The organism is Pseudomonas sp. NPDC089406 (assembly GCF_044900265.1).
GTDB classification, from domain to species: domain Bacteria; phylum Pseudomonadota; class Gammaproteobacteria; order Pseudomonadales; family Pseudomonadaceae; genus Aquipseudomonas; species Aquipseudomonas fakonensis.
In genome coordinates this window covers 1-55311 of sequence record NZ_JBJDNC010000017.1, presented here as the reverse complement: position 1 = coordinate 55311, position 55311 = coordinate 1, and the positions used below count along the sequence as shown (strand labels likewise).

Below are 55311 nucleotides of genomic sequence, written 5' to 3'. Positions count from 1 at the left end.
TACGGCATCCGCCATTGGGGCGCTGGTTATTTCGCCATCAATGAAGCCGGGCGCGTCGAAGTGCGCCCCAACGGCCCGCACAGCGCGCCGATCGACCTGTACGAGCAGGTCGACGAGCTGCGCCAGAGCGGCCTGTCGCTGCCGCTGCTGGTGCGCTTCCCGGACATCCTGCAGGACCGCGTGCGCCAACTGACCGGCGCCTTCGATGCCAACATCGCGCGCCTGGAATACCAGAGCCAGTACACCGCGCTGTACCCGATCAAGGTCAACCAGCAGGAAGCGGTGGTAGAGAACATCATCGCCACGCAAAACGTGTCCATCGGCCTTGAGGCCGGCTCCAAGCCCGAACTGCTGGCGGTGCTGGCGCTGGCGCCGAAGGGCGGCACCATCGTCTGCAACGGTTACAAGGACCGCGAATTCATCCGCCTGGCGCTGATGGGCCAGAAGCTTGGCCACAACGTGTTCATCGTCATCGAGAAAGAGTCCGAAGTGGCCCTGGTAATCGAAGAAGCTGCGGAGCTTAAGGTCAAGCCGCAGGTCGGCCTGCGCGTGCGCCTGTCGTCGCTGGCTTCGAGCAAGTGGGCTGACACCGGTGGTGAGAAGTCCAAGTTCGGTTTGTCTGCCGCGCAGCTGATCTCGGTGGTGCAGCGCTTCCGCGACGCCGGCCTTGACCAGGGCATCCGCCTGCTGCACTTCCACATGGGCTCGCAGATCGCCAACCTGGCCGACTACCAGCACGGCTTCAAGGAAGCCATTCGCTACTACGGCGAGCTGCGTGCGCTGGGCCTGCCGGTCGACCATGTCGATGTCGGCGGCGGCCTGGGGGTGGACTACGACGGTACCCACTCGCGCAACGCCAGCTCGATCAACTACGACATGGACGACTACGCAGGCGTCGTGGTGGGCATGCTCAAGGAGTTCTGCGATGCGCAGGGCCTGCCGCACCCGCACATCTTCTCCGAGAGCGGCCGCTCGCTGACCGCCCACCATGCCATGCTGGTGATCCAGGTGACCGACGTCGAGAAGCACAACGACGACGTGCCGACCATCGAGAACAAGGAAGCGCTGCCCGAGACCGTGCAGTGGCTGGCCGACTTGCTTGGCCCTACCGACATCGAGATGGTCACCGAGACCTACTGGCGCGCCACCCACTACATGGGTGACGTGGCCGCGCAGTACGCCGATGGCAAGCTCACCCTGGCTGAGAAAGCCCTGGCCGAGCAGTGCTACTTCGCCGTGTGCCGGCGCCTGCACAACTCGCTCAAGGCCCGCCAGCGCTCGCACCGCCAGGTGCTGGACGAGCTCAACGACAAGCTGGCCGACAAGTACATCTGCAACTTCTCGGTGTTCCAGAGCCTGCCGGACACCTGGGCCATCGGCCAGGTGCTGCCGATCATTCCGTTGCACCGCCTGGACGAAGAGCCGATGCGCCGCGCGGTGCTGCAGGACCTGACCTGCGACTCCGACGGCAAGATCAACCAGTACGTCGACGAGCAGAGCATCGAGACCAGCATGCCGGTGCATGCGGTAAAAGAGGGCGAGGACTACCTGCTGGGCGTGTTCCTGGTGGGGGCTTACCAGGAGATCCTCGGCGACATGCACAACCTGTTCGGTGACACCGATTCGGTGAACATCTACCAGAACGCCGACGGCAGCGTGTACCACGCCGGTATCGAGACCCACGACACCATCGAGGACATGCTGCGCTACGTGCACCTGTCGCCGGAGGAGTTGATGACCCACTACCGCGACAAGGTGGCCAGCGCCAAGATCACCGCGCGTGAGCGCACCCAGTACCTGGATGCGCTGCGGTTGGGGCTGACCCGGTCTTCGTACCTGTCGTCCTGATGACCATTGGCCGCTCCTGCGCGATTTTGTAGGAGCGGCCTTGTGTCGCGAAATGAGGGCGAAGCCCTCACCGAATTCACACGCCGAAATGATCCAGGCGCGATCGTCGCCTACCCCGGGTCTACCTTATGAATGCAATGTTCAAAGGATCCGGACATGGAAGGTCAAGGCAATCATCGTTTGCGCCGAGGGCGCTATTCGGAGCCAGGCAGGCTCTACTTGCTCACTACTGCCACCCAAAACCGTGCCCCGCTATTCAGGAATCTGCTCTTTGCCCGAGCGGTGATTCAGCAGCTCCAGATAAGCGATGAGAAGGGCATGTGCCGGTCGTTGGCATGGGTTCTGATGCCCGATCATTTGCACTGGCTTATTGAACTTGGCACCGACAGTCTAGGAAGCCTGATGTGTGCATTCAAATCGCGAAGCAGTTGTGCTCTTTATCAGGCAGGGGCTGAGCGCCAGCACATTTGGCAGCGTGGTTATCATGACCGGGCTTTGCGGCGAGATGAGGATGTGAGGGCTGCGGCGCGCTATATCGTTGCCAATCCCATCCGTGCGGGGCTGGTCCGGCGTGCCGGCGACTATCCACATTGGGATTGCGTGTGGCTGTAGGTCAGCAGGTGAGGGCTTCGCCCTCATTTCGCGACACAAGGCCGCTCCTACACGGCATCGCGCAACCGCGTTCTTCTGTAGGAGCGGCCTCGTGTCGCGAAAGGGCCGCAGCGCGGCCCCTTCGTCACTGAACCCAACGCCCCTCTTTCTGCAACCGCCACCCCAAAAACGCCAACCACAACCCATGGTTGCCCAACCCGCTCAACCCCAGCGCAAAGGGTAGGGCGATCAGCACAGCAGCCAGCATCGCATTGCGCATCTCGCGCGCCGGGGTGGCACCGATGAACAGCCCGTCCAGCAGGTAGCTCTACACCGCGATCAACGGTAACTCGCAGGCTTTTTCATTCGAGGGGTTCAAGGTGCATGGGGTGTCGCCTGGTCCATCTTGCTGTCCAGTTCAACCGTTACCGGTATGGCCTGTTCGCCTTCGTGCAGTATCGCGAGGCTTGAATAGCGATACACGGTGTCGTGGGTGCGAGCCTGAATCTGGGTGCCATTCACGGCAATGACAGCCTTGGATTGTCGGGTAACCAGAAAGGCGGACCGGGGGTCAAGACGGGTGAGCAACTGGCTTTCGTCGTCGACCTTTTCATGGACGAAGTAGAAGTAAGTCATGCCCACCGTGGCCCCGGCGCTGTCGCTCAGTACTTCATAGACGGCGCTGTTCTGGCCAATGGCGGTCGTAGTGATGACCCGGTCCAGGGATGGGCGGTTTTCTCGGGTGGCAAGCATCCACAGAGCTTGTGCAACCACGACAAGGCTTAGCGCCATGAGCGCTGATCTAGTAACCCATGGGTTTTGCATATTCGATTCCGGGGGCGGAAGGTGGGTACATGACGGTCCTTGCTCATTGGTTGAATGTGAACCCCGTCCATGGGGTTTCCAGTCTTCAACCAGCGCTTGCCGAACGTCAATGAACAAGGTGTTTGGCGTTGTAGTCCAGCGCTACCCAAGCCATTGGTCGTTCTTGCGCAACCGCATACCAACCCACCCCAAGGTAGCCGCCCGCAACGCCATGAACCCCAAAAACGCCAGCCACAACCCATGGTTGCCCAGCCCGCTCAACCCCAACGCAAAGGGCAAGGCGATCAGCACCGCGGCCAGCATCGCATTGCGCATCTCCCGCGCCCGGGTGGCGCCGATGAACAGCCCGTCCAGCAGGTAGCTCCACACCGCGACCAACGGCAGCAGCGCCAGGTACGGCAGGTAGGGGTAGGCCGCCTCGCGTACGCTGGCGATGTCGGTCTGCAGGTCGATGAACAGGTGCCCGCCCAGCAGGAACAGCCCGGCAAAGCCCAGGCTGACGATCAGCGACCAGCCGCAGGCCACCACCAGCGAGCGCTGCAGCGCCTCGCGGTCGCGCGCGCCGATGGCGTGGCCGCACAGCGCCTCCACTGCGTGCGCCAGGCCGTCGAGGGCGTAGGCGGTGAGCAGCAGGCCGTTGAGCAGCAACGCGTTGGCTGCCACCGTGGCCTCGCCCAGGCGCGCGCCCTGCACGGTGATCAGCAAAAACACCAGTTGCAGCGCCAGGCTGCGCAGGAAGATGTCGCGGTTCACCGCCAGCAATGGCCGCCAGGCCTGCCAGCGCTTGAGCGCCGCCCAGGCGATGCGCCCCGGGTAGGCGCGCAGCGCCGGGCGGGTGAGGGCCATGCCCAGCAGTGCACCGCTCCATTCGGCGATCACCGAGGCCCGCGCCGAGCCCACCACGCCCCAGTCCAGCCCCAGCACGAACCACAGGTTCAGGGCGATGTTCAGCAGGTTGGTGGTCAACAGAATCGCCAGCGGCGCCCGGGCGTTCTGGGTGCCGAGGAACCAGCCCACCAGCGCATAGCTGGCCAGCGCCGCCGGCAGCCCCAGCAGGCGGGTATGGAAGAACGCTTCGGTGGCGCTATGCAGCGCCTCGCTCGGTTGCATCGCCTGCAGCGCCAGCTGGCTGAAGGGCAGCGCCAGCAGACCGATCAGCAGGGCAAAACCCAGCGCCAGCAACAACCCCTGCACCAGCACCTGGCGCAGCGCGGCACCGTCGGCGCGGCCGGCGGCCTGGGCGGCAAAACCGGTGGAGCCCATGCGCAAAAAGCCCATCAACCCGATCATGAAGGTGAACAGCGTGGCGCCCACCGCCACCGCGCCGAGCTGGTGGGCATGGGGCAGGTGGCCGATCACCGTGCTGTCGACCAAGGCCACCAACGGCACCGAGATGTTCGACAGGATCATCGGCGCGGCCAGGCCCCAGACCTTGCGGTGGGTCGGGCGGTGCTGCCAGGCGGTGGACAGTGGGGGCATGCGGGCTCCAGCGGAACAGAGGGGCAATCGCCAGCGGGTGTGCACTGCGATTGGGCGAGCATTGTACCGGCCAGGCAACCAATCCGCGCGAACAGAGTCTCACTTGCCACGCATTGCCAGGTAACCCGCCCGGCCTTGCGCTATAGTTGCTGCCCTCACGTACACACCGCCAAAGAGTTCCCACTCAAATGCTCAACAAAGGATTGTTGCTGGCCTGCGCGCTGGCCCTGCTCAGTGCCTGTGATTCCTCCACGCCAGGCAAGTCTCCGGCGCCCACAGACCAACCCGCCGCCACCGCGCCTGCCGAAAAACCGGCCGCCAAGCGCGAAGACCCGGCCGTGCTCGCCAAGCGCTACGCCGGCCGCGAGCTGACGGTGCTGGATGTTTCCGAGGTGCAACTGGACGGTGCCAGCACCCTGTCTGTCAGCGTGTCTGCGCCGCTGGATGCCAACCAGGACTTCGCCGGCAAGCTGCACCTGGTGGATACCGTCAAGGGCAAGGTCGACGGCGCCTGGGAACTCTCCGACAACCAGATGGAACTGCGCCTGCGCCACCTGGAGCCGCAGCGCAAGATGGTCCTGACCATCGACAAGGGCCTGCTGTCGGTCAACGGCAACAGCCTGCAGGCCGAGTCTGTCAGCCGCTTCGAAACCCGCGACATGCAGCCCACCATCGGCTTTGCCAGCCGCGGCTCGCTGCTGCCCACGCGCCTGGCCGAAGGCCTGCCGGTGATCGCGCTGAACGTCGACAAGGTCGATGTCGAGTTCTTCCGGGTCAAACCTGAAATGCTCTCGACCTTCCTGGCCAACTGGGGGCGCAACTCCAGCCTGTACTACTACCAGTCCAAAGAAACCCTGGACATGGCCGACCTGGTCTACGGTGGCCGCTTCGACCTCAACCCGGCGCGCAACACCCGCGAGACCGTGCTGCTGCCGATTGCCGGGATCAAGCCGTTGCAGGAGCCGGGCGTCTACCTGGCGGTGATGCGTGCCTCGGGCACCTACGACTATTCGCAGCCGGCAACGCTGTTCACCTTGAGTGATATCGGCCTGTCTGCCCACCGCTACCGCGACCGCCTGGACGTGTTCGCCCAGGCGCTGGAAGGCGGCAAGGCGCTCAACGGCGTGACCCTCGAGCTGCACGACGAAAAAGGCAAGCTGCTGGCCCAGGCCAAGACCGACGGCGAGGGCCACGCCCAGCTGCCGATCACTGCCAAGGCCGATACCCTGATTGCCACGCAAGGGGTGCACACCACCCTGCTGCGGCTGAATACCGCCGCCCTGGACCTGGCCGAATTCGACATCACCGGCCCCCAGGCCAACCCGTTGCAGTTCTTCATTTTCGGCCCGCGCGACCTGTACCGCCCGGGCGAGACGGTGCTGCTCAACGGCCTGCTGCGTGACCAGGACGGCAAGCCGGTCAAGGCCCAGCCGGTGAACGTGGAAGTGCGTCGCCCCGATGAGCAGGTCAGCCGCAAGTTCGTCTGGGAGGCCGACCAGAACGGCCTGTTCCAGTACCAGCTGCAACTGGCCAGCGAAGCCCCCACCGGCCGCTGGCAACTGCTGCTGGACTTCGGCGGTGGGCGCAAGCAGGTGTACGAGTTCCTCGTCGAGGACTTTTTGCCCGAGCGCCTGGCGCTGGAGCTCAAGGGCAGCAGCACGCCGCTGTCGCCTGAACAAACCGCGACCATCCAGGTCAACGGCCGCTACCTCTACGGCGCCCCGGCCGCCGGCAACCGCCTGAGCGGCCAGGCCTACGTGCGCCCGCTGCGTGAAGCGGTCAAGGCGTTGCCTGGCTACCAGTTTGGTGCAGTGACCGAAACCGAACTGAACCAGGACCTGGAGCTGGACGAAGTCACCCTCGACCAGAACGGCAAGGCCCGTATCGATATCGAAAGCCGCTGGAGCGAAGCCCGCTCGCCGCTGCAACTGACCGTGCAGGCCAGCCTGCAGGAGTCCGGTGGCCGGCCGATTACCCGCCGCCTGGAGCAACCGATCTGGCCTGCCGACCGCCTGCCGGGCCTGCGCGGCCTGTTCGACGGTGAAGAGACCGACGGCGACGGCCCGGTCGAATTCGAGTTTCTGCTGGCTGACCGCGACGGCAAGAAGCTCGCCGCCGACAACCTCAAGGTGCGGCTGATTCGCGAGCGCCGCGACTACTACTGGAACTACTCGCAGAGCGATGGCTGGAGCTACAACTACAACGAGAAGTTCCTCACCCAGGATGAACAGACCGTCAGCGTCAAGGCCGGCTCCACCGCCAAGCTGAACTTCCAGGTGGAGTGGGGCCCGTACCGCGTCGAGGTGGAAGACCCGCAGACCGGTATCGTCTCCAGCGAGCGCTTCTGGGCCGGTTACCGCGCCCAGGACAACGCCGAAGGCGGCGCCGTGCGCCCCGATCAGGTGAAGATCGCCCTGGACAAGCCCGCGTATGCCGATGGCGCCACTGCCAAGGTCACCGTTACCCCGCCGGCCGCAGGTACTGGCTACCTGATGATCGAGTCCAGCGATGGCCCGCTGTGGTGGCAGGAGATCGACGTGCCCGCCGAAGGCAAGACCTTCGACGTTGCTTTGGACAAAAAGTGGGCGCGCCACGACCTGTACATCAGTGCCCTGGTGATCCGCCCGGGCGAGCGCAAGGCCAATGCCACCCCGAAACGCGCCGTGGGCGTGCTGCACCTGCCGCTGGACCGCGCCGAGCGCAAGCTCGCCGTGACGCTGCAGGCGCCGGAGAAAATGCGCCCCAAACAACCGCTGACGGTGAAGTTCAAGGCCGCCAATGCCGACGGCAGCGTGCCCAAGCAAATCCATGTGCTGTTGTCGGCCGTGGACGTGGGCATTCTCAACATCACCGACTTCAAGACCCCCGACCCGTTCGCCAGCCTGTTCGGCCGCAAGGCCTACGGCGCTGATCAGCTGGACATCTACGGCCAGCTGATCGAAGCCGGCCAGGGCCGCCTGGCCAGCCTGGCCTTCGGTGGTGACGCCGCCATGGCCAAGGGCGGCAAGCGCCCCAACACCACGGTGACCATCGTCGCCCAGCAAAGCCTGCCGGTTACCCTGGATGACAAGGGCGAAGGCCAGGCCACGGTGGATATCCCCGACTTCAACGGCGAGCTGCGCCTGATGGCCCAGGCCTGGACCGACGAACACTTCGGCATGGCCGAGGGCAAGACCGTGGTGGCCGCGCCGCTGATCGCCGAGCTGTCGGCACCGCGCTTCTTGGCTGGCGGCGACCGCACCAGCCTGGCGCTGGACCTGGCCAACCTGTCCGGCCGCGCCCAACAACTGAACGTGCAACTGAGCACCGAGGGCCAGCTCAACCTTGCCGGCAACGCCCAGCAGAGCATCACCCTGGCCGAGGGCCAGCGCACTACCCTGATGATCCCGGTGCAGGCCCAGGGCGGCCTGGGGCAGGGCAAGGTGAAGGTGCAGGTCAATGGCCTGCAACTGCCCGGCGAGCCGGCCAACGCCTTCGAGCGTGAATGGACCCTGGGCATCCGCCCGGCCTACCCGGCCATGCTCAAGCACTACCGCGTGGCCCTTAAAGACCAGCCGTGGAGCCTGCCGGAAAGCGACCTGGCCGAGTTCGAACCCGCGGGCCTTGAAGCCAGCCTTGCGCTGTCGAGCCGCCCGCCGCTGAACCTGGCCGAGCAGATTCGCGCGCTTGAAGCTTACCCCTACGGTTGCCTGGAGCAGACCACCAGCGGCCTGTACCCGTCGCTGTACGCCGACGCCGACAGCCTCAAGCGCCTAGGCATCAAGGGCGAGCCGGCCGATGTGCGCAAGCGCAAGATCGAGATGGGTATCGAGCACCTGCTGGGCATGCAGCGCTACAACGGCAGCTTCGGCCTGTGGAGTTCGGACAGCGAGGAGGAGTACTGGCTGACCGCCTACGTCACCGACTTCCTGCTGCGCGCCCGCGAGCAAGGTTACGGTGTGCCGGCCGAGGTGCTGAAAAAGGCCAGCGAGCGCCTGCTGCGCTACGTGCAGGAGCGCAACCTGATCGAGGTGGACTACAGCCAGAACGCCGACCACACCCGCTTCGCCGTGCAGGCCTATGCCGGCCTGGTGCTTGCCCGCAGCCAGCAGGCGCCGCTGGGCGCCTTGCGCAGCCTGTTCGAGCGCCGCGCCGACGCGCGCTCGGGCCTGCCGCTGGTGCAGCTGGCGGTGGCGCTGGACAAGATGGGCGACAAGCCGCGCTCGCAGCAGGCGTTGCAGGCGGGGCTTGCGATCACCCGCAGCAAGGGCTGGATGGCCGACTACGGCAGTGCACTGCGTGACCAGGCGCTGATCCTGGCGCTGTTGCAGGAGAACAACCTGGCCGGTAACCAGGTCGACCAGCGCCTGTTCGGGCTGTCTGATGAACTGGCGGCCAACCGCTGGTTGTCGACCCAGGAGCGCAACGCGCTGTTCCTTGCCGGGCGCGGCCTGCTGGGCAAACCCGAAGGCAGCTGGAAGGCGCGCCTGGACAGTGCCGGTGAAGTTCGCGAGTTCAATAACACCGACTCGGGCATGAAGCTCGAAGGCCCGTTGCTGGCATCCCCCTTGACCGTGCAGAACGAGGGCAGCGACACCCTGTACCAGCAGTTGACCCTGTCCGGTTACCCGCGCCAGGCACCGGCTGCCAGCGGCAACGGCATGGAGATCCGCCGCGAGTACCTGGGCATGAACGGCCAGCCGCTGGATGTGCGCAACCTGCGCAGCGGCGACCTGGTGCTGGTGCACCTGGCGCTCAAGGCCCAGGACCGCGTGCCGGACGCCCTGGTGGTGGACCTGCTGCCGGCGGGCCTGGAGCTGGAAAACCAGAACCTTGCGCAGAGCGCCGCCAGCCTGGACAACGCCAGCAGCGCGGTGAAGCAGTGGCGCGACTCGATGCAGAACGCAAGCGTAGTGCACCAGGAGTACCGCGATGACCGCTACGTCGCGGCCCTCAAGCTGGACAGCTACGGCACCACCCACCTGCTGTACCTGGCCCGTGCGGTAACCCCGGGCAGCTACCGCATTCCGCCGCCGCAGGTGGAGTCGATGTACCGGCCGAACCTGCAGGCAGTGGGGGATAGCCAGGGTGAGATGACGGTGCGCGCCCGCTGACCTGATGCACCCACCTGTAGGAGCCGGCTTGCCGGCGATGGCGTCAGCCCAGGCGATGCTGCCCTGGCTGACGGCCCCATCGCCGGCAAGCCGGCTCCTACAGTGAATTGGCTATCAGTCGTTCAATGCACCACCCAGCTCAACACCCACAACCCCAGCAACGCCCAGATGATCCCGAGCACGATCGAGGCGCGCATGAAGGCGCGCACCGCCGAGTACAGCAGCATCAAGCCGACGATCAGCGCAAGGATGCTCACCAGCGAGGTGTCCATGCCCAATGCGCGCGCCAGGCCGTCGATGAAATTGCCGCCGGCGTTGGCCAGCAGGTTGAACAACCCGCTCAGGCCATCGACGATGAAACGGATCACCGAACCCAGCACTTGGCCCAGCCAATCGAAAAAACCTTCTACTTGCATGGTTGCTTCCTGATGAACACTTCAAGCCTTTGGCCATCACCCGACCCGGTCGGTTCCCGATGCCAAGCTTAGCCCGCCCGCGCCTGAAAAGAATGCTGCGCCGCGTGGCCCTGGGCAGCCTGCTGCTGGTCGCCGGGCTGTGGCTGGCCGACCGGATCTGGCCGCTACCACTGCCCGGCGATGACCTGGCCCGGGTAGTGCTGGCCGAGGACGGCACGCCGCTGTGGCGCTTTGCCGATGCCGAGGGGGTGTGGCGCTACCCGGTCAGCCAGGAAGAGGTGTCGCCGCTGTACCTGGAGGCACTGCTGGCCTACGAGGACCGCTGGTTCTACCAGCACCCCGGGGTCAACCCCATGGCCCTGGCGCGGGCGGCCTGGCTGAACCTGCGTGGCGGGCGGGTGGTATCGGGTGGCAGCACGCTGTCGATGCAGGTGGCGCGCCTGCTCGACCCCCACGACCGCACCCTGGCCGGCAAGCTGCGCCAGTTGTGGCGCACGGCGCAACTGGAGTGGCACCTGTCCAAGCGCGAGATTTTGCAGATCTACCTCGACCGCGCACCGTTCGGCGGCACCCTGCAGGGCGTGGCAGCGGCCAGTTGGGCCTACCTTGGCAAGTCGCCGCTGCACCTGACCCCGGCCGAGGCGGCGTTGCTGGCGGTGCTGCCCCAGGCCCCCAGCCGGCTGCGCCCGGACCGTCACCCCGAGCGCGCCCAGCGGGCCCGCGACAAGGTGCTGCAGCGCCTGGATGAGTACCAGGTGTGGCCAGCAGCGCGCATTGCCGAGGCCCGTGAAGAACCCTTGCTGCTGGCCCCGCGCCAGGAGCCGGCACTGGCGCCATTGCTGGCGCGGCGACTGAACACCGCGGACAGCCCGCCACTGATCCGCACCACTCTTGATGCTGCCCTGCAACGCCGGCTCGAAGACTTGCTGCTGGGCTGGCGCGCGCGCTTGCCCGAGCGCACCTCGGCGGCGTTGCTGGTGGTGGAAACGCAGAACATGGCGGTGCGCGCGTACCTCGGTTCCATCGACCTGGGCGATGCGCGCCGCTTTGGCCACGTCGACATGGTCCACGCCCTGCGCTCGCCGGGCTCGACCCTTAAGCCGTTTCTCTATGCCATGGCCATGGATGACGGCCTGATCCACTCCGAGTCCCTGTTGCAGGACGTGCCACGGCGCTACGGCGACTACCGGCCCGGTAACTTCTCCATGGGCTTCAGCGGGCCGGTATCGGCCAGCTCGGCGCTGGCGCTGTCGCTGAACCTGCCGGCGGTGCAGTTGCTGGAGGCCTACGGCCCCAAGCGCTTCGCCGCGCAGATGCGCATGGGCGGGGTGCCGCTGGTGCTGCCGCCGCTGGCCGAGCCCAACCTTTCGTTGATTCTCGGTGGTGCCGGCAGCCGCCTGGAAGAACTGGTGGGCGGCTATGCGGCACTTGCCCGCGAAGGGCGCAGCGCGAAGATTCGCCTGCAACCCCTGGACCCGCTGGTGGAGCAGCGCCTGTTGTCGCCGGGGTCGGCGTGGATCACCCGGCGTATTCTCAGCGGCCTGGCACGGCCAGACCGCGACCCCAACGCCGAACTGGTGCAGCGCCCGCAGTTGGCCTGGAAGACCGGCACCAGCTATGGCTTTCGCGATGCCTGGTCGGTGGGGGTGGGGCCGCGTTATCTGATCGGCGTGTGGATCGGCCGCCCGGACGGCACCCCGGTGCCGGGGCAGTTCGGCCTGGCCTCGGCGGCGCCGCTGATGCTGCAGGTGCACGACTTGCTCAGCAACCGCGATGCGCAGCGCGGTATCCAGGTGCCGGTGGAGCCGGTGCCGGCCTCGGTGGGGGTGGCGGCAATCTGTTGGCCGCTGGGCCAGCCGATGAGCCGCCAGGACCCGAACTGCCGGCGCCAGCGCTTTGCCTGGACCCTCGATAGCACCACGCCACCGACCTTGCAGGCTGCCGACCAGCCGCTGGGGCTGGGGTTGCGTGACACGGTATGGGTCAATGCCGATGGGCTGCGGGTGGATGCCAGCTGCCCGGGTGCGGTGGTCCGTGACATCGCCCTGTGGCCGGCGCCGCTGGAGCCCTGGTTGCCCCGCGCCGAGCGCCGGGCGGCGAGGCTGCCCGCCGTCGACCCGGCTTGCCCGCCGCAGGTTGCAGCCATGGCACCGCCGTTGTCGATCGTTGGCGTGCGCCCGGGCGACAACCTGCGCCGGCCGGCCACCAGCCGTGAGCCGCTGCAACTGCGGGTGTCGGCCTTGGGCGGCAATGGCCGGCGCTGGTGGTTCGTCAATGGCCAGCCGCTGGGCGAGACCCAGGGGCAGGACAGCTTGCAGGTGCATTTCGAGCAGGCCGGGCGGGTTGAGTTGAGTGCGCTGGATGAGAGTGGCGAGACGGCGCGGGTGGAGTTTCAGGTGGGGGAGTGAGGGGGAGGAGAGTTTGTATCCATCCCTTTCAAGGTATCGGGGAGGCTGGCAGGTGTTCGGCGAAAGGTTTTTGGCGCCCTTGAGATCGAGCGCCGCCCGCGCGGCGCTTCGCGGGTAAACCCGCTCCCACAGTTTGTTTCGGGCCAATTATGCCTGTGCAAGTATCAGCGCCTGCCTTGGTGCATGCCTTGAGTCATGTGGAGCGGCGGTAATGCCCACGCTGAAACCGCGTCGTACCCACAAGGCGGACCAGGTGTTGGCACAGAAGAGACTGGCCCGAAACAAACTGTGGGAGCGGGTTTACCCGCGAAGCGCCGCGCGGGCGGCGCTCGATTTCACAGGCACCGAATATCTTTCGCCGAACACCTGCCAGCCCTAACCCAATCAAAACCAGCCAGGTAACTAATCTGTTGGCGCTACGCCCTTGGTAATACCCACCTCCACCGCCCCTCCAACCCACTGAAACCCCGCACCTTTTCACCCCGTACTGGCCCCCTGCCGCCAGGGTTAATACCAAGTTGGGAGCTATCGGTTTCGAACCCCGGAGACTTCACTGCTGACTGTAGGAGTACGCAGGCGTGATCCGACGTCGTGCAACTCCAATAACAACCAGCAGCAGGAGTCTTCCCATGAACACGCAAGCGTGGATGAAGGCGGCTACGGCGCTGACGATGGTCATGGCGCTGGGCCTTGCGGGATGCAGCAGTGGCGGCGGCGGGCACCACAGTGCGGTGGATGGATCGTCATCGGGTACTGCCGGTAGCGGAGGCGGCGATGGCGGTAGCGGCGGCGGTACTGGCGGTGGCACAGGCGGCGGTACCGGTGGCGGCACTGGCAATGGCAGCGTGGGCAACGGCCTGGTGGTCGCGCAGGTGGCCGACCAACTCGGCACGACGGTGTCGGGGTTGGGCGACGGGGTCAGCAACCTCGGCCAGGTGATCGGCTCGCTGCCGGTGGCTGGCAGCACGGCATTGACTGGCGGCGTGGGTGCATTGGTGTCTTCCGCCGGTACTGCGTTGAATACGGTCAGCAGCGGCCTGAGCGACGGTCTCGGTCAACTGGGTACCGGCAACAACGCAGTAGGCACCACCGTAGGTGTGGTCGGCGCCGCCACGGCAGACCTGGGCACCGGTGTGTCCGGCCTGGGGCAAGGCCTGCAGGCTTTGGCGACGGGCTCGCCAGTGGAGCAGGTGCCATTGGTCAACCAGGTGGTGGCTGGGGCCGGGCAGGGCGTCAATCAGGTTGGGCAGGCCGTGACCATGCTCGGCGACACCCTGACCCCGATCGGCACCAGCGGCCCGTTGGCCAGTGCCACTCAAGGCGTCAGCGATGCGCTGGTGCCGGTGGTCTCGCTGGTGGAGAACACCACCGCCAACGCCACCCGCCAAACCGGCCTGAATGGCCCGCTGAATCAGACCCTCGATGGCCTCGGCAATGCCCTGGACCAGACCGGGCAGAACGTCAAACAAGCGGGTAACGGTAACCCGGTCACTGATACCGCAGGCCAACTGGTCAGCAACCTGGGCACCGTGGTTGGCACCACGGCGGGCCTGTCGCCGACCACTGGTGGCGCGCGCACCGGCCTGCTGGAAACCGTCGGCGGCGTAGTGGCCGGAGTGGGTAGCGGCCTTGGCGCGGGTACCAGCAATACGGCCGTGGGTGGCGTAGCCGGCAGCACCGTGCAGGTGGGCAACACCGTGGCCAGCCTGGGTACGGTGCTCGGCGGCAATGGCGTGACCAATACGGCCGCAGGCGCGCCGGTAGCTGCGCTGACCCAGCAGGTCGGCGGCGGGCTCAATCCGGTCGTGGGTGGCGTGGCCAGCCTGACCCAGCAAGTGGGCGCCAGCACCGGGCTGGGTACGCCGGTGGCCGGGCTGCTCAACCAGGTCGGTGGCGCGGTGAGCAACGTCGGCTCGCAACTGAACAGCGCCAGCGCCAACCCGGTAGTGAGCCAGCTCGGCACCACGGTCGGCACCTTGGGCAACACCGTCGGCCAGGCTGGCACACTGGTCAATGGCGGCACCACCGGCGGTACCGGTCTGGGTGGCCTGTTGGGCGGCCTGGGTGGCAACCGCTAGTGGCCGATCGCAGGGGTAGCACCTACGCTTTGCAGCAGTATCAGGGGCGCCGGGGGCGCCCCGGCTTCCACCGGATCATGGAGTGTCCGCATGCGTCCATTGGCCGTGACGATCTTGATGCTTTCCTGGGCCGGCCTGGCCCACGCCGAACCCCTGCCCAGTTTTCTCAACAGCAACGACACCGAGCGCCGGCTGCCAACCTCTAACCTGCCGGTGGATGCCTACCGCCCCGGCGCGCCGGGCCTGCAGGTGCCGGCACCCGCCGCAGCCCAGCAGCAACCGCTGCTGATGAGCACCCAGGTGCAGGTACACAAGGTGCGTTTCGAAGGCGGTACGGTCTACCCGCTGAGCGAGTTGCGTGAGCACTACCAGCCGGTGATCGGCCACACCACCTCCCTGGCCGAACTGATCGACCTGACCCGGCGCCTCACCCAGCGCTACCAGAATGACGGCTACCTGCTCTCCTACGCTTACCTGCCGCCCCAGGACTTCGCCGAGGGCCGGGTGCGGGTGGTGCTGGTGGAGGGGTACATCCGCGATTACCGGGTCGAGGGCGATATCGGTTCGTCCCGCGCCTATGTCGAACGCCTGCTGGACAAGCTCAAGGCTGAGCGCCCGCTGACCCGCAAGACCTTCGAGCGCTACACCAGCCTGGTCACCCGCATCCCGGGCGTGACCTTCCGCGCCGAAGTACCTCCACCGGGCACCACCGACGGCGCTACCCGCCTGGTGGCGGTGGCCGCGCGGCAAGCCTTCACCACCACCTTGAGCCTCAACGACGGCAGCCGCGATGACCTGCAGGCGCTGCTGGGTGCCAACAGCAACGCCCAGACGCGTTTTGGCGAGCAACTGAGCGCCAGTGTGCTGGCGCCGCCGGGGGACGACAAGGAACACTACTACCGCCTCGACTACAGCCAGTTCGTCGATGACGAGGGCTCGCGCCTGCAACTGTCGGCATCACGTTACCGCAGCGACCCCAGTGCGCGGATTCGCCTGGGCGATGGTATCGACCTCACCCAGCACCGCGAGAACGAGCGCTATTCCATCGGCCTCAGCCAGCCGCTGATCGCATCGCCCAACGAGTGGCTGGAAGCGCTCGGGCGCTTTTATGCAGTCAACGACCGCATCGACTACCAGGTGGTTGGCGCACCCTTGAAGTTCGACAGCCAGACCGACATCCGCGCGCTGTCCTTCGAAGGCGACTGGCGCAAGGTCGAGGCGCGACGCCTGCGCATTCTCAGTGCCGGGGTGTACCAGGGGTTGGACCACTTCGGCGCACGCAGCAACGCCGACCTTGACCTGGATTTTTTACGCCTGCGCCTGGCCGGGGTGCAAAGCGACAACTTCAGCGACAACTGGCAGGGCGTGGCCTCGGCGGCGGGCTACTGGAGCAACGACAGCCTGCCGGACAGCGAGCGGGCGGTGTTCGGCGGGCAGAACTTCGGCCGCGGCTACCCCACTGACCAGGCTTCGGGCGACAAGGGCTGGGGGCTGGCCTACGAGCTCAACTACAGCTTCAAGCGCGACGGTACCTGGGTGAAAGTGCTGCAGCCCTATGTGGTGCTGGACGCGGCCCGGGCCTGGTTCAACGAACTGGACGTGCAAAAGGCGCGCATGTCGTCAGCTGCGCTGGGCGTACGCTTTGGCGACATGCACTACTACAACATCGCTGTCGAGGTGGCCAAGCCGATGTCCGATATCGCCTTGGACAGCCTCAACCGCCGGCCGCGGTTGACCCTCAGCTTCAGTTATCAACTGTGAGACGAGTGGACGGGTTGACAGGTTGACGCTATGACCCGGCCGCCTTAGGCTAGGTGCATTGCCGCAATTGCCTGTGAGGCCTTGCCATGAAAATCGCCGAAGCCCCCTCCCGTTATCTTTCCAGCGCCGCCAGCGAAGCGACCAAGGCCGCGTTGCGTGAAGACTTCGAGCAGTTTCTCGGACAACTCTCTCAGCCACAGCTCGAGGCGTTGGCCGAAGGTGATTGCTTCGAGGCGTTGCGAGCCACTCTGTTGCGCCCCAGCCAGCAACCGGCCAGCCCGCAGGTGCGCAACCAGCTTGCCTATGCCAAGGGCAAGGCCTTGGCCTTCGAACAAATCTGCAACGGTTATGAGCTACTCGACTCGAAAACCGTCTGCGCCCTGCTTGGCATCACCCGTCAGGCCTTGAACAAGCGTTTGTTGCAGGGGCAGGTGCTGGCCTACAGCGAAGGGCCGCGCAAGCATTACCCAGCGTTCCAGTTCATCGACAACGCCGTGCTACCCGAGGTGGCCGAGCTGGTGCGGGTGCTGGCCATCGAGCCGCGGGAGGCTGCGCAGGTGAACCTGCTGCTGGGTTTTCTGCTGCAGGACATGGACTATGTCAACCTTGGTGAGCCCGCCCATATACGCCCGCGCTACCAGTTGCTCGACGAGCCTGGCGCCTTCGCCATCATCGTTCGCGATTTCACCAACAGGCTGCAGATGGGGCGCTGACCAGGCGCCTCATTCCACCGGCACCTGCATGCGCAACAGGGCCTCGCCAACGGTCTCGTCGGTACTCAGCAGCAACGCCTCCAGCAACTGGTGTCGCACCCCCTGCAACTGCGCACCACGTCCTTCGAACAGCACCAGGTTGCAGCCGTCGAGGCTGCCGGTGACCGGGTATACCTGCGAGGGGTAGAGCATGCCGTCCACCTGCGCGTTCTGGCGCATCACCACCTCGCTAAGCAACTGGGTGTACAGGTAGCCCTCACTGCCCTGGCCGCGCGAGGCGACGATACTCTTCAGGCGCTGGCCGGCGTTGCGCGCCAGGGCGGCGGCATCGACCACCAGCAACTCCCGTGTGGTTTGCAGTTCATGCAGGGCAAGCGCTGCAACCTCACTGCGCAGCACCGGGCTTGCGAAGCCGGCTCGGCCGTGCTGCAGGGTTTCGGCCACTGCCACGATATCGCTGAAGGCCACGTAGCACACACCAACGGCTTTTTGCGGGTCACCGTAGCGGGTGTCGGAGTTGCGGTTGTAGAAGGTGGGGTTTTCGAAGCTTTGGTGCTGCACGCGATACACACGGGTGGCCTGGGCGATGCGCCGGGTGGGCAGGCCATGGCGCTCGATGGCATTTTCGATGACCTGGCGAGGGGCTTTGACGGGCATTGGCGGTGCGGGTCCTCAATGGCGTTGGCCCCCGGTGCAGGGGGCGGCCATTGTTGCAGGACTGCGCCGGGCTTGTCGCCTGTGCAGGGTTTTCAGCCTTTTACCTGACCGCTTGCAGCAGCGGCTTGGGGAACAGGTTATCCAGGGTTTCCAGCAGGCGCGCGTGGTAGATCGGCTTGCGGAACAGGTCGAGCACCTGCAGGCGCAGCAGGTCGCTGACGTCATCCATATCGGCATGCCCGGACATCACGATCACCGGCAAGTGCTGGCGCGCCGTGTGCTCGCGCAGCCGCTGGATCAAGGCAATGCCGCTGTGCTCGGGCATGCGCAGGTCGGTGATCACCAGGGCCACGTCCGGGTGGCGGGTGAGCTGCTGCAAGGCAGCGCTCACCGAGCTTGCGGTGTGGCAGCAGAACCCCTGGTTCTCCAGCAGTTCGGCCAGTTCCTCCAGGGCCTCTTGCTCGTCGTCCACCAGCAATATCTGTTGACGCAACGTCGGCATGGGCAGCTCCCGAAGGGGTCACTGGGTGATGGCAGTCTTGATGGTGTTCATGATGTTGGTGACTTCGGCCGAGATGGGGGTGACGAAGCCGGCCAGCACCACAGCCACCATGGCGGCGATGACCGCGTATTCGATACCGGAGGCGCCATCCTTGCTTTGGATGAAGGTTTTGCAGTGCAGGTAGATCTGTTGCAGCAACATGGCGAGGCTCCTTGCGCACCGGGTGCGCCGGTAGTGGGGCGGCTCAGTTGATGCCCCTTTGCCATCAGAGCATCGCTCGCCTGTGGCGGCCTGCAAATGTAACAAGGTGATAGTCGGAAAGTAGGGGTAAACGCCAGCCCTTGTAAGTTTCTGTTTTATCGGTGCGTCAATTTCGTGGCTCGAAAATCGCCCGCCACTTAATGGCGAATTGGCAGGGCTCGGCTAGGGTGAAATAGCCAAATAGTTACTTTTTGCCAGTACGTGGCCAGGCACAGGGAGGGCGCAAATGAGCAGTCGCTTGACCATGATTCTGGCTGGCCTGTTTCTGTTCGCTGCGTTGCTGGCCGGTTACTGGGGCCTGCGCCTGAGCCGCCCGGCCGAGCCTTTGCCGGTGCCGGTGGCCGCCCCCGGTGAGCAACCTGAGCCAATCACCGCGCCGCAGCCAGCAGCCCCACCGGAACCTGCGCGCTACCCCATCGTGGTGCTGCGTAAAGCGGTGCCGGCCGATACCCCCATTACCGCCGACGACCTGCTGGTCGAACAGCTCCAGGTGGTGCCTGCCGGCGCCTACCAGCAGGTGGAGCAGGTGATCGGGCGCAGCAGCACGCGCCCGCTGGCCCCCGGTACCTGGCTGGACGCCTCGAACTTTCAGGCCGGTGGGCCGCTGGCGCGAATGATTCGCCCTGGCGAGCGCGCGGTGGCCGTGGCGGTGGACGATGTGGTCGGCGCCGGAGGGCAGTTGCGCCCCGGCGATTACGTGGATGTGCTGCTGTTCTTGCGTGAAGAGAACAACAACCCGCAGTCCTCGGCGCAGGTGGTGTTGCCGGCCCTGCGCGTGCTCAGCGTCGATCAGCAGACCGGCCTTGGCAACGATGGCCGCCCGGCGCAGACCGCCGAAGAGCTCAAGGCCCGCCGCGAGCAGCAAACGGTCGGCGGCAATGCCGTGCGCACCGTGGGCCTGGCCGTGCCCCAGGCCCTGGCCAGCCGGCTGATGCTGGCGGCCCAGGCCGGCACCTTGCGCCTGGCGGTGCGCAGCGCCGAGGAAGGCCTGCTGGCGCGCTACTGGTCGGGTACCGAGGCAGGCGCCCAGGTGCAGGCCGCCAACCGCGAGCTCTACCGCTTCAGCCAGCTGTCCCAGGTGCCCCTGGCGGGCCCGGCGGCTGTGGCTGGCGCCCCGGCCATGCAGATCATTCGTGGCGCCCAGGCGGGCGGCCAGCCCACTACACCCTGACCGGCAAGGATGCACCCATGCGTAGTACGTTGCGTCGTTTGATGCCGCTTTCCCCGCTGTTGTGCCTGGCCCTGCTGCCTGCCGCCCAGGCGGCCAGCAAAAGCTGCGCCGGGTTTGACCAGTTGCCCTCGGTGATCGAGATGGACCAGGGCCTGCAGCAGGAGCTGCGCCTGCCGGTGGCGATTACCCGGGCGGCGGTGGGTGAGCCCAAGGTGGCCGACGTGCAGCCCAGTGGCGAGCGCGGCGTGTTGCTGACCGCCGTGGGGCAGGGCACTACCAGCCTGATGCTGTGGACCGCCTGCACCTCGGCGCCGCACCGGGCGATGCTGTTCGTCAAGGGCCGGGCCAGCACCGACATGGCCGAAGTGCAGCCCTTGCCGGGGGCCCAGGCCGAGCTGCCGACCCAGGTGCAGGCCGACATTCGTTTTGTCGAAGTGCGCCGCACCAAGTACAAGGAGGCCGGCACCCGGTTGTTCTTCAAGGGCTCCAACAGCCTGATCGGCTCCCCTGGCACAGTGCCCGGGGCAACGGTACGCCCGACCGTGCTGCCGGGCGCAGGCCTTGACGACGACGTCTTCAACATTGTCCTGGGTGGCAACAACGGGCGCTTCCTGGCGATGATCAACGCACTTGAGAACAGCGGCTTCGCCTACACCCTGGCGCGCCCCAGCCTGACCGTGCTCAGCGGCCTGACTGCAAGCTTTCTGGCCGGCGGCGAGGTGCCGATACCGGTGCCCAGCAGCGGTAGCGACAACGTCTCGATCGAGTACAAGGAGTTTGGTGTGCGCCTGGCGCTGACCCCCACCGTGGTCAGTCGCGACCGCATCACCCTCAAGGTGGCGCCCGAGGTCAGCGAGCTGGACTTCAGCAACGCGGTGACCATCGCCGGCACCCAGGTGCCCGCGCTCACCGTGCGGCGTACCGACACCAGCATCTCCCTGGCCGACGGCGAGAGCTTCGTCATCAGCGGCCTGATCAGCAGCAACGTGCGCTCGAACGTGGACAAGCTGCCGGGGCTGGGCAACCTGCCGATCATCGGCGCGTTCTTCCGCCAGTCGACCCTCAACCGCGAAGAGACCGAACTGCTGATGATCGTCACCCCGCACCTGGTGCAGCCGCTGGCGGCCAATGCGCGCCTGCCCGAGCTGCCCGGCGAGGCGCTGCGCACCTATGACCCCAGCTGGGGCCGCTTGTACTTCATGGAGAACGGCAACTTCGAAGGCCGTGGCGGGTTGTCCCAATGAGCGATCGCGCAAACCACACCTACCTCGCCCTGACCCGCAACGAGGACGACCTGAGCTGGCTGCAGGGTGCGCTGGCGCCGTTGGGGCAGGTGATCGGCGCCAGTGGGGGCAGCGGCGGCAGCCTCGACGAGTTGCTGGCGCTGGTCGACGTGACCTTCAGCAACCTGGTGTTCATCGGCCTGGACCGCGAGCAACTGGTCAGCCAGTGCGCGTTGATCGAAGGCATGCTGGAAGCCAAACCGATGTTGGCCATCGTCGCCCTGGGCGACGGCATGGACAACCAGTTGGTGCTGCACGCCATGCGCGCCGGGGCCCGGGACTTCGTCGCCTACGGCTCACGGGCCAGCGAAGTGGCTGGGCTGGTGCGGCGCCTGGGCAAGCGCCTGCCAACGGTCACCAGCAACCCCAGCCTGGGCGGCCTGACCGTGCTGTTCGGGGCCCAGCGCAGCGCCGATGGTGCGCTGCTGACCACCCACCTGGCGCGGGTGGTGCAGGAGAGTGGCCAGCAGACCCTGCTGCTCGACCTCGGCCTGCCGCGCGGCGACAGCCTGGCGCTGCTGGGGCTGGAGGCGTCGTTTCACTTCGGCGATGCCCTGCGCCATTTGCGCAGGCTCGACGCCACGCTGATCGACAGTGCCTTCACCCGCGACAAGTGTGGGTTGCGCATCCTCGCCTACGCCAGCGGCGACGAACCGATGAAGAACACCAGCGCCGCCGAGCTGTACATGCTGCTCAGTGCCCTGCGCCAACACTTCCAGCACATCGTGGTGAACCTCACCGGACAGATCGACAGCGAGGCGCTGCGGACCATCATCAGCCACTGCGACAAGCTGATCCTGTACACCGACCAGAACATCCTCGATTGCCGGCGCAACCTGGAGGTGCTCGAGCACTGGCGCGACCGCGGCATCAAGCTTGAGCATGCGAGCGTGCTGGTGGACCGCTTCATGCGCCAGGTGGCGCCCGATGCCGAGGCTCTGGCCAAGCGTTACGGGCTGCCGTTGCTGAGGGTGCTGCCGTTCAGCCCCGAAGTGCGCCTGAATGCCAAGAACCAGGGCCTGAGCCTGTTCGAACTGGCCCCGCGCGAGGCCCTGACCCAGGCATTGCGCAGCCTGGGCGAGCGCCTGGCGCGGCGTTCGGAAAACCTCGGCAAGCCCAACAACACCTGGCTGCGCCGCCTGTGGGGGAGCCGATGAGCCAGGAGCAACCCTTCGGTGGCGCGCGCCACGCCAGCAACGACCCGCACGTGCTCAAGCGCGCGCTGCACCGGCATGTGATCGATGCCATCGAGGACAGCGGCCGCAACCTGCTCGAAGGCGCGCGGCCAGCCCTGGCGCAGTTCGTTCTGGAGCAGGTGGGCGACTATGTGGCGCGCCTGCGCCTGGCCCTGTCGCGCTATGAAATGGAGCGCCTGGGCGAGGAGATCGTCGATGAGCTGACCGGCTACGGCCCGCTGGAAGTGCTGCTGCGCGACCCCAGCGTCACCGAGATTCTGGTCAACGGCCCGTACCGGGTGTTCGTCGAGCGCGCCGGCCTTTTGCAACTGACCGATTTGCGCTTTATCGACGCGCACCACGTGGAGCGGGTGATGCAGCGCATCCTTGCGCCCCTGGGGCGGCGCCTGGATGAATCGTCGCCCATGGTCGATGCGCGCATGCCCGACGGCAGCCGGGTGAATGCGATCATCCCGCCGGTAGCGCTGGACGGGCCGTGCCTGTCGATCCGCAAGTTCCGCCAGGACATGCTCAAAAGCGCCGACCTTTTGGCCACCCGGGCCATCGACCAGGCCATCTTCGACTTCTTCGAACGTGCCGTGGGCCGGCGCTGCAACATCCTTGTGAGCGGCGGCACCGGCACCGGCAAGACCACGCTGCTGAACATCCTCAGCCAGATGATCGCCCCCCAGGAGCGCTTGGTGACCATCGAGGATGTGGCCGAGCTGCAATTGCACCACCCCCACGTGGTGCGCCTGGAAACCCGCCCGCCCAACGCCGAAGGCCATGGCGAGATCAAGGCCAGCGAGCTGATCCGCAACGCCCTGCGCATGCGCCCTGACCGCATCATCCTCGGCGAGATTCGCGGTGCCGAGGTGGTCGATGTGCTGACCGCGATGAACACCGGCCACGATGGTTCGATGAGCACGGTGCACGCCAACAGCGCCCAGGACGCCCTGCTGCGCCTGGAGACGCTGGTGGGGCTGACCGGCCGCCAGGTGGCGGAGAAGACCCTGCGCCAGATGGTTTGTGCGGCGCTGGACGTGGTGATCCAGCTGACCCGGCTGGCGGATGGCCGGCGTTGCGTGAGCGAAATTCTCGAGGTGGTCGGGGTGCGTGACGACGTGTACGTCACCAATGTGCTGTTCCGCCTTGACCGGCGCAGCGGCGAAGGGTTTTTGCGCGAGGCGCCGAATCCGGCCGGCGAGAAACTGCGCCACGAGGGCCTGTACTGATGGGGCCGTTGTTGCTGGCCCTGGCGCCGCTGCTGCTGGGCGCGGCGCTGTTTTTGCTGCGCCTGGGCCTGCACAAGCGTGGCGAGGAGCGCATCCTCCTGCGTCTGGGCCAGGCCTACCGCGTGGTGCGCAGCGCCAGCGCCCGGCGCGACTGGCTCGACCCGCTGCTGCAACGGGCGGGCCTGGCCCAGGGCGAGTTCAGCCTGCGGCCGTGGCTGCTGGCCTGGCTGGGGGCGGTGCTGCTGGCGGCGCTGCTGGCGGGCGCGGCGGCTGCGCTGCTGGTGCTGCTCGGGCTGCCGCTGCTGGGTTACCTCGCCTTGAGCTGGCGCTACCGCCGCCGGCTGCAACGGATCATCCAGCAGTTGCCTGGCCTGCTCGACTACAGCGTGCGCAGCCTCAAGGCCGGGCGCACTCTCAACGACGCTGTGCTGGGCGGCATAGACGCCACCCGCGAACCGCTGCGCTCGGCCATGCTGCGGGTGCGGCGCAACGTGCAGCTGGGCGTGCCGCTGGATGATGCGGTGAACGAACTGGCCGAGCTGTACCGCCAGGACGAGCTGCGCCTGTTCGCCCTGGGCCTGCGCATCAACCAGCGCCATGGCGGCAACGCCAGCGAGTTGCTGGAAAACCTGATCAAGCTGATTCGCGAGCGCGAGCAGGGTGGCCGGCAGTTGCGTGCGATGACCGGTGAAACCCGTATCACCGCCTGGATTCTGGGTGTGCTGCCGCTGGCCATGGTCGGCTACTTCCTGATGGCCAACCCCGGTTACCTGCTGGCCATGTGGCGCGACAGCCACGGCCAGATGATGCTGCTGTTCGCCTTTGCCCTGCAGGCACTCGGCTGCGTGGTGCTGTGGCGCATGATGAGGAGCCTGTGACCATGGCCCTGTTGGTTTGCGCACTGTGCCTGTTCGCAGGCTTCACCCTGCTGGCCATGCACGCCGCCCGGCAATGGCGCGGCCAGCAGCGCATTGCGCGGCGCCTGCAGGGGCGGCTGGGGCGTGATGAGCGGCTGGGCGACTGGTTGCACTGGCTGGGCAGCAGCCCGTTGGGCCAGCGCCTGCAACGGCTGGACAGCGAAACCCAGGCCTTGCTCGACCGCCTGGGTTGGCGCCGCACCCGCCAGCGCGCGCTGTTTGCCGCAGTGCAGTTGGGCCTGCCGCTGCTGGCCACCGGGGCGGTGCTGTTGATGGTGCATGGCCTGCCGGGCGAGCGGCGCGGGCACTGGAGCGTGCTGGTGCTGTGCGCGCTGGGGGCCGGTTACCTGCTGCCCAAGCGCCTGCTGGCCGCCGCCGCCGCCAGGCGCCAGCGCAGGATCGCCGTTGAGGTGGGGCTGATGATTCCGTTGTTGCGCATCCTGTTCGAGACCGGGCTTGCCGTTGAACAGGCGTTGCGGGTGCTCGCCCATGAGGGCCGCACCCTGGTGCCGCACATCAGTGCGGAGCTGCGCCAGGTGCTGCAGCGGGTCGATTCGGGCCTGGCCCTGGGGCCGGAGCTGGAAAAGGCCGCGCGGCTGCTGGCGGTGGATGAGTTGATCGACACCTGCGTGATCCTGCAGCAGTTGCTGGTGCAGGGCAGCGGCTCGATGAAGTCGTTGCAGGCGCTCAAGGAGCTGCTCGACGACCGGCGCCTGACCGGGCTGCAGGAGCGGGTGTCGAAGATGTCGGCAAAAATGTCGGCGGTGATGATGGTGTTTCTGTTCCCGGCCTTGCTGATCGTGCTGGCCGGGCCTGGGCTTTCTGCGTTGGCGCGGGCGTTGGGGTCGTGACGGCTCCTACAGGGTGTGTATTTTGAAAAGGGAGATGCGATGAGAGCGATCCTTGTGCTCAGCGGCCTGTTGCTGCTCAGCGGCTGCGCCGGCCAGCCAACCGACGGCCTGGCCCGGGTGTTCGGCGGTGGCAGTTGCGCCAAGCCCGACGCTGACCAGCAGATGAGCCTGGACCTGGCCGACCAGATGATCAACGAGGGCCGCCCGCATGCGGGCCTTGCGCATCTGGAGCAACTGCCGGACAGCCTTGACCAGGTGCGCCTGCGCAAGGCCCGGGTGTCGCGCGTGCTCGGGCGCAGCGAGGCCGAGCCGTTGTACCGCAGCCTGCTCGGCGGCTGCCTGGCGGCCGAAGGCGAGCATGGCCTTGGCCAGCTGGCCTCGGCCCGTGGCGACGATGCGCAGGCGCTGCGCAACCTGCAACGGGCCGTACGCCTGGCGCCCACCGACGAGAAGGTGCGCAACGACCTGGGCGTGGTGCAGATGAACCTGGGGCACCACGAACAGGCGCGCTTCGAGTTCCTCACGGCTATCGAGCTGAAAGACGACAACCCGCTGCCGGCGATCAACCTGGTGACCCTGTCGCTGGTGCAGGACAACTGGAGCCAGGCCGAGGACCTGGTCAAGCGCCTGCGCCTGGGGCCTGCGCAGTTTGCCGAAGCCCAGGCCCGTGCCCGCCAGCTCAAGGCCAGCGGGCGCGGAGCGCTGGCCGCCAGCGCGCAGCCGCCGGCTGCAGTGCTCAACTGATCGGGGAGGTGAGTGATGATCAAACCGTGGACTGTGTGGGCCTGTTTGCTGATGCCGGTGGCGGCGCTGGCGCAAGAGCCGCCGCGCCAGGCTCAGGATGAAACGGCCACTGAAACCTGGTTGAAGGTGCAGGCCAGCAACCGCCAAGCCTCGCCGAAGCCGCAGGTGCAGACCGACAAGGAGCGCGACCAGGCCATGCAGCGCTGGCTGGACAGCTACAAGTATGCGATTCCGGATTTCTATCGCTGGAGCAAGGTGAATTCGTCGAGCAATTGAGGGGCGCGACCCGCCTGTACAGCGGGACCCTGTGTAGGAGCGGCCTTGTGTCGCGATGGGCTGCGTAGCAGCCCCTGGATCTGGGCCTCATGCAAAATTGCCGGGGCCGCTGCGCGGCCCTTTCGCGACACAAGGCCGCTCCTACAAAGGCGCGTCGCTCAATGGGTGGTGAAGCGCTGATGCACCGGCGACGAGCGGGGTGTCAGTGCCAGCGCCAACTGCGTGCGGTTGTGCATGTGGGTCAGGCGCAGCACCTGCGACACATACAGCTTCACCGTGTTCTCGGTGATGCCCAGCTCGCAGGCGATCTGGTAGTTGGTCTTGCCCTTGCTCACCAGCCGGGCCACTTCCAGCTGGCGTGGTGACAGCTTCTCGAACGCTGCTGGCAGCTCCGGCTCGCTGTCGTCGGTGTCGGTGGCGCGCCGATGGGTGCCCTGGCCGCGGGCCTTTTCCAGGTCCTGGTAGAGGTCGTCGATCGACTCGGCGAGTTCTTGCAGGCGCTGGTTCAGGCTGCCCAGCTCGCGGAAGTTGCGGCGCCGCTCCAGCAGCGCTTCTTCCTGGCGGCGCAGGCCTTCGAGCAACTCGTCGAGGTCCATGGGCTTTTGGTAGTAGTCGGCAAAACCTTCGCGCAGGGCGCGGATCACATCCTGCTTTTCGGCCCGGCCGGTGAGCATGATGGCTTCGAACATGCGCTGGTTGCCGGCGATCTGCTTGAGTGCACGCACAAGCTCAATGCCATCGCGCTCGGGCATGTGCAGGTCGCACAGCACCAGGCCGATAAGGTCATCGGCGCGGTAACGCTCGATGGCCTGGTCGGTGGAGTGGGCCGGTACGCAGCGGTAGCCTTCGCCTTCCAGGTATTCGCACAGTTCTTCGACGATCAACGGCTGGTCGTCGACAACCAGGACCTTCACCTCACTGACGGACTTGTTCACACGATCAACTCCCTGTTGTTTCGGCCCTGCTCCCGGGCCAAGTCGCTCTGGCAGCAACAAAGGTAGTCGCACTTTGCAACTATGTACATGGACTGTAGACGCCATCCGGCGGTTCAGCCGGCTATTGGATCCATACCGCCGTCAGCAAAAAGCCCGCCAGCACGTAGGGGGCAAAGGGCTGCTTGTCGCCGACCTCTTCGGCCAGTTTTTGCAGGCGTTTTTTCAGCTTGGGGTTGAGCAGGGTCCACAAGCGGCGCCGCCCGAGCAGCCAGGCGACCACGGTGATGCCGGCGCCGATGAAGGTGCCGAGCACGTATTGCGGGCTGGTGGCCAAGGCCAGGGCGCCCATCAGCTTGACGTCGCCGGCACCGAAGCGCCCGAGCATGTAGCCAGGCAGGGTGAGCAGCATGACGATGGCCAGGGCCCAGCCGGCGTCGCTGGCATCGGCGCCGATCCAGCTGTGGCCGGTGGCGAACAGCCACACCAGCGCGCCGGTGGCCACACCCAGGGTGAGGGTGTTGGAAATCTGCCGTTCACGGACATCTTGTTCGGTGCACAAGGCAAGCCACATCAGGAGAACAATGCTTTGCATTGGCAAATCGCCATCCCTATTCGTTGAACGGTTCTATGCTTTGCAACAGGTTTCAACGTCAGGGTAGACGCGATCATGCAAGCCAGCCCGGCAAGGCAGCAAAAAGGCGCGGCAGCCATCGAGTTTGTCGCGGTATTCATGGTGTTTTTCGCAGTGTTCTACGGGCTGGTCAGCTATGCCCTGCCGATGCTGATGCTGCAGTCGTTCAACCAGGCCAGCAGCGAGGCGGTGCGCCGCTGCGTGGCGGTGGACCCGGCCAGCGCCACCTACAGCCAGGACGTACAGGGCCTGGCGCGCCAGGTGATCGGCCAGCAACTGGCCTGGATGCCGGCCAGCCTGGGCTTCAGCGTGGCCACCGACACCCGGGTGACGCTGGGCGCAGACAAGCTGCTGACGGTGGCCATCGACTACCCCCGCGAACGCCTTGAACGGGTGCTGCCGGTGCTGGTGCTGCCGCTGATCGGCGAGGTGCCGAAGCTGCCCGAGCGCCTGCAGGCACAAGCGAGCCTGCAACTATGAGTGGCAGCCTGTTCGACCGCTGGCGTGCGGCGCCCGATGAGCCCCAGGCGCCGCCTGCGGTCGGTTTGCAGCTGTGGCTCGACGACCAGGCCCGGGTGCAGCGCCTGGCCGGCCCGCTGCGCACCTTGCTGGCGCTCCCGACCCAGGCCGCTGCCCGGGTGCAGGACTACCTGGAGCCGCACAGCCTGCTGGTGCTGGAAGGCGAGCCGCGCGACTGGCAGGGGCAACCTCTGGACCTGGCCTTCCGTACCGTGGTCGGGCATGCCCTGCAGACCCGTGGCTGGCTGCAGCGCCATGGCCAGGGCTGGGTGCTGCAACTGTTCGATATCGGCGATCTTTTGCGCGAGCAGCGTTGGGACCGCCAGCGCCCGCTGTTCGGTGAAATCGGCCATGCCCTGCGCGAGTGCGGCGCCGAGCGCCTGGCGCAGACCACCGGCGAGCAGTTGCAGGTGTTGGCCGGGCACTGGCAGGCCAGCGCCTTGTGCCTGATGCTGCGCGCCGCCGACGGCTGGCGCCGCTATGCCGGCAGCGACCCGCTATGGCCATGGCCGGACGATACGCGCTTGCAGGGCTGGCTGGCGCACAGGCCGGCCGCAGCCCCGGTGCAGATTCACAATGAGCCAGAATTGCTGGCCTTGTGTGGCTGCGCCTCGCTGTTGCTGGTGCCTTACCGCCAAGGCCAGGACGCCGAAGCCTGGCTGCTGGGGGCGGACGTGCTGCAGCCGCCGCCGGACGACATGGCGCTGGCCCTGGCGCGGACCCTGGCCGAGCCGCTGCTGGCACGGCTTCGCCACCAGCAATTGCAACAGCAGAGCCGCCACCTGAACGACCTGCAACAACAACTGGGGGCTGGCGGTTGGGAATGGCCGCTGGACGGCGACTTGCAGCTGGACCCGGCGGTGGCGGCCTCGTTCGGCCTGCCCCGGCAGATGAACCTGGCGCAGTGGCTGGCCCAGTTGCACCCTGCTGACCGGGAGCCGGCGCAGCTGGCCTTGGCCCAGGCCCGCGACGGGCATGCCCTGGGCCTTGGCGTGCGCCTGGCCGAGGGCGGGCAACGCTGGCTGCACTGGGCCGGCCAGCGCCAGGGCAACTGCCTGCGTGGCTTTGTGCTGGACATCAGCGCGCTCAAGCAGCAGCAACAGCAGGCCGACGCTGCCCAGGCGCGGCTTGAGAACCTGATCGCCAGCTCGCCTGCAGTGATCTACGTGCAGCGCTATGTCGACGGTGCGCTGCACAGCGATTTTTTCAGCGCAAGCCTGGCGCCGTTGCTGGGCTGGGGCGCCGACAGCGAGCAGGCGCGCCAGCCCGCGTTGGCGGTGCACCCCGACGACCGCCCGCTGTGGCTGGAGCGCACCCGTGGCCTGCTGCGCGATGGCCAGGTGCGCTGCCGCTATCGCTTGTGCGATGCCCGTGGCGGCTACCACTGGATGCTCGATGAGGCGCGCCTGCTGCGTGACGACCTGGGCCAGCCGCGCGAGGTGGTGGGCTTGTGGCTGGATGTCAGCGAGGCCACCGACGCCGCCGAGCGTGTGCGCCAGAGCGAGGAGCGCTACCGGGTGCTGGTGGAAGATTCGCCAGCGATGATCTGCCGCTACCGGACCGACCTGACTCTGGAGTACGCCAACCGCCCGCTGGCCGATTACCTGCAGTGCACTCCTGAGCAACTGCAGGGCGAAAACCTCGGGCAGTGGCTGTCCGACAGCCAGCGCCAGGCGTTTGTGCAGCGCCTGGCGGCGCTTACGCCCGAACAACCGGTGAGCAGCGCGGAGATCTGCTTGCAACTGCCGGGGCGCGAGCATGCCTGGTGGGTGTGGGCCGACCGTGGTTTGTTCGATGGTGACGGCCGTTTGCTGGAAGTGCAGGCCGTGGGGCGTGACAACACCGAGGTGCGCCGCAGCCAGCAGCAATTGCTGCAGGGCGCGAAGATGGCCACCCTGGGCGAGCTGGCCACAGGCCTTGTGCACGAGATCAACCAGCCGCTGAATGTGATGCGCATGGCCGTGGCCAACGCCCTCACGCGCCTGGAACAGGGCACGGCCGAGCCTGAATGGCTGGAAGCCAAGCTGCGGCGTATCGAGGCCCAGGTGGCGCGTGCCGAACGGCTGGTGCAGCACATGCGCGTGTATGGCCGCCGCTCCCTGGTGGAAACCCACAGCTTCGCGGCCTGGGGCGCGGTGGAGGGCGCCCGGGCGCTGCTCGAGGAGGGCTTGCGCGGCAAGGGTGTGAGCCTGTGCCTGGAGCCGCCGGACGAGCAAAGCCAGGTGCTCGGCCATCAGGACCAGTTGGAGCAGGTGCTGATCAACCTGCTGGTCAATGCCCGCGATGCGCTGCTGGAGCAAGGGCGCGTGCAGCCGTGGATCCGCGTGCGCCAGGAGCTGCACGGCGGGCGCCTGAGCCTGCTGGTTGAAGACAACGGCGGCGGCATTGCCGAGGGCCTGCACGAGCGCATCTTCGAGCCGTTCTTCACCACCAAGCCGGCGGGCGTTGGCACAGGCCTCGGGCTGTCGGTCAGCCACGGTATCGTCAGCCACATGGGCGGGCGCCTGACGGTGGCCAACGGCGAGGAGGGGGCGTGCTTCCGGGTGGAGCTGCCGCTTCACAGCACCAGTTGAGCGTGGCCACTGCTGCAACTGAGGTTGGCGCCTACCTGGGCGTTGGCGAGGTCAATGCCCAGGGTTTTGAGCAGGGTGTTGAGTATCGGGTCGAGCAGGGGGCTGAGCAGGTTCTTGATCAGCGGTTCGAGGATGTTCTTCACCCCATCGAGCAGGCCGGCGGTGAGCGCCAGCACCTGGCCCAGGCCGCTGTTGCCGGTGGGTTTGTAGGCCTCAAGGTGAATACCGCCGAGGGTGTCGGCAAGGCTGGCGACCACCTGTGACTGGTCGGTGTCCATGCTCTGGAACAGTGGCGCCAGGCCGATGTTCGGTGGGTTGCTGAATACCAGCGGTTTTTCGCTCGGGCTGTTGGCCAGCACCTTGCTGTCGATGCGCAGGCCGATGCCCCCGCCGGCGAAGGGGACGCGGGTGCCGCAGGTTGGCGGCAGCACCAGCAGGCGGCTGCAGACGTTGGTGCCGATGTCGATCAGCGGCAGGGCCTTGACCGTGGTGGTGCCCTGGTTGAGGAAGTCCTGGGGGGAGTCGAATTTACCGATGGCGATTTTCGCCGCCGAACGCTGGGTCACCGTGGCCAGGGTCTTGGGCGAGCAGGTGTAGGCGGCGGGCGGCATCGGGCGCAGGCGGCTGGTGGCCTCGGCGACCTCCAGGCCGATGTCGATATGGGTGACGCCGTCGAGCAACTTGATATCGCTGACCTTGCACGGCACCCCCAGGGCGCAGGTGAGCGATTGCACAGTCCCCAGCAGATTGAGGCTGAGCAGGTTGTTGAGCACGTTGGTCAGCGGCGCCGCCAGGTCCAACACGGCATTGACCAACCCGCTGACGGTGTTTAGCACGGGCAGGTCGAGGGAGATCAGCGCGCGTACCTGGGCGGTGTGCACGCGCAGGTCGTCGCTGCGCGGGTCGCCCACCGCCGACACCTGCTGTGGCTCGATCACCCGCAGTTGCACCTTGCCATTGACCAGCCCCAGCACGCTGATCGGCAGCTCGGCATAGGCGGCGCGTTCGCTGGCCGCCAGCTGGATCACCCCCTGCACCAGTTGCAGCAGTTGCAGGTTGGCGTCCAGGCCGGCCTTGGCGGTGCCGTTTTGCAGGTCCAGCAGTTGCCCCAGTTGCAGGCCGCCGGCAGGCAGGTCGGCGGCCAGGCGGCCGAGGTTGGTGACCACGTCGGCTGCGGCGCCACCACGCTGCAACACTTTGGCCGCGGCTTGCAGCAGCACTGTGGCGCTGGTGTCCAGGCCAAGCAGTTGCTGGTAGTCGCCGGCGGCCAGGTTCAGGTCGATGGCCAGCTGGTCGAGGTAACTGAGCAGGTTCAACTGGGTGTTGGCCATGCCCTGCCAGCCCAGCAGGTCCAGTTGCAGGTTGCCGCCCAAGGCCTTGGTCAGGGCGTTGAACAGTGCGCCCTGGCTTGAGCTGACGGTGGCCAGGGTGGTGCGGATGCTGAGCATCGCCTGGGGCGGCATGGGGCTGGCGGCCACGGCGCTGGCGTGCAGGGTGCTGGAGCGTTGGAAGTCGCCTTCGACCCAGGTAAACAGGCCACCGGCAACGCTGGTGGTGACGGTGTTGCGCACTTCGACCCTGATCGCTTCGTTGCGGCTGTTGTCGCTGGTGAAGCTGCGAATGTTGCCGGCGCCGGTTTGCAGGTAGCCGCAGCTGGCCACCAGCGGGTTGCTGGTGGCATGGCCGTTGCGGGTTGCGGCGGCGCGGGCGAGGGTGGTGGCCTGGGGGCCGCTGCCGGTGCATACGCCACCTTGCCCGGCGGCCTCGAGGGCAGCCATGTCGGCGATGCGTTGCAGTTTGCGCTGCTCCAGGTATAGGCGCCCGCTGTCGACGGCCAGCAGCATGAACAGCAAGGCAATGCCCAGGGTCAGCGTGGCCATCAGGCCGATCGCGCCGCGTTGGCGTACAGCGAAGCGGGGAACCACGGGCACTCCTTTGCCGGCCACAGGCCCGGCAGCGCGGCTGCTGTGCGAGGAGTGTAGTCAAGGTGATGGCAGGTTGCCTTGCCTGCTGTCTGGCGGGGCGCAACGCATATCCTGTAGGAGCGCATGACTATCAGATCTGGGCTGGGCCTGTAGGAGCGCCGGCTCAGTGCGGCGGGTAGTTGCTCAGCACCTGGGTCACGGTTTTCTGGATGGCGGCGTTGCGCTCTTCGGGGCTGGGCGGGTAGTTGTTCATGATCTGCTCGGCGCTGCCGCGCCAGACCAGCTTGCCGTCCTTGCCGTCGAACAGGTCGATCTGGATGGTGGCGACCTTGTAGTCGACGCTGCGGGTTTCGTTGTACATCGGCCCGCCCCAGTAGCCTCCCCAATAACCGCCCCAGGCACCGCCGTAGTTGGTGGTGATCTGCTGCTGGCGTTGCTCGACGATCAGGTAGGCGCGCACCTTCACATCAGCCTTGGCATTGCCCTGCACCGGGCGCAGGCCGCGCTGGTCAAGCTGGCCGGCAACCGCCTGGCGGATGCGCTGCTCGGTGAGGTCGCTCTTGATTCGCGGGTCGTCCGGGCGGTACTGCAGCCCCGGTTCCTGCCAGGCCCAACTGCGGTAAGCGGCAAAATCGCGGCTGGCATCGAAGTCCTGCTGCACATTGTTGCTGGCACAGGCGGCCAGCAACAGGGCGCATGACACTAGAACAAGACGGCGCAACATGATGGTTCTCCGTAGACGATTAACTGGGAGGATAGCCGCTAAGCGCCTTGCTCACCGACTCGCGCAAGGCGTTTTCACGGTCCCGTGGCGAGTCCTTGCTACTGCCGCTCTCGGCGCTGGCACTCCACACCGGCTGGCCGTCGCGGGCGTCGAACAGGTCGATGCGCACCACCATCACTTCCACCTCGTAGGTGCGCACGATGGGCACGCTGCCGTACGCCCCATAGCCGTTGCGATAGCCACCGAAGCCGACACCGGCGCTGGGGCCGTAGTAGGGGTCGTAATAGTCGTAGTCGCGCACCTGGCGCAGGCGCCGCTCCAGGCGAATGTCGGCACTGACCAGCAGGTCGGCGGTGCTGCCATGGGCCGGGCGCAGGCCGTGCTGGTCCAATGCGCTGCTGACCGCTGCGGCGAGCTGGCCGGGGTCTGTGCTGGCCAGGCCGCCAGGCTGCTGGCCGTCATGCCAGCGCCAGCTGCGGTAGCGGCCATAGTCGCGGGCGGGTGCCGGGTAGGCACTGGCATCGAAGGTGCTGGCAGCCTGCGGTGGCGCCGGCGGGATGGGGTTGCCGCTGGCGACATACGGGTTGCTGCCCTGGCAGGCGGCCAGCAGGAGGGGAAGCAGGGCCAGGCAGAGTGGGCGGTAGCGCATGTGTCCTCCTGGCCTTGGGGTTCAGAGTGGGCGGCAAACCCAGTGCAGGTAGCGGCCAAGCCCTGCGAAGCTTGGGTGACGGCGGTGGGCCAGCTCCATTTCCAGCAGGTCGAGCAGTTCGGCCTTGTCCTGGAATTCTTTGGGCATGTAGTCGTGGAACACGCGGATGCCGCTTTCGCTTTCGACCTGCCACAGCGCTTCAAGTTGCGCTTTGAGGTCGCGCGGATCAAGGGGTTTTTGCGGTGTCAGGCTCTGTTTTTCACCGGCCAGGCGGTTGCTGCGCAGCTTGCGGAAATGGCCCTTGAGCAGGTTGCGGTAAACCAGCGCGTCGCGGTTGTAGAAGGCCAGCGACAACCAGCCGCCGGGGGCGGTCAGCTGATGCAGCACGGGCAGGATGGCCTCGGGTTCGGCCAGCCACTCAAGCACGGCGTGGCACAGCACCAGGTCGTAGCGCTCGGTGAGCTGGCCCAGCAGGTCCTGCCAGGGGGCCTGGATGAAGGTGGCCTGCCGGCCGGCTTCGGCGAAACGCGCGCGGGCACCTTCGAGCATGGGCGCGGCGGGTTCGGCGAGAGTCAGCTGGTGGCCGCGCTGGGCCAGCCACAAGGCCATGTGGCCAAGGCCGGCGCCGATGTCGAGCACCCGCAGCGGGCGGTCGGGCAGGGTTTCGGCGAGATCGGCCTGCAACACGGCCAGGCGGATGGCGCCCTTGGCGCCGCCGTAGATTTTTTCGGCGAAGCGGGTGGCCAGTTCATCGAAGTGACGGTCGTTCATTTGGCGAAGCGCCTCTCGCTGTCGGCCAGCTTGGCCCGCACCACCTCGTCCATGTCCAGGCCCAGTTCGCTGCACAGCAGCAACAGGTAAAGGACGACGTCGCCGACTTCTTGCCCGGCGTGGGCGAGCTTGTCTGCCGGCAGCTGGCGCGACTCGCTTTCGCTCAGCCACTGGAAGATCTCCACCAGCTCGGCCATTTCGACACTGGCGGCCATGGCCAGGTTTTTCGGGCTGTGGAAGCCGCGCCAGTCGTTGGTGTCGCGGATGCGGTGCAGGCGTTCGGTGAGTTCTTGCAGGTTCATCGGGGGTCTCCTAATGGTGCATAGCTTCCGGCGGGGTCCGATGTAAAGCAAGGGGTTGTGTCACCTGTACCTGCAATGTGAAAGCCGTGGGAGCGGGCTTGCCCCGCGATGCGGTAGTAATCCGATCGCGGGGCAAGCCCGCTCCCACGTTGTTCTCTATGTGAGGTTTTACAAGCTGCGCCAATTGCCGGTCATGTGCAGCAGGGCGCCATGGCCGTCCAGGCGCAGTTGGCCCGACGGGCCGGCCTCGCTGGCGCCGAGCATGACTTCGGACGGCAGGCGTACCGGCTTGTGGAATGCCACCTCGAAGGCGTAGCCGGCCTTGGGCAGGTGGCTTTTCAACGCGGCCAGGGCCATGGCCTTGGTCCACATGCCGTGGGCGATGGCCTTGGGGAAGCCGAACAGCCGGGCGCTGAGGGGGCTGAGGTGGATCGGATTGTAGTCGCCGCATACCCGGGCATAGCGCCTGCCGATGTCGCTGTCGGCGTACCAGCGGGTTGCCTCGGGCAGTGCCCCTGGCTGTGCGTCTTCGGCAGGTGCTGCACCGGCTTCGAGCTTGAGCCCGCGCACCAGCATGCGGCTGGTTTCGCGCCACAGCAGGCCGAGGCCGTCCTCGGCCTCGGTCACCAGGTCGAAGGTGCCGCCCTTGGCGTGGTGCTGCAGGTTGTCGGCATGCACCGCAAAGCGCAGCCCGTCGATGCCGCCCAGCGGGCGCAGCACCTCGATGCGGTTGTGCAGGTGCACCAACCCCAGCAGCGGGAAGGGGAAGTCGCGGGCGGTGAGCAATTGCAGTTGCAGGGCGAAGGCCATCACGTGGGGGTAGGTGCCCGGCAGGCGGCCGTCGTCGGCGAAGTGGCAGAGCCTGCGGTAGGCCGCAAGGTTCGCCGGGTCTACCCGCAGGAAGCAGCGCAGGCCCTGGTCGGGCAGGCGCTCGCCGCTGATCTTGCGTTTGCCCAGCGCACGCAGGTACAGGCTGGCGCGCGAATCCGGGTGGTGCAGGTCGAGCCAGTGGGTGGTCATGTCAGGCCCCCATCAATGCTTGGCCGCAGACCCGCAGCACCTGGCCGTTGACTGCGCCGGAGCCGGGCTGGCTGAGCCAGGCGATGGCCTCGGCGACGTCCTGCGGCAGGCCGCCCTGGCCGAGCGAGCTCAGGCGCCGCCCGGCTTCGCGCAGGCCCATGGGCATGGCGGCGGTCATGTGGGTTTCGATGAAGCCCGGGGCGATGGCGTTGATGCTGATGCCGCGCTCGGCCAGGGCCGGTGCCCAGGCCTGGGCCAGGCCGATCAGCCCGGCCTTGCTGGCGGCGTAGTTGGCCTGGCCGCGGTTGCCGGCGATGCCGCTGACCGAGGCCAGCAGGGTGATGCGCGCGGCGTCGTGCAGTTTGCCGGCATCCAGCAGTGCCTGGGTGAGCACCTGCGGGGCCTTGAGGTTGACTGCCAGCACCGCGTCCCAGTAGTCGGGGGTCATATTGGCGAGGGTCTTGTCGCGGGTGATGCCGGCGTTGTGCACGACGATATCCAGGCCGTCGGGCAGTGCCTCGACCAGTTGCGCGGCGGCATCACCGGCGCAGATGTCCAGGGCCAGGGCGCGGCCGCCCAGGCGCGCGGCGATGGCGTCGAGGTCTTGCTGCGCCTGGGGGACATCCAGCAGGGTGACCGAGGCGCCGTCGCGGGCCAGGGTTTCGGCGATGGCCGCGCCGATGCCGCGGGCGGCGCCGGTGACCAGGGCATGGCGCCCGGCCAGCGGGCGGGTCCAGTCCTCGACCTGGGCGGTGCAGTGGCCCAGGTGCAGCACCTGGCCGGAAACGAACGCGCTTTTTGGTGACAGGAAGAACCGCAGCGCGCCTTCGAGCCCTTGCTCTGCGCCTTCGGCGACATACAGCAGGTTGGCGGTGGCGCCGTTGCGCAGCTCCTTGCCCAGCGAACGGCTGAAACCTTCGAGGGCGCGCTGGGCGATGCTCTCCTGGGTGCTGAGGCCCTGTGGAGGGCGGCCGAGGATCACGACATGGGCGCAGGGCGCCAGGCTGCGCAGCAACGGCTGGAAGAATTCGCGCAACTGGCGCAGTTGGTCGCTGTCGGACAGGTGACTGGCGTCGAATACCAAGGCCTTGAGCTTGGGCCCGAGGCCTGCGACCCAGGCCGGCGAGGCCAGGCTATCGGCGTTGAAGGCATAGCACTCGGCGGTCAGCCTTGGGGCGATCGCCTCGACCTCGCGGGCCAGCGGGCCGCCGCCGAGCACCAGCGCGCCCTCGACCGGGCGCAGGCGGCCGGCCTGCCAGCGTTCCAGCGGTACCGGGCGCGGCAGGCCGAGGGCATCGACCAGGCGCCGGCCGAGGGTGGAGTTGGCAAAGCCGATATAGCGGTCGCTCATGTACGGGTCTCCCTGAAGGCAAGCATGCAGTGTGGACCAGGTTTGTGGCAGGGTCGTTCGAAATACGGGAAAAGCGCCTAGGCTTACCGATCAATTTGTTTCAGGAGGAACAGGCATGGGTTCAATTCGCCGGGTGGCGATCCTGGGTGGCAACCGGATCCCCTTCGCCCGCTCCAATGGAGTCTACGCCCGCGCCAGCAACCAGGCGATGCTCACCGCTGCGCTGGAGGGGCTGGTGGAGCGTTACCGCCTGCATGGCCTGCGCCTGGGCGAGGTGGTGGCAGGGGCGGTGCTCAAGCATTCCAGTGACATGAACCTGGCCCGCGAATGCGTGCTCGGCTCGCGGCTGTCGCCACAGACGCCGGCCTACGACGTGCAGCAGGCCTGTGGCACGGGGCTTGAGGCGGCGCTGCTGGTGGCCAACAAGATTTCCCTGGGGCAGATCGACTGCGCCATTGCCGGGGGCGTGGACACCACCTCCGACGCGCCGATCGCGGTCAGCGAGGGGTTGCGCCAGATTCTGCTGCAGGCCAACCGTGGCAAGACCTTGGCTGAACGCTTGAAGCCCTTCCTGAAACTGCGCCCGGCGCACCTGCTGCCTGCGCTGCCGCGAAATGGCGAGCCACGTACCGGGCTGAGCATGGGCGAGCACTGCGAACGCATGGCGCAGGCCTGGCAGATCGGGCGGGCGGCGCAGGATGAACTGGCGCTGCTCAGTCACCACAACCTGGCGGCCTCCTATGCCGAGGGCTGGCATGACGATTTGCTCACGCCATACCAGGGCCTGAGCCGCGACAACAACCTGCGCCCGGACCTCACCTTGGAACAGCTGGCCAAGCTCAAGCCAGTGTTTGACCGGGGCGCTCAGGGCACCCTCACACCGGGCAATTCCACACCGCTGACCGATGGCGCCTCGCTGGTGCTGCTGGGCAGCGAGGCCTGGGCGCAAGCACAGGGGTTGAAGGTTCTGGCCTACCTGGTGGACGGCGAAACCGCTGCGGTGGATTTTGTCCACGGCCATGAAGGGCTGCTGATGGCGCCGGTGTATGCGGTGCCGCGGCTGCTGGCGCGCAATGGCCTGACGCTGCAGGATTTTGACTTCTATGAAATTCATGAAGCCTTCGCCGCCCAAGTGCTGTGTACCTTGAAGGCCTGGGAAGATGCCGAGTACTGCCGTACCCGGCTGGGGCTGGAGGCGCCGTTGGGGGCCATCGACCGCAGCAAGTTGAACGTCAAGGGCAGCTCGTTGGCGGCGGGGCATCCGTTCGCTGCAACGGGGGGACGGATACTGGCGAACATGGCCAAGCTGCTGGCGCAGCGGGGCAAGGGGCGGGGGTTGATTTCGATCTGTGCGGCGGGGGGGCAGGGGGTTACCGCGATTGTCGAGCGATGAGGGTTGAGGCATAGGGCCTCATCGCCGGCAAGCCGGCTCCTACAGGCGTGCGCCGTAGGAGCCGGATGGGTCAGGTGCGGAAGCGGCGTACCAGCGCGTCCAGTTCGTTGGACAGCCCGGCCAGGCTTTCCGAATCCTGCCTGGCGGCCTGGGCCAACTCGGCCACCAACTGCGCATCGCCGTGGATCTGGCTGATGTGGCGGTTGATGTCCTCGGCCACCTGGTGCTGCTCTTCGGCGGCGGTGGCGATCTGGGTGTTCATGTCGCGGATCACGTCCACCGACTCGCGGATCTGGCCGAAGCTGTCGCGGGCCAGGCCAATGCGGCTGACCGACTGCTGCGACACCTCGATGCTGGCGTGCATCTGCTCGGCCACTTCGGCGGTGCGGCTGGCCAGGTTGCCCAGCAGGCCGTCGATCTCGGCGGTGGAGTCGGCGGTGCGCTTGGCCAGGGCGCGCACTTCGTCGGCGACCACGGCAAAGCCGCGGCCCTGCTCACCGGCACGGGCGGCCTCGATGGCGGCGTTGAGCGCCAGCAGGTTGGTTTGCTCGGCGATCGAGCGGATGGTGCCGAGGATCGACTGGATGGCGTTGCTGTCGCGCTCTAGTTGCTGGATCGACTGCGCCGACTGCTCGATCTCCTGGCTCAGGCGGTCGACGCTCTGCACGGCGGCGTCGATCTGCTGCTGGCCTTCGCGGGCCTGGGCCTGGCCGCTGTCGGCGGACATCGCCGCCTGGCTGCAGGAACGCGCCACTTCGTTGGCGGTGGCGACCATTTCGTGGAAGGCAGTGGAGACCATGTCCACGGCTTCGCGCTGGCGCCCGGCGGCCTCGGACATGTCGGCCGACACCCGGGTGGAGCTGCTGGAGGTGCTGAGGATCTTGCCGGCTGCCGAACCGATGTGCTGGATCAGGCTGCGGATGGCGCCGAGGAATTGGTTGAACCAGCTGGCCAGTTGTGCGGTTTCGTCGCGACCGCGCACTTCCAGGTTGCGGGTCAGGTCGCCTTCGCCCTGGGCGATGTCTTCCAGGCCGCTGGTGACGCTGTTGATCGGGCGCACGATGAGCTTGGCGAAGGTGGCGCCGACCACGGCGAATACGGCGGCCAGTACCAGGGCGACGATGCCGATCAGCCAGGTCAGGCGGGTGGTGGTCTGCATCACTTCGCTTTCGTGGATCAGGCCGATGAAGGTCCAGCCCAGCTCTTCGTCGGGGTAGACGTTGGCCATGTAGCGTTCGCCGTTGATCTCGACCTCGACCAGGCCCTTGCCGGCCTTGGCCAGCTCGGCGTAGCCGCCGCCGAAGCTGTCGAGCTGCTTGAAGTTGTGGCTGGCGTCACGCGGGTCGACCATCACGTTGCCGTTTTTCTCCACCAGCATCAGGTAGCCGCTTTCGCCCAGCTTGATCTTCTTGACGATCTCGGTGAGGCCCTTGAGCGACACGTCGATGTTGACCACCCCGCCCGGGCTGCCGAGCTGGTTGGGCACGGCGCGCACAGTACTGACCAGCACCGCGTCGTCGGCGGCCCAGTAGTAAGCGCCGGTGCGTACGGTCTTGCCGGGGTTGGCCATGGCCAGCTGGTACCAGGGGCGCGGGCGCGGGTCGTAGTTGACGAACTTCTGCCCGGCCGGCCAGCCGATGTAGCCGCCGTCGCTGACGCCGTAGGACACGTACGCGTAGCCGGGGTGCGAATCGGCCAGGCGGGTGAAGAAGTCCAGCAGTTGCTTGTCTTGCTCGCCCAGCTCGTAGGAGGGGTTGGCGCTCATGAACTTGTTGAGGTTGCTGCCGGTGGAAGCGATCAGCGGCTGGGAGGCCAGGTAGGCGACGTTCTGGTCGATGCCCTGGAAGAAGATGTTCATGGCGTTGCCGACCTGGCGGATTTCCCGGCTGCTGTTGTCGAGGAAATCGTCGCGGGCTTCGCCGCGCAGGTTGAGGATCACCAAGGTGGCGACCAGGACGATGGGTAGCCCGGCAATGACGGCGAAGGCCCAGGTCAGTTTTTGCTTGATGTTCATCCACGCTCCCAGATTTGTTTTTTTCGTGACACGAGGCAGGTAACAGGGCATCGGCAGGGGCGGGATTTTTTGTAGGACAACGCCCGTACTTATTGGATGAAAGGCGTGTTTGAGGGGAAAAAGGTCGCGATTAGGCTAATACGGCATACCAATAGATGCGCTGACGCGCCCACTGTAGGAGCCGGCTTGCCGGCGATAGGGCCGCAAGCCCTAGTAAAGGGTGTGGTTTTTTGTACACGCAGGCCTGGCCTCATCGCCGGCAAGCCGGCTCCTACAGGGGGGGCGGTTTAATGGCAGCAGCCTTTGCCGTTGGCCAGGTCCTTGAGGATCGGGCAGTCCGGGCGGTCGTCGCCCTGGCAGTGGGCGACCAGCTCGCCCAGGGTGTCGCGCAGGCTGACCAGCTCTTCGATGCGCCGGTTGAGCTCATCGATGTGTTGCATGGCCAGGGCTTTGACATCGGCGCTGGCGCGTTGGCGGTCCTGCCACAGGGTAAGCAGCCGGGCCACTTCGTCCAGCGAGAAGCCCAGGTCGCGCGAGCGTTTGATGAACGCCAGGCTGTGCAGGTCATCCTGTTGGTACAGGCGGTAGCCGCTGTCGCTGCGCCGGGCGGGGCGCAGCAGGCCGATGGACTCGTAATAGCGGATCATCTTGGCGCTGAGCCCGCTGCGGCGGGCGGCCTGGCCGATGTTCATGGCGCCTCCTGGTCGATGGCGGTGGGTTTCCAGGTTTTCAGCAACAAGGCGTTGCTCACCACGCTGACGCTGGACAGCGCCATGGCGGCCCCGGCCAGTACCGGGTTGAGCAAGCCGAACGCCGCCAGCGGGATGCCGACGAGGTTGTAGATGAACGCCCAGAACAGGTTCTGGCGGATTTTCGCGTAGGTCTTGCGGCTGATCTCCAGCGCTGCCGGCACCAGGCGCGGGTCGCCGCGCATCAGGGTGATGCCGGCGGCCTGCATGGCCACGTCGGTGCCGCCGCCCATGGCAATGCCGATATCGGCGGCGGCCAGGGCCGGGGCATCGTTGATGCCGTCACCGACCATGGCCACTACGCCGTTCTGCTTCAGCGCGGTGACGGTGGCGGCTTTGTCGGCCGGCAGCACTTCGGCGTGCACGTCGTCGATGCCCAGCGCCTCGGCCACCACCTTGGCGCTGCCGCAGTTGTCGCCGGTCAGCAGGTGGCTGGAGATGCTGCGGGCGTGCAGGGCGTCGATGGCCTGGGCGGCGCCGGGTTTGAGGCTGTCGCCAAAGGCGAACAGGGCCAGTACACGGGGGCGCGCGCCACGTTCTATCAACCACGACAGGGTGCGGCCTTCGGCTTCCCAGGTGGCAGCGCTGCTGGCCAGTTCGCCGGGCTGCGCGCCGCTTTCGTCGAGCAGGCGGCGGTTGCCCAGGGCAAGGTCGCGGCCGTCCACGTTGCCTGCAATACCGCGGCCGGTGAGCGATTGGCTGTCGTTGACCTGAGGTACTTGCAGGCTGCGCTCGCTGCAGGCCTCCAGCACAGCCTTGGCCAAGGGGTGTTCGCTGCCGCGTTGCAGCGCGCCTGCCAGTATCAGGGCCTCATCGTCGCTGGCGGCTGACTGCTGGTGGACGATGCGCGGGCTGCCGGAGGTCAGGGTGCCGGTCTTGTCGAACACCACGCGGTTGACTGCGTGGGCGCGCTCCAGGGCTTCGGCGTCCTTGATCAGGATACCGTGGCGGGCGGCCACGCCGGTGCCGGCCATGATCGCCGCCGGGGTGGCCAGGCCGAGGGCGCAGGGGCAGGCGATCACCAGTACGGCGACGGCGTTGATCAGCGCGGTTTCCAGCGGTGCGCCAGCCAGCCACCAACCCAAAAGTGTCAGCAGTGCCAGTACCAGCACGGCGGGTACGAACACCTGGCTGACCCGGTCGACCAGTTTCTGGATCGGTGCCTTGGCCGCCTGGGCGTCTTCCACCAGGCGGATGATGCGGGCCAGTACGGTCTCGGTGCCGAGCGCGCGGGTTTGCACCAGCAACCGGCCTTCGCCATTGATGGCGCCGCCGGTGACTGGGTCGCCGGGCTGTTTGGGCACCGGCAGGCTTTCGCCGCTGATCAGCGCTTCGTCGGCGTGGCTGCTGCCTTCGAGCACTTCGCCGTCGACCGGGAAGCGTTCGCCGGGCTTGACCAGGACGAGGTCGCCGATGCGCAACTGGCTGATGGCGACGTCCTGCTCGAGGCCATCGACGATACGCAGGGCGCGCTCCGGGCGCAGCGCTTCGAGGGCGCGGATGGCGCTGGCGGTCTGGCGCTTGGCGCGGCTTTCGAGGTACTTGCCCAGCAGCACCAGGGCGATGACCACGGCCGAGGCTTCGAAGTACAGGTGCGGCGCCATGCCGGCAGGGGCGTTGGCCCATTGGTACAGGCTTAGCCCGTAGCCGGCGCTGGTGCCCAGGGCCACCAGCAGGTCCATGTTGCCGGCACCGGCGCGCACGGCCTTCCAGGCGGCTACATAAAAGCGGGCGCCGAGGATGAACTGCACCGGGGTGGCCAGCAGGAACTGCGCCCAGGCCGGCAGCATCCAGTGCAGGCCGAAGGGTTGCAGCAGCATCGGCAGCACCAGGGGCAGGGCCAGCAGCAGGGCGGCGCCGACGGCCAGGCGCTCGTTGCGCAGGCGACGTTGCGCCTGCTGTTGTTCATCGACGGCGCTGCGCGGCAGGCTGGCGCTGTAGCCTGCCTTTTCCACTGCAGCTATCAGCAGGCTGTCGTCGATGCTCTGCAGCACCTCGACATGGGCACGCTCGCTGGCAAGGTTGACGCTGGCTTGCTCGACCCCGGGCAGTTTGCCGAGGGCGCGCTCGACGCGGCCGGCGCAACTGGCGCAGGTCATGCCGCCGATCTGCAGCTCCAGGGTGCGGGTGGGGACGCTGTAGCCGGCCTGGCGCACCGCGCCCACCAGTGCCGGCAGGCTGTCGGCCGGGGCCTGGACCCGGGCCTGTTCGGTGGCCAGGTTGACGCTGACCTGTTCAGCGCCGGTAACCTTGCGCAGGGCGCGTTCGACCCGGCCTGCGCAGCTGGCGCAGGTCATGCCGGCGATGGGCAGGTCGAAGGTGGTGGATGCGGGCATGGCTCTTTCCTCCGTGGACAGGCCTGCAGCATCAACCTTGCCACGCGGTCAAGGTCAATAGCCCAGGCTGGCTCGCTTGAGCACCAGGCCATTCTGCCCCATGGCAATGCGGTATTTGTTGATCTGGCCCGCCTGCAAGTTCAACCGGGTGCTGCGCTGGTCCTCGACGCCTGGCAGGCAACCGGGGGCCTGGCCTGGCAGCAAGCGCAGGCGCACGTCGACCGGGCCTGGCGGCAGGTTGAACGAGGTCGACTGCTCCTGGAATACCCGGCCAGACAGCTGATCGTTGAGATAAACGCCGATTTCGCAGTTGGTGGCCACTTCCAGGCGCTCCCGGGAAATGATCAGCACGCTGTAATCGCTGTTGCCCTCGGCACTGGCCGTTGGCACCACGGCCAACGCGCCCAACAGCCCGACAAGGCCCAATGCTGCCCTGATCATGAAGAATCTCCTGCTTGCAAAAATCGTCAAAGGCGCAGCTTGGCTGAGCCCGGCGGTTATTTCCACCCCGGCCGTTAATTGCAGAACTTGACCTTGCCCTGATGGCAAGGTCGACACTGTGGCAAACCGCAGCATTCACCCTGAAGGAGCAAACACGATGCAAGTGTTCAACGTGCAAGGCATGACCTGTGGCCACTGCGTGAAGGCGGTGACCCGCGCGCTGCAGGAGCAGGACGCAACGGCGCAGGTGGAGGTGGACCTGGCGGGGCGCCAGGTGCGGGTGAAAAGCGAGCTGGACGCCGGGCAGTTGTTGGCGGCGATTCGTGAAGAGGGGTATGAGGCGCAGGTGGCTGGGTGACACTCTGTAGGAGCCGGCTTGCCGGCGAAGGGGTCATGAGGGTTGTGCCTGGCACCGGCTTTGCCGGTGATCGCCGGCAAGCCGGCTCCTACATTGATGTGGCGTTTTTCAGCGGTATTGTTACAAAGGTTTTCATCGCCAGCTGATGCGGTGCAGGTAGACTAGCGTACTTGCTTAGCCTGCTATGGATTTTCCATGAACTTGCGTACCTTGCTGATTCTCGGCGCACTCAGTGCGTTCGGGCCCTTGGCGATCGACTTCTATTTGCCTGCCTTCCCGGCCATGGCCCATGCCTTCGGCACTGACGAGCAGCATGTGCAGACCACCCTGGCCGCTTACTTCCTTGGCCTGTCGCTGGGCCAGCTGGCCTACGGGCCGGTGGCCGACCGCTTCGGTCGGCGCATCCCGCTGCTGTTCGGCGTTGCCCTGTTCACCCTGGCCTCGCTGGCTTGTGCCTTCGCACCCAACCTCGACAGCCTGATTCTGGCGCGTTTCGTCCAGGCCCTGGGTGGCTGCGCCGGCATGGTGTTGTCGCGGGCGATCGTCAGTGACAAGTGCGACGCGGTGGCTTCGGCCAAGGTGTTCTCGCAATTGATGCTGGTCATGGGCCTGGCGCCGATCCTCGCGCCGATGCTGGGTGGTGTGCTGGTGAATGTGGCGGGCTGGCAGTCGATCTTCCTGGCGCTGGGGTTGTTCAGTGCGCTGTGCCTGTTGGCGGTGAGCCTGGGCTTGCCGGAAAGCCTGCCGGCGCATGTGCCGCGCCAGCCGCTGTCGGGGGCGCTGCGTCAGTACCTGCGCTTGCTCGGGGACCGGGTGTTCGTCGGCCATGCGTTGACTGGCGGTATTGCCATCGCCGGGATGTTCGCCTACATCGCCGGTTCCCCGTTCGTGTTCATCAAGCTGTATGGCGTGCCGCCGGAGCACTACGGCTGGTTGTTCGGCACCAATGCTGCAGGGTTCATCCTGATGGCGCAGGTCAATGCGCGCCTGCTGGCCAAGCGTGGCCCGGCGTTCTTGCTGGCCCGTGCAGTGTGGCTGTACCTGGCGGCAGGTTTGGCGTTGCTGCTGGTGGCGGCACTGCGCCCGGCGGTGATCTGGCCGCTGCTGGTGCCGCTGTTCGTGTGCATTGCCAGCCTGGGCTGCATCATCCCCAATGCGTCGGCCTGCGCCATGAGCGGGCAGGGCGCGCGCGCCGGCAGCGCCTCGGCATTGATGGGCTGCCTGCAGTTCAGTGTCGCCGCTGGGGCGGCGGCACTGGTGGGGGTGCTGCATGATGGCAGTGCAGTGCCCATGGCACTGGTGATCAGCCTGTGCGGCGCACTGGTGGTCAGTGTCGCAGTGCTGACCCGGCGCGCTCAGGCCAGGCGTGCTGCATGAGGGGGTGAGGGGCTTTAAGGCGGGTTTCCAGCAGGGCCACGAAGGCCCGGGCCTCGGCCTCGCTGCGGAAACTCACCAGATGCTGGTCCATCTGCACCTGCCAGGGGCAGTTGGGGTTGCGGTTCGACGCACTGACGACAATTTTCATCGTGATCTACCTCCAGTGAGCGGGAGCGGATGAAGTGTAGCGCTGCCCCCGTTGCCCGCCATGACCTGTGTCAGTGCCCTGACTGACGGTCGTGGCGGCAGAGGTTTCTGTTTTGTTTGCCGTATCTATTGCGCTGGGCTGTGGGCAATTTCACAGGCCGCATGTGGGAATTTTTACGCCTGTTTAGAGGCAGCCGCTGTGCTACGGGGCTGCGGGTTTGGCTGGCGTTCGCCAAGCGCTGTGATGCCCCTACCCACCGTCAAACTGCCCACGCAAGTTGGTCGTTTTGCCTACAAATACCACCCTGAGGTGCGGCTTATACTGCGTCCGACGACCTGCACCAGCGAGAGATATTTCCCCTTCATCAGTGACGCCGGGCAACTGCCTGCTGCTGCATGAGGGCGTGCACCGTCGAGGCAATCAGACAAGCACTCTCAGGGATTCGAGCACCATGAATGCAGTCAACAGCATCACGCAGGTCGCCAGCATGATGGCCGACCGCAAACGCAGCGCCATGCTCTGGGCGCTGATCGATGGCATACCGCGAGCCGCAGATGAATTGGCAGTCACCACTGGCCTGAGCACCTCTTCAGCCTGTATGCACCTTTCGCTCCTGGCCACGGCCGGCTTGTTGCGCATCGAGGTGCGTGGGCGCAAGCGTCACTTTCGGTTGGCCACGCCTGAAGTCGGGGCGGCGGTGGAGGCCTTGGCCAGCATTCAGCTGGAAAGCCGCACCGGCGAGCGACAGGGCACGCCGTTGCAGATACCGCTGTCCATGCGCAAGGCGCGCCTGTGCAGTGATCACCTGGGCGGCGAGCTTGCAGCCGAGCTGCTCCAGCGCATGTTGGCGGCTGGCTGGCTGGACGGTGACCCGCAGCGCCCGTCGGTCACCGCAGAGGGCAAGGCTCAGTTGGAGGCGCTGGGGGTGTTCATCGATGCGCTGGCATTGGCGCCGGGGCTGCCGCGCGGCCATGCGATCTGCCACTGCAGTGAATGGAGCGACCAGGGCCCGCACTTGGGCGGCAGCCTGGGGCATGCCTTGCTCAAGCTGTTCGTGCAGTCCGGCTGGGTGCAGGAACAGGACGGCGGGCGGGCACTGCGGGTACCCCCGGTGGGGGTGCGGCTGATTGGTGCCATCGCCCGGCCGCCGGCCCGGCAAACGGGTTAGACCAAGCGCGCGTCCAGGCTGTTCTGGGCCAGGCGGCGGGCCTGGTCCTGGGTCATGCCAAGGTGTTCGTGCAGGGCATGGAAGTTCTCGGTGACGTAGCCGCCGAAGTAGGCCGGGTCGTCGGAGTTGACCGTAACCTTCACGCCACGCTCGAGCATGTCGAGGATGTTGTGCTGGCTCATGTGGTCGAACACGCACAGCTTGGTGTTGGACAGCGGGCAGACGGTCAGCGGGATCTGTTCGTCGATGATGCGTTGCATCAGGCGTTCGTCCTCGATGGCGCGCACGCCGTGGTCGATACGCTTGATCTGCAGCAGGTCGAGGGCTTCCCAGATGTACTCGGGCGGGCCTTCTTCACCGGCGTGGGCCACGGCCACGAAGCCTTCGCTGCGGGCACGGTCGAACACGCGCTTGAACTTGCTCGGCGGGTGGCCTTTTTCGGAGCTGTCCAGGCCGACGGCAATGAATGCGTCGCGGAAGGGCAGGGCCTGGTCGAGGGTCTTCTGCGCTTCGTCTTCGCTGAGGTGGCGCAGGAAGCTCAGGATCAGACCGCTGCTGATACCCAGCTGTTCGCGGCCGTCCTTGAGTGCCTGGTTGATGCCGTTGAGCACCACTTCGAAAGCGATACCGCGGTCGGTGTGGGTTTGCGGGTCGAAGAAGGGTTCGGTGTGGATGACGTTCTGCGCCTTGCAGCGCAGCAGGTAGGCCCAGGTCAGGTCGTAGAAGTCCTGCTCGGTGCGCAGCACGCCAGCGCCCTGGTAGTAGAGGTCGAGGAATTCCTGCAGGTTGTTGAAGGCGTAGGCGCTGCGCAGGGTTTCGACGTCGGCCCAGGGCAGGGCGATCTTGTTGCGTTCGGCAAGGGCAAACAGCAGTTCGGGTTCGAGCGAACCTTCCAGGTGCATGTGCAGTTCCGCCTTGGGCAAGGCGTTCAGCCAGTCATACATAAATACAAATCTCGATCAGGATACGGTTGGCCGACATTCTACAGGGCCTTGCCGGGCAATGTGCCCGGCGAGGCTTTGCGGTGCAACCGGTGATCGGGTGTGGCGGTTTTACCAGGTCAGCGCTTCGCCTTTGTAGTTGATGAAGCGCAGGCCGCCATTGCCGCGCTGGGCGTTGATCTGGTCGAGCATGCCGCGGGTGCTGGTGAACACGTCGATCTCGGCGTTTTCGCCGCCCATGTCGGTCTTCACCCAGCCTGGGTGCATGGCCAGCACGCTCAGGTCGGGGCGCTGCAGGTCGACCACGAAGCTGTTGATCATCGAGTTGAGGGCGGCCTTGCTGGCCTTGTACAGGCAGATCTCGCCACCGTCGGGGATGGTCACGCTGCCCAGGATCGAGCTCATGAAGGCCAGCACGCCGCTGCCCTGGCGCACTTGGCCGGCCAGGCGCCGGGCCACGCGGATCGGCGCCACGGCGTTGGTCATGAACAGCTCGCCGACGGCTTGCAGCTGCACGCTTTCGAGGTCCTGGGGCAGGGGGCCCATGACGCCGGCGTTGACGAATACCAGGTCGAACACTTCACCTTGCAGGCGCTGCTTGAGGCCATCCAGTTGCGCGGTGTCGTTCATTTCCAGGCGCTCGATGCGCACACCTGCAACCTCGGCCAGGCCGCCCGGCTTTTGTGGGTCGCGCACGGTGGCGACGATGTTCCAGCCGTCCTCGTGCAGGCGTTGAACCAGGCCGAGGCCAAGGCCGCGGGAGGCGCCGATGATCAGTGCGGTTTTCTGTACGGTCATTGCGAGGCTCCTGAAAAGGTTTGGCGTGGCACAGGAGCATACTCCAGCGTCGGGGTTGCTGCCGTGCCTTGGTTAAAAAATGATCGCTTGCGGCCAAGGCCCTGCGGGACGGGGCCGGGCGCATTGCCTCACCGGTTATCCACAGGCTGCTCCACAGGAACTGTGAGCAAGCGCAGCGCCTTGGAACAGTGCGGTTTTGAGCGACTCGGGCATTCGGGCTGGGGATAACTTACTGATCCCGTTCGTATTGAGCGGCTGTCATACAATTGTGATCAAAATATGATCAAAGCTCTGTAGCCCTTGCCGCACTAGGCTTGCATCGATAAACCCAAAGCTTATCCACAGGCACGCCCACAGTAGTTGTGGGCAATGCTCAGGCGCGTTCCAGCAGGATGCGCCCGCGGCTGAGGTCGGCCAGTTGCTGCTGCAGGCCATGCAGGTGTGCATCGCCCAGGGCGAGGTGCAGGTCGACGCCGTTGGCGGTGAACTGTTCGTCCATCACCAGGCCGTCCACCTCGGCCAGGCGCAGCTTGACCAGGGCCAGCTCGCTGAAAGTGCAACTGCAGGTGAATTCGCTGCGTTGCACCAGCAGGCGCTTGGGGGCCTGTTGCAGGCACTTGTTGGCACCACCGCCGTAGGCCCGGGCCAAGCCGCCGGTACCCAGCTGGATGCCGCCATACCAGCGGATCACCAGCACCACCACCTGGTCGCAGTCCTGGGCCTCGATCGCGGCCAGGATCGGTCGCCCTGCGGTACCGCCGGGCTCGCCGTCGTCGCTGCTGCGGTACTGGCCGCCGATCTTCCAGGCCCAGCAGTTGTGGGTGGCGGCCAGGTCGCTGTGGCGCTCGATGAACGCCATGGCCTCGGCCGGGCTGTTAATCGGGCCGGCGAGGGTGATGAAGCGGCTCTTGCGGATTTCTTCGCGAAATTCGCAGAGTTCGAGGAGGGTAGAGGGCATAGGTCCGGGTCAGGCGGGCGGGGTGATGCCGCAGCCTTTGAGAATGATGTGGATAAGGTTGTTGCTGGCCTCTTCCATGTCTTGCTTGGTCAGGCGGCTGCGGCCGGTGACCTGGCAGATCTGGGTGGCGAAGTCGGCATAGTGCTGGGTGCTGCCCCACAGCAGGAAGATCAGGTGCACGGGGTCGACCCGGTCCATCTTGCCGGCGGCCATCCACGCTTCGAATACTGCGGAGCGGCCGCGGAACCATTCGCGGTAGTCGGCGCTGAAGTATTCGGTCAGGCACTCGCCGCCGCTGATCACTTCCATGGCGAAGATCCGCGAGGCTTGCGGGTTGCGCCGGGAAAACTCCATCTTGGTGCGGATGTACTGGCTCAGCGCCTGGCCTGGGTCGTCGTCGACACTCAGGGCGTTGAAGGTGCTGTCCCACAGCTCGATGATGTTGCTCAGCACGGCGATGTACAGGCCGAGCTTGTTGGTGAAGTAGTAGTGCAGGTTGGCCTTGGGCAGGTTGGCCTTGAGCGCGATGGTGTTCATGCTCGTACCCTTGTAGCCGTGACGGGCGAACTCGTCCTCGGCGGCCTGGATGATGGCCTGTTCGTTCTTCTGGCGGATGCGGCCGGCGGGCTTGCCCGAGGCTAATAGGCGATGCGCAGGGACTTCTAGGGTCATGGACGATTCCGTACAGGGTCGTTGGCAACGGATTGTCGGACAGATTACCTGCCTGTGCCGAAGTGACAAGCATTTGCGGCACGGACTGGCATCAGCGTGTCGCAGCCAGGCTGTCGAGGAAGCTTTCCAGTACCAGGTTTGGCCGCCGGCCTTTGCGCGTTACCCAGCTCAGGCTGAGGTCGTAGAAGCGCTGGGCCGGCTTGAGGGCGCGCAGGCGGCCCTGCTGCACCCAGACACTGGCGTAGTGGTCTGGCAGATAGCCGATGTAGCGCCCGGTGAGGATCAGAAACGCCATGCCTTCGCGGTCCGAGGCGCTGGCGGTGCAGCGCAGGGCCTGGTAGTGGGCCTGGATTTCAGCCGGCAGGCGGAAAGTTGGGGCGATTGCGTCTTGGCTGTTCAGGCGATCGTCGTCGATTTGCTGGTCATCGGCGTAGAACAGCGGGTGACCAACTGCGCAGTAGAGCAGCGAACGTTCGCTGTACAGCGGTTGATACTCCAGGCCCGAGAGCGGGCTGGTCTGGGGGACCACGCCAACATGCAGACTGCCGTCGAGCACCCCTTGCTCCACCTGGCTTGGGGCGATCATGCGGATCTGGATGCGTACGTCGGGGCCGCGGTCCTTGAGTTCGGCCAGGGCGTGGGTGATGCGCATGTGCGGCAGGGTCACCAGGTTGTCGGTGAGGCCGATGTTCAGTTCGCCACGCAGATGCTGGTGCAGGCCGTTGACCTCGGTGCGAAAGCTCTCCAGTGCGCTGAGCAGTTGCAAGGCCGAGTGGTAGACCTCGCGGCCTTCCTCGGTCAGCGAGAAACCGGCGCGCCCGCGCTGGCACAGGCGCAGGCCCAGGCGCTGCTCAAGGTCGTTCATCTGCTGGCTGATGGCTGAACGTCCGATGCCCAGCACGTTCTCGGCTGCGGAGAAGCCGCCGCATTCGACCACGCTGCGGTAGATTTTCAGCAAGCGGATGTCGAAATCGCTGACCTGGGCGAGGGGATCGGGGCGTCGGCTCATATGTTTAGCACGCTGCAGACTGAAGGTTAGAAATGTTGGGTTTTCCGGACTTTATCCCCGTGCGAATTTAGCTGCAACAACATCCATCGTTGCCTAATCGTCTTCCGAGGAACCGCCGATGAACATGCCCGAAACCGCTCATTCCGGCCTGGCCAGCCAGCTCAAGCTGGATGCCCACTGGATGCCCTACACCGCCAACCGCAACTTCCAGCGCGACCCGCGCCTGATCGTGGCGGCCGAAGGCAACTACCTGGTCGATGACAAGGGGCGCAAGATCTTCGATGCCCTGTCGGGCCTGTGGACCTGCGGTGCCGGGCATACTCGCAAAGAGATCACCGAAGCGGTCGCGCGTCAGGTTGGTACCCTGGATTACTCCCCGGCGTTCCAGTTCGGCCACCCGCTTTCGTTCCAGCTGGCCGAGAAAATCGCCGACCTGGTGCCGGGCGACCTGAACCACGTCTTCTATACCAACTCCGGTTCTGAGTGCTGCGATACCGCGTTGAAGATGGTGCGTGCCTACTGGCGCCTGAAAGGCCAGGCCAGCAAGGCCAAGATCATCGGCCGTGCCCGGGGTTACCACGGGGTGAACATCGCCGGCACCAGCCTGGGTGGCGTCAACGGCAACCGCAAGATGTTCGGCCAGTTGCTGGACGTCGATCACCTGCCCCACACGGTGCTGCCGGCCAACGCCTTCAGCAAGGGCATGCCGGAAGAGGGCGGTATTGCCCTGGCCGACGAGATGCTCAAGCTGATCGAGCTGCATGATGCGTCCAACATTGCCGCGGTGATCGTCGAGCCACTGGCTGGCTCTGCCGGCGTGCTGCCGCCGCCCAAGGGTTACCTGAAGCGCCTGCGTGAAATCTGCACCCAGCACAACATTCTGCTGATCTTCGACGAAGTGATCACAGGCTTTGGCCGCATGGGCGCCATGACCGGTGCCGAGGCGTTCGGCGTGACCCCGGACCTGATGTGCATCGCCAAGCAGGTGACCAACGGCGCCATCCCTATGGGCGCGGTGATTGCCACCGGCGAGATCTACCAGACCTTCATGAACCAGCCGACCCCCGAGTACGCGGTGGAATTCCCCCACGGCTACACCTACTCGGCGCACCCGGTTGCCTGCGCTGCCGGTATCGCCGCGCTGGACCTGCTGCAGAAGGAAAACCTGGTGCAGTCGGCCGCCGAGCTGGCGCCGCACTTCGAGAAGCTGCTGCATGGCGTCAAGGGCACCAAGAACATCGTCGATATCCGTAACTACGGCCTGGCCGGTGCTATCCAGATCGCCGCGCGCGACGGTGATGCGATTGTTCGCCCATATGAGGCCGCGATGAAACTGTGGCAGGCCGGCTTCTATGTGCGCTTCGGTGGCGACACCCTGCAGTTCGGGCCGACCTTCAATACCCAGCCGCAAGAGCTGGACCGTCTGTTCGACGCCGTGGGCGAAGCCCTGAACAAGGTTGACTGACATTTCCGATTTTGACGCCTGGCGCGTGAGCTTCGCGCGCCTGCTTCTACATTCTTTATAGGGAGTTATGCATGAGCATCGTTCAGCACCTGATTCACGGTGAGCTGGTTTCCAAGGGCGAGCGCACCACTGATGTGTTCAACCCGTCCACTGGCCAGGCCGTGCGCAGGGTCGAGCTGGCCAGCCGCGCCACCGTGCAGCAGGCTATCGATTCGGCCAAGGCCGCCTTCCCGGCCTGGCGCAATACCCCACCGGCCAAGCGTGCCCAGGTGATGTTCCGCTTCAAGCAACTGCTTGAGCAGAACGAGGCGAAAATCTCGCAGATGATCAGCGAGGAGCACGGCAAGACCGTGGAAGATGCTGCGGGTGAGCTCAAGCGGGGTATCGAGAACGTCGAGTTCGCCTGTGCGGCCCCAGAGCTGCTCAAGGGTGAGTACAGCCGCAACGTCGGCCCAAACATCGATGCCTGGTCGGACTTTCAGCCGCTGGGCGTAGTGGCCGGTATCACGCCGTTCAACTTCCCGGCCATGGTGCCGCTGTGGATGTACCCGCTGGCCATTGCCTGCGGTAACGCCTTCATTCTCAAACCGTCCGAGCGTGACCCAAGCTCGACGCTGTTCATTGCCCAGCTGCTGCTGGAGGCTGGCTTGCCCAAGGGCATCCTCAACGTGGTGCACGGCGACAAGGAAGCGGTGGATGCGTTGATCGAGGCGCCGGAGGTCAAGGCGCTGAGCTTCGTCGGTTCGACCCCGATCGCCGAGTATATCTATGCCGAAGGCACCAAGCGCGGCAAGCGCGTGCAGGCCTTGGGCGGTGCGAAGAACCATGCCGTGCTGATGCCTGATGCCGACCTGGACAACGCGGTCAGCGCGTTGATGGGCGCAGCCTATGGTTCGTGCGGCGAGCGCTGCATGGCCATCTCGGTGGCGGTGTGTGTGGGGGATCAGGTGGCCGATGCCCTGATTGCCAAGTTGGAACCGCAGATCAAGGCACTGAAGATCGGTGCCGGTACCTCCTGTGGCCTGGACATGGGGCCGCTGGTCACTGCAGCTGCCCGTGACAAGGTGGTGGGCTATATCGATGATGGCGTGGCTGCCGGTGCCAGGCTGGTGGTCGATGGCCGTGGGTTGCGTGTGGCGGGTAATGAAGATGGCTACTTCGTGGGTGGCACCTTGTTCGACAAGGTGACCCCAGAGATGCGCATCTATAAAGAAGAGATCTTCGGGCCGGTGCTGTGCGTGGTGCGGGTGAACAGCCTGGAAGCGGCCATGCAGCTGATCAACGAGCACGAGTACGGCAACGGTACCTGCATCTTCACCCGTGATGGTGAGGCTGCGCGGTTGTTCTGCGACGAGATCGAAGTGGGCATGGTGGGGGTCAACGTACCGCTGCCGGTGCCGGTGAGCTACCACAGCTTTGGTGGCTGGAAGCGTTCGCTGTTTGGCGACCTGCATGCCTATGGCCCGGATGGGGTGCGTTTCTATACCCGTCGCAAGGCGATTACCCAGCGCTGGCCGCAGCGGGCCAGCCATGAGGCTTCTCAGTTTGCGTTCCCTAGTTTGTAAGGGGATGGGGTGATTGAACGGGGAGGCCGGCAGGCCTCCCCGTTTTGGTTTTGGGTTTGGCTTCTATATATAGGTACTGGGGCGGGCCGCTGAGGCGCCTTTTCCGCCTTTTTCTCCAAATAATTCAATTATTTGAAATTAAGGGTTGACGGGGTTTCAGATCCCCTTATAATGCGCCCCACTTCCAGCGACAACGGAACGCGAAACTCCTTGAGAATCAACGAGTTAAGCGGCT

49 protein-coding genes and 2 pseudogenes (1 of these 51 only partly in view) are annotated in these 55311 nt (G+C 66.1%); 24 read left to right on the top strand and 27 right to left on the bottom strand.

The window, feature by feature from the left end:
• Positions 1-1848, top strand: partial view of an arginine decarboxylase gene (gene speA, locus ACI2KK_RS14030; RefSeq protein ID WP_217886651.1) — the 3' portion only. 66 nt of this gene lie to the left of the window's left edge; the window shows 1848 of its 1914 coding nt (coding positions 67-1914); the start codon falls outside the window, past its left edge; it ends in the stop codon at positions 1846-1848.
• 156 nt (positions 1849-2004) lie between these two features.
• The gene (locus ACI2KK_RS14025; RefSeq protein WP_404669322.1) at positions 2005-2460 is read left to right on the top strand and encodes an REP-associated tyrosine transposase; all 456 of its coding nucleotides are present in this window, start codon (positions 2005-2007) and stop codon (positions 2458-2460) included.
• Between the two features lie 124 nt (positions 2461-2584).
• On the opposite strand, the pseudogene ACI2KK_RS14020 reads toward ACI2KK_RS14025, so the two are convergent.
• The 3 genes and pseudogenes from ACI2KK_RS14020 to ACI2KK_RS14010 all read right to left on the bottom strand — a co-directional run.
• Positions 2585-2788 (bottom strand): annotated as a pseudogene (locus ACI2KK_RS14020) (MATE family efflux transporter); the annotation flags it as partial.
• A 26-nt stretch (positions 2789-2814) separates the two neighbouring features.
• A complete protein-coding gene (locus ACI2KK_RS14015) occupies positions 2815-3264 on the bottom strand; it encodes a hypothetical protein (RefSeq protein WP_404669321.1) in 450 nt (149 codons plus the stop codon).
• Positions 3265-3405: 141 nt separating this feature from the next.
• Positions 3406-4743, bottom strand: a complete 1338-nt coding sequence (locus ACI2KK_RS14010; protein ID WP_404669320.1) for an MATE family efflux transporter — start codon at positions 4741-4743, stop codon at positions 3406-3408.
• A 188-nt stretch (positions 4744-4931) separates the two neighbouring features.
• Here ACI2KK_RS14010 and ACI2KK_RS14005 point away from each other — a divergent pair, with 188 nt between their 5' ends.
• Positions 4932-9836: an alpha-2-macroglobulin family protein gene (locus ACI2KK_RS14005; protein WP_404669319.1), complete on the top strand. Its 4905-nt coding sequence runs from the start codon at positions 4932-4934 to the stop codon at positions 9834-9836.
• Between the two features lie 122 nt (positions 9837-9958).
• Here ACI2KK_RS14005 and ACI2KK_RS14000 read toward each other — a convergent pair whose 3' ends face one another.
• The gene (locus tag ACI2KK_RS14000) at positions 9959-10252 is read right to left on the bottom strand and encodes a hypothetical protein (RefSeq protein ID WP_217840487.1); all 294 of its coding nucleotides are present in this window, start codon (positions 10250-10252) and stop codon (positions 9959-9961) included.
• Between the two features lie 59 nt (positions 10253-10311).
• Between ACI2KK_RS14000 and pbpC the strand changes: the two genes are divergently transcribed.
• The 5 genes from pbpC to ACI2KK_RS13975 all read left to right on the top strand — a co-directional run bounded on the left by pbpC (position 10312) and on the right by ACI2KK_RS13975 (position 17212).
• Positions 10312-12660 (top strand): peptidoglycan glycosyltransferase PbpC, encoded by a 2349-nt coding sequence (gene pbpC / locus ACI2KK_RS13995; RefSeq protein ID WP_404669318.1) that lies wholly within the window; start codon positions 10312-10314, stop codon positions 12658-12660.
• 211 nt (positions 12661-12871) lie between these two features.
• Entirely contained in the window at positions 12872-13039 is a 168-nt protein-coding gene (locus ACI2KK_RS13990; RefSeq protein WP_404669317.1) for a hypothetical protein, read from the top strand.
• Positions 13040-13289: 250 nt separating this feature from the next.
• The gene (locus tag ACI2KK_RS13985; RefSeq protein WP_404669316.1) at positions 13290-14738 is read left to right on the top strand and encodes a collagen-like triple helix repeat-containing protein; all 1449 of its coding nucleotides are present in this window, start codon (positions 13290-13292) and stop codon (positions 14736-14738) included.
• 90 nt (positions 14739-14828) lie between these two features.
• Positions 14829-16499: a ShlB/FhaC/HecB family hemolysin secretion/activation protein gene (locus ACI2KK_RS13980; protein WP_404669315.1), complete on the top strand. Its 1671-nt coding sequence runs from the start codon at positions 14829-14831 to the stop codon at positions 16497-16499.
• A gap of 86 nt (positions 16500-16585) precedes the next feature.
• Positions 16586-17212, top strand: a complete 627-nt coding sequence (locus ACI2KK_RS13975; protein ID WP_404669314.1) for a hypothetical protein — start codon at positions 16586-16588, stop codon at positions 17210-17212.
• Between the two features lie 9 nt (positions 17213-17221).
• On the opposite strand, the gene ACI2KK_RS13970 is transcribed toward ACI2KK_RS13975, so the two are convergent.
• The 3 genes from ACI2KK_RS13970 to ACI2KK_RS13960 all read right to left on the bottom strand — a co-directional run bounded on the left by ACI2KK_RS13970 (position 17222) and on the right by ACI2KK_RS13960 (position 18572).
• Positions 17222-17869, bottom strand: a complete 648-nt coding sequence (locus tag ACI2KK_RS13970) for an RES family NAD+ phosphorylase (protein ID WP_404669313.1) — start codon at positions 17867-17869, stop codon at positions 17222-17224.
• Positions 17870-17969: 100 nt separating this feature from the next.
• Complete coding sequence (locus ACI2KK_RS13965) at positions 17970-18371, bottom strand: response regulator (protein ID WP_404669312.1); 402 nt, start codon at positions 18369-18371, stop codon at positions 17970-17972.
• 18 nt (positions 18372-18389) lie between these two features.
• Positions 18390-18572 (bottom strand): Flp family type IVb pilin, encoded by a 183-nt coding sequence (locus tag ACI2KK_RS13960; RefSeq protein ID WP_404669311.1) that lies wholly within the window; start codon positions 18570-18572, stop codon positions 18390-18392.
• A 286-nt stretch (positions 18573-18858) separates the two neighbouring features.
• On the opposite strand from ACI2KK_RS13960, the gene cpaB reads away from it, so the two are divergent.
• From cpaB to ACI2KK_RS13920, 8 genes are read left to right on the top strand one after another with little or no spacing between them, the layout of a single operon-like run.
• On the top strand, positions 18859-19803 hold the full coding sequence (gene cpaB, locus ACI2KK_RS13955; protein WP_404669310.1) for a Flp pilus assembly protein CpaB: 945 nt from the start codon (positions 18859-18861) through the stop codon (positions 19801-19803).
• A 17-nt stretch (positions 19804-19820) separates the two neighbouring features.
• On the top strand, positions 19821-21047 hold the full coding sequence (locus ACI2KK_RS13950; RefSeq protein ID WP_404669309.1) for a type II and III secretion system protein family protein: 1227 nt from the start codon (positions 19821-19823) through the stop codon (positions 21045-21047).
• Entirely contained in the window at positions 21044-22243 is a 1200-nt protein-coding gene (locus tag ACI2KK_RS13945; protein WP_369988254.1) for a pilus assembly protein, read from the top strand. Before ACI2KK_RS13950 ends, ACI2KK_RS13945 begins: the two co-directional genes overlap by 4 nt.
• A complete protein-coding gene (locus ACI2KK_RS13940) occupies positions 22240-23496 on the top strand; it encodes a CpaF family protein (RefSeq protein ID WP_217886641.1) in 1257 nt (418 codons plus the stop codon). Before ACI2KK_RS13945 ends, ACI2KK_RS13940 begins: the two co-directional genes overlap by 4 nt.
• Positions 23493-24374, top strand: a complete 882-nt coding sequence (locus tag ACI2KK_RS13935; protein WP_404669366.1) for a type II secretion system F family protein — start codon at positions 23493-23495, stop codon at positions 24372-24374. The genes ACI2KK_RS13940 and ACI2KK_RS13935 overlap by 4 nt, the downstream gene beginning before the upstream one ends.
• A 2-nt stretch (positions 24375-24376) precedes the next feature.
• A complete protein-coding gene (locus ACI2KK_RS13930; RefSeq protein ID WP_404669308.1) occupies positions 24377-25264 on the top strand; it encodes a type II secretion system F family protein in 888 nt (295 codons plus the stop codon).
• A gap of 39 nt (positions 25265-25303) precedes the next feature.
• The gene (locus ACI2KK_RS13925; protein WP_404669307.1) at positions 25304-26008 is read left to right on the top strand and encodes a hypothetical protein; all 705 of its coding nucleotides are present in this window, start codon (positions 25304-25306) and stop codon (positions 26006-26008) included.
• A 15-nt stretch (positions 26009-26023) separates the two neighbouring features.
• Positions 26024-26284, top strand: coding sequence for a DUF3613 domain-containing protein (locus ACI2KK_RS13920; protein ID WP_404669306.1), 261 nt, complete (start codon positions 26024-26026; stop codon positions 26282-26284).
• A 158-nt stretch (positions 26285-26442) separates the two neighbouring features.
• Here ACI2KK_RS13920 and ACI2KK_RS13915 read toward each other — a convergent pair whose 3' ends face one another.
• Together ACI2KK_RS13915 and ACI2KK_RS13910 are read right to left on the bottom strand one after the other, a co-directional pair.
• Positions 26443-27219, bottom strand: a complete 777-nt coding sequence (locus ACI2KK_RS13915; RefSeq protein ID WP_404669305.1) for a response regulator transcription factor — start codon at positions 27217-27219, stop codon at positions 26443-26445.
• Between the two features lie 121 nt (positions 27220-27340).
• A complete protein-coding gene (locus tag ACI2KK_RS13910) occupies positions 27341-27811 on the bottom strand; it encodes a prepilin peptidase (RefSeq protein ID WP_404669304.1) in 471 nt (156 codons plus the stop codon).
• Positions 27812-27886: 75 nt separating this feature from the next.
• On the opposite strand from ACI2KK_RS13910, the gene ACI2KK_RS13905 reads away from it, so the two are divergent.
• Together ACI2KK_RS13905 and ACI2KK_RS13900 are read left to right on the top strand one after the other, a co-directional pair.
• Positions 27887-28330, top strand: a complete 444-nt coding sequence (locus ACI2KK_RS13905) for a TadE/TadG family type IV pilus assembly protein (protein WP_217886634.1) — start codon at positions 27887-27889, stop codon at positions 28328-28330.
• Entirely contained in the window at positions 28327-30942 is a 2616-nt protein-coding gene (locus ACI2KK_RS13900) for an ATP-binding protein (RefSeq protein WP_404669303.1), read from the top strand. Before ACI2KK_RS13905 ends, ACI2KK_RS13900 begins: the two co-directional genes overlap by 4 nt.
• On the opposite strand, the gene ACI2KK_RS13895 is transcribed toward ACI2KK_RS13900, so the two are convergent.
• From ACI2KK_RS13895 to ACI2KK_RS13865, 7 genes are all read right to left on the bottom strand, one after another.
• A complete protein-coding gene (locus tag ACI2KK_RS13895; RefSeq protein WP_404669302.1) occupies positions 30927-32867 on the bottom strand; it encodes a pilus assembly protein TadG-related protein in 1941 nt (646 codons plus the stop codon). The genes ACI2KK_RS13900 and ACI2KK_RS13895 overlap by 16 nt on opposite strands.
• A 163-nt stretch (positions 32868-33030) precedes the next feature.
• Positions 33031-33591, bottom strand: a complete 561-nt coding sequence (locus tag ACI2KK_RS13890) for a DUF4136 domain-containing protein (protein ID WP_369988243.1) — start codon at positions 33589-33591, stop codon at positions 33031-33033.
• A 19-nt stretch (positions 33592-33610) separates the two neighbouring features.
• The gene (locus ACI2KK_RS13885) at positions 33611-34240 is read right to left on the bottom strand and encodes a DUF4136 domain-containing protein (RefSeq protein WP_404669301.1); all 630 of its coding nucleotides are present in this window, start codon (positions 34238-34240) and stop codon (positions 33611-33613) included.
• Positions 34241-34261: 21 nt separating this feature from the next.
• Entirely contained in the window at positions 34262-35011 is a 750-nt protein-coding gene (locus ACI2KK_RS13880; protein WP_404669300.1) for a methyltransferase domain-containing protein, read from the bottom strand.
• Entirely contained in the window at positions 35008-35313 is a 306-nt protein-coding gene (locus ACI2KK_RS13875) for a MazG-like family protein (RefSeq protein WP_404669299.1), read from the bottom strand. The genes ACI2KK_RS13880 and ACI2KK_RS13875 overlap by 4 nt, the downstream gene beginning before the upstream one ends.
• A gap of 168 nt (positions 35314-35481) precedes the next feature.
• Positions 35482-36333, bottom strand: a complete 852-nt coding sequence (locus tag ACI2KK_RS13870; protein ID WP_404669298.1) for a MaoC family dehydratase — start codon at positions 36331-36333, stop codon at positions 35482-35484.
• Position 36334: 1 nt separating this feature from the next.
• A complete protein-coding gene (locus ACI2KK_RS13865) occupies positions 36335-37684 on the bottom strand; it encodes a 3-oxoacyl-ACP reductase (protein WP_404669297.1) in 1350 nt (449 codons plus the stop codon).
• Positions 37685-37799: 115 nt separating this feature from the next.
• Between ACI2KK_RS13865 and ACI2KK_RS13860 the strand changes: the two genes are divergently transcribed.
• Positions 37800-39077 (top strand): acetyl-CoA C-acetyltransferase, encoded by a 1278-nt coding sequence (locus ACI2KK_RS13860; RefSeq protein ID WP_404669296.1) that lies wholly within the window; start codon positions 37800-37802, stop codon positions 39075-39077.
• 70 nt (positions 39078-39147) lie between these two features.
• Here ACI2KK_RS13860 and ACI2KK_RS13855 read toward each other — a convergent pair whose 3' ends face one another.
• From ACI2KK_RS13855 to ACI2KK_RS13835, 5 genes and pseudogenes are all read right to left on the bottom strand, one after another.
• Entirely contained in the window at positions 39148-39876 is a 729-nt protein-coding gene (locus ACI2KK_RS13855; protein WP_404669365.1) for a methyl-accepting chemotaxis protein, read from the bottom strand.
• Between the two features lie 129 nt (positions 39877-40005).
• Positions 40006-41091: pseudogene (locus tag ACI2KK_RS13850) on the bottom strand (cache domain-containing protein); the annotation flags it as partial.
• Between the two features lie 287 nt (positions 41092-41378).
• Positions 41379-41783, bottom strand: a complete 405-nt coding sequence (gene cueR / locus ACI2KK_RS13845; protein ID WP_217886624.1) for a Cu(I)-responsive transcriptional regulator — start codon at positions 41781-41783, stop codon at positions 41379-41381.
• Positions 41780-44176 (bottom strand): heavy metal translocating P-type ATPase, encoded by a 2397-nt coding sequence (locus ACI2KK_RS13840; RefSeq protein ID WP_404669295.1) that lies wholly within the window; start codon positions 44174-44176, stop codon positions 41780-41782. The genes cueR and ACI2KK_RS13840 overlap by 4 nt, the downstream gene beginning before the upstream one ends.
• A gap of 54 nt (positions 44177-44230) precedes the next feature.
• A complete protein-coding gene (locus tag ACI2KK_RS13835; protein WP_404669294.1) occupies positions 44231-44617 on the bottom strand; it encodes a hypothetical protein in 387 nt (128 codons plus the stop codon).
• 157 nt (positions 44618-44774) lie between these two features.
• Between ACI2KK_RS13835 and ACI2KK_RS13830 the strand changes: the two genes are divergently transcribed.
• Positions 44775-44975: a heavy-metal-associated domain-containing protein gene (locus tag ACI2KK_RS13830; RefSeq protein WP_369988235.1), complete on the top strand. Its 201-nt coding sequence runs from the start codon at positions 44775-44777 to the stop codon at positions 44973-44975.
• Between the two features lie 195 nt (positions 44976-45170).
• The gene (locus ACI2KK_RS13825) at positions 45171-46352 is read left to right on the top strand and encodes a multidrug effflux MFS transporter (RefSeq protein WP_404669293.1); all 1182 of its coding nucleotides are present in this window, start codon (positions 45171-45173) and stop codon (positions 46350-46352) included.
• Here ACI2KK_RS13825 and ACI2KK_RS13820 read toward each other — a convergent pair.
• Positions 46303-46500 (bottom strand): hypothetical protein, encoded by a 198-nt coding sequence (locus tag ACI2KK_RS13820; protein WP_217886618.1) that lies wholly within the window; start codon positions 46498-46500, stop codon positions 46303-46305. The genes ACI2KK_RS13825 and ACI2KK_RS13820 overlap by 50 nt on opposite strands.
• Before the next feature lie 451 nt (positions 46501-46951).
• Here ACI2KK_RS13820 and ACI2KK_RS13815 point away from each other — a divergent pair, with 451 nt between their 5' ends.
• On the top strand, positions 46952-47668 hold the full coding sequence (locus ACI2KK_RS13815) for an ArsR/SmtB family transcription factor (RefSeq protein ID WP_404669292.1): 717 nt from the start codon (positions 46952-46954) through the stop codon (positions 47666-47668).
• Here the strand turns inward: ACI2KK_RS13815 and ACI2KK_RS13810 are convergent.
• The 5 genes from ACI2KK_RS13810 to ACI2KK_RS13790 form a co-directional block, all read right to left on the bottom strand.
• On the bottom strand, positions 47665-48612 hold the full coding sequence (locus ACI2KK_RS13810; protein ID WP_404669291.1) for an adenosine deaminase: 948 nt from the start codon (positions 48610-48612) through the stop codon (positions 47665-47667). The two genes, ACI2KK_RS13815 and ACI2KK_RS13810, sit on opposite strands and share 4 nt — an antisense overlap.
• A gap of 108 nt (positions 48613-48720) precedes the next feature.
• The gene (locus ACI2KK_RS13805) at positions 48721-49407 is read right to left on the bottom strand and encodes an SDR family oxidoreductase (protein WP_404669290.1); all 687 of its coding nucleotides are present in this window, start codon (positions 49405-49407) and stop codon (positions 48721-48723) included.
• A gap of 373 nt (positions 49408-49780) precedes the next feature.
• On the bottom strand, positions 49781-50365 hold the full coding sequence (locus tag ACI2KK_RS13800; protein WP_404669289.1) for an IMPACT family protein: 585 nt from the start codon (positions 50363-50365) through the stop codon (positions 49781-49783).
• 9 nt (positions 50366-50374) lie between these two features.
• Positions 50375-51037: a TetR/AcrR family transcriptional regulator gene (locus ACI2KK_RS13795; RefSeq protein WP_404669288.1), complete on the bottom strand. Its 663-nt coding sequence runs from the start codon at positions 51035-51037 to the stop codon at positions 50375-50377.
• A 91-nt stretch (positions 51038-51128) separates the two neighbouring features.
• On the bottom strand, positions 51129-52046 hold the full coding sequence (locus tag ACI2KK_RS13790; protein WP_217886613.1) for a LysR family transcriptional regulator: 918 nt from the start codon (positions 52044-52046) through the stop codon (positions 51129-51131).
• Positions 52047-52164: 118 nt separating this feature from the next.
• Between ACI2KK_RS13790 and ACI2KK_RS13785 the strand changes: the two genes are divergently transcribed.
• Both ACI2KK_RS13785 and ACI2KK_RS13780 read left to right on the top strand, forming a co-directional pair.
• On the top strand, positions 52165-53511 hold the full coding sequence (locus tag ACI2KK_RS13785) for an aspartate aminotransferase family protein (RefSeq protein ID WP_404669287.1): 1347 nt from the start codon (positions 52165-52167) through the stop codon (positions 53509-53511).
• 71 nt (positions 53512-53582) lie between these two features.
• Positions 53583-55076: a CoA-acylating methylmalonate-semialdehyde dehydrogenase gene (locus ACI2KK_RS13780; protein ID WP_404669286.1), complete on the top strand. Its 1494-nt coding sequence runs from the start codon at positions 53583-53585 to the stop codon at positions 55074-55076.
• Positions 55077-55311: the final 235 nt, after the last annotated feature.

What these genes read in the sequence shown, in the direction of transcription:
- ACI2KK_RS14025 (WP_404669322.1), top strand. Translation starts at nt 2,005, where the DNA reads ATGGAAGGTCAAGGCAATCATCGTTTGCGCCGAGGGCGCTATTCGGAG.
- ACI2KK_RS14015 (WP_404669321.1), bottom strand. Translation starts at nt 3,264, where the DNA reads ATGCAAAACCCATGGGTTACTAGATCAGCGCTCATGGCGCTAAGCCTT.
- ACI2KK_RS14010 (WP_404669320.1), bottom strand. Translation starts at nt 4,743, where the DNA reads ATGCCCCCACTGTCCACCGCCTGGCAGCACCGCCCGACCCACCGCAAG.
- ACI2KK_RS14005 (WP_404669319.1), top strand. Translation starts at nt 4,932, where the DNA reads ATGCTCAACAAAGGATTGTTGCTGGCCTGCGCGCTGGCCCTGCTCAGT.
- ACI2KK_RS14000 (WP_217840487.1), bottom strand. Translation starts at nt 10,252, where the DNA reads ATGCAAGTAGAAGGTTTTTTCGATTGGCTGGGCCAAGTGCTGGGTTCG.
- pbpC (WP_404669318.1), top strand. Translation starts at nt 10,312, where the DNA reads ATGCCAAGCTTAGCCCGCCCGCGCCTGAAAAGAATGCTGCGCCGCGTG.
- ACI2KK_RS13990 (WP_404669317.1), top strand. Translation starts at nt 12,872, where the DNA reads ATGCCCACGCTGAAACCGCGTCGTACCCACAAGGCGGACCAGGTGTTG.
- ACI2KK_RS13985 (WP_404669316.1), top strand. Translation starts at nt 13,290, where the DNA reads ATGAACACGCAAGCGTGGATGAAGGCGGCTACGGCGCTGACGATGGTC.
- ACI2KK_RS13980 (WP_404669315.1), top strand. Translation starts at nt 14,829, where the DNA reads ATGCGTCCATTGGCCGTGACGATCTTGATGCTTTCCTGGGCCGGCCTG.
- ACI2KK_RS13975 (WP_404669314.1), top strand. Translation starts at nt 16,586, where the DNA reads ATGAAAATCGCCGAAGCCCCCTCCCGTTATCTTTCCAGCGCCGCCAGC.
- ACI2KK_RS13970 (WP_404669313.1), bottom strand. Translation starts at nt 17,869, where the DNA reads ATGCCCGTCAAAGCCCCTCGCCAGGTCATCGAAAATGCCATCGAGCGC.
- ACI2KK_RS13965 (WP_404669312.1), bottom strand. Translation starts at nt 18,371, where the DNA reads ATGCCGACGTTGCGTCAACAGATATTGCTGGTGGACGACGAGCAAGAG.
- ACI2KK_RS13960 (WP_404669311.1), bottom strand. Translation starts at nt 18,572, where the DNA reads ATGTTGCTGCAACAGATCTACCTGCACTGCAAAACCTTCATCCAAAGC.
- cpaB (WP_404669310.1), top strand. Translation starts at nt 18,859, where the DNA reads ATGAGCAGTCGCTTGACCATGATTCTGGCTGGCCTGTTTCTGTTCGCT.
- ACI2KK_RS13950 (WP_404669309.1), top strand. Translation starts at nt 19,821, where the DNA reads ATGCGTAGTACGTTGCGTCGTTTGATGCCGCTTTCCCCGCTGTTGTGC.
- ACI2KK_RS13945 (WP_369988254.1), top strand. Translation starts at nt 21,044, where the DNA reads ATGAGCGATCGCGCAAACCACACCTACCTCGCCCTGACCCGCAACGAG.
- ACI2KK_RS13940 (WP_217886641.1), top strand. Translation starts at nt 22,240, where the DNA reads ATGAGCCAGGAGCAACCCTTCGGTGGCGCGCGCCACGCCAGCAACGAC.
- ACI2KK_RS13930 (WP_404669308.1), top strand. Translation starts at nt 24,377, where the DNA reads ATGGCCCTGTTGGTTTGCGCACTGTGCCTGTTCGCAGGCTTCACCCTG.
- ACI2KK_RS13925 (WP_404669307.1), top strand. Translation starts at nt 25,304, where the DNA reads ATGAGAGCGATCCTTGTGCTCAGCGGCCTGTTGCTGCTCAGCGGCTGC.
- ACI2KK_RS13920 (WP_404669306.1), top strand. Translation starts at nt 26,024, where the DNA reads ATGATCAAACCGTGGACTGTGTGGGCCTGTTTGCTGATGCCGGTGGCG.
- ACI2KK_RS13910 (WP_404669304.1), bottom strand. Translation starts at nt 27,811, where the DNA reads ATGCAAAGCATTGTTCTCCTGATGTGGCTTGCCTTGTGCACCGAACAA.
- ACI2KK_RS13905 (WP_217886634.1), top strand. Translation starts at nt 27,887, where the DNA reads ATGCAAGCCAGCCCGGCAAGGCAGCAAAAAGGCGCGGCAGCCATCGAG.
- ACI2KK_RS13900 (WP_404669303.1), top strand. Translation starts at nt 28,327, where the DNA reads ATGAGTGGCAGCCTGTTCGACCGCTGGCGTGCGGCGCCCGATGAGCCC.
- ACI2KK_RS13890 (WP_369988243.1), bottom strand. Translation starts at nt 33,591, where the DNA reads ATGTTGCGCCGTCTTGTTCTAGTGTCATGCGCCCTGTTGCTGGCCGCC.
- ACI2KK_RS13885 (WP_404669301.1), bottom strand. Translation starts at nt 34,240, where the DNA reads ATGCGCTACCGCCCACTCTGCCTGGCCCTGCTTCCCCTCCTGCTGGCC.
- ACI2KK_RS13880 (WP_404669300.1), bottom strand. Translation starts at nt 35,011, where the DNA reads ATGAACGACCGTCACTTCGATGAACTGGCCACCCGCTTCGCCGAAAAA.
- ACI2KK_RS13875 (WP_404669299.1), bottom strand. Translation starts at nt 35,313, where the DNA reads ATGAACCTGCAAGAACTCACCGAACGCCTGCACCGCATCCGCGACACC.
- ACI2KK_RS13870 (WP_404669298.1), bottom strand. Translation starts at nt 36,333, where the DNA reads ATGACCACCCACTGGCTCGACCTGCACCACCCGGATTCGCGCGCCAGC.
- ACI2KK_RS13865 (WP_404669297.1), bottom strand. Translation starts at nt 37,684, where the DNA reads ATGAGCGACCGCTATATCGGCTTTGCCAACTCCACCCTCGGCCGGCGC.
- ACI2KK_RS13860 (WP_404669296.1), top strand. Translation starts at nt 37,800, where the DNA reads ATGGGTTCAATTCGCCGGGTGGCGATCCTGGGTGGCAACCGGATCCCC.
- ACI2KK_RS13855 (WP_404669365.1), bottom strand. Translation starts at nt 39,876, where the DNA reads ATGGTCTCCACTGCCTTCCACGAAATGGTCGCCACCGCCAACGAAGTG.
- cueR (WP_217886624.1), bottom strand. Translation starts at nt 41,783, where the DNA reads ATGAACATCGGCCAGGCCGCCCGCCGCAGCGGGCTCAGCGCCAAGATG.
- ACI2KK_RS13840 (WP_404669295.1), bottom strand. Translation starts at nt 44,176, where the DNA reads ATGCCCGCATCCACCACCTTCGACCTGCCCATCGCCGGCATGACCTGC.
- ACI2KK_RS13835 (WP_404669294.1), bottom strand. Translation starts at nt 44,617, where the DNA reads ATGATCAGGGCAGCATTGGGCCTTGTCGGGCTGTTGGGCGCGTTGGCC.
- ACI2KK_RS13830 (WP_369988235.1), top strand. Translation starts at nt 44,775, where the DNA reads ATGCAAGTGTTCAACGTGCAAGGCATGACCTGTGGCCACTGCGTGAAG.
- ACI2KK_RS13825 (WP_404669293.1), top strand. Translation starts at nt 45,171, where the DNA reads ATGAACTTGCGTACCTTGCTGATTCTCGGCGCACTCAGTGCGTTCGGG.
- ACI2KK_RS13820 (WP_217886618.1), bottom strand. Translation starts at nt 46,500, where the DNA reads ATGAAAATTGTCGTCAGTGCGTCGAACCGCAACCCCAACTGCCCCTGG.
- ACI2KK_RS13815 (WP_404669292.1), top strand. Translation starts at nt 46,952, where the DNA reads ATGAATGCAGTCAACAGCATCACGCAGGTCGCCAGCATGATGGCCGAC.
- ACI2KK_RS13810 (WP_404669291.1), bottom strand. Translation starts at nt 48,612, where the DNA reads ATGTATGACTGGCTGAACGCCTTGCCCAAGGCGGAACTGCACATGCAC.
- ACI2KK_RS13805 (WP_404669290.1), bottom strand. Translation starts at nt 49,407, where the DNA reads ATGACCGTACAGAAAACCGCACTGATCATCGGCGCCTCCCGCGGCCTT.
- ACI2KK_RS13800 (WP_404669289.1), bottom strand. Translation starts at nt 50,365, where the DNA reads ATGCCCTCTACCCTCCTCGAACTCTGCGAATTTCGCGAAGAAATCCGC.
- ACI2KK_RS13795 (WP_404669288.1), bottom strand. Translation starts at nt 51,037, where the DNA reads ATGACCCTAGAAGTCCCTGCGCATCGCCTATTAGCCTCGGGCAAGCCC.
- ACI2KK_RS13790 (WP_217886613.1), bottom strand. Translation starts at nt 52,046, where the DNA reads ATGAGCCGACGCCCCGATCCCCTCGCCCAGGTCAGCGATTTCGACATC.
- ACI2KK_RS13785 (WP_404669287.1), top strand. Translation starts at nt 52,165, where the DNA reads ATGAACATGCCCGAAACCGCTCATTCCGGCCTGGCCAGCCAGCTCAAG.
- ACI2KK_RS13780 (WP_404669286.1), top strand. Translation starts at nt 53,583, where the DNA reads ATGAGCATCGTTCAGCACCTGATTCACGGTGAGCTGGTTTCCAAGGGC.